The sequence below is a fragment of the Blastomonas sp. 34TW genome (assembly GCF_059803595.1).
Genome location: NZ_JAPFGW010000006.1, coordinates 1 through 55,390 on the forward strand (window position 1 = coordinate 1; position 55,390 = coordinate 55,390).

Consider the following 55,390-nt stretch of genomic DNA (forward strand, 5'->3'; position numbering starts at 1 on the left):
CGATAGCGCTATCGGCACATCGGCTGGGCGCCGTTGGCGACATGGGATGACGCATGGTGCATGTGCCCCTGCCATCGGCCCCTTAGAATTCCGACCAGTCCTCGGAGGGATCGGTGGTGATGGCCATGGCGAGATTGCCCTGCGTCATGGTTCGAGCAGCGGGTCTGGCGGGACGGCGCGATATGGCATGCCGGGGCATTTCACGCACCGTCGATCCCCGCGCGACGGGGCCGCCCTCCAGCGAGAAGCGCGAGACAAGCCCGGTCAGCTGATCGGCCTCGGTTGCCAGGCTGCGCGCAGCGGCGGTCGATTCCTCGACCATCGCGGCATTCTGCTGCGTCATCTTGTCCATCTCGCTGACCGCAGTGTTCACCTGCTGCAGACTGTTCGACTGTGCGGCGGCAAGCTCGGAAATGTTTGCGGCGAGGCTGGCAATCTCGGCCACCTTGCCGACGATGCTGTCGAGCGCCTCGCCCGACTGACCGACCAGTTCCACCCCGCGATTGACCTGACGCGAGCTCTCGCTGATCAGCTCCTTGATATGCTTGGCGGCATCGGCCGAGCGCTGCGCCAGCGCGCGCACCTCGTTGGCGACCACGGCAAAGCCCTTGCCTGCATCGCCCGCGCGTGCAGCTTCGACCCCTGCGTTCAAGGCCAGCAGGTTGGTCTGGAAGGCAATGCCATCGATCACGTTGATGATCTTGGCGATTTCCTGCGCGGACCGCTCGATATCGTCCATCGCCGCGACCGCTTCCTTGACGACCGCACCGCCGCGCGTCGCGTCCGAATGCGCTTCGGCCACCGAACGGTTGACATGCGCTGCGCCATCAGCGGTTTCGCGCACGCCCCCTGTCAGCTGATCCATTGCCGCGGCGGTCTGCTCCAGCGAGGCCGCCTGCTGCTCGGTGCGTGAAGACAGGTCGTCCGATGCCTGGCTGATCTCGATCGAGCCGGTGTTGATGCTCTCTGCGGTCTGCGAGACCTGGGTCAGCGTTTCGCTGATCCGGGTGCGCATGAAGTCGAAATCCTGCTCCACCTTGGCAAAGGCGGGCGGCAGTCCTTCGAGACGGACGGTGAAATCGCCTTTCGCGAGCGATTCCAGCGCCTGGCCGACTTGGGAGATGACGGCCAGGCGCTGGGCTTCCTCCGCACGGAAGTAGCTGGAAAGGGCAATATCCATGTCGAGCAGGGCGCATTTGACCAGCGTACCGATCACCTTGCCCAGATTGTTGCCCGCCAGCCGTGCCAGCGGCGAACTGGCGACCGCCTCATGGATCAGCTGTTCGAGCACCATGGCATAGCCGCCGATATACCAGGTCGGCGCAAGTCCGATCTTGGCGTGCACGCTGCCGATCTGCTCGGCCTTTCCGAAATAGTTCTCGCCGATCTCGTTCGAGAAAAGTTGAACCCAATGGTTAAGCTGCTTGTCGCGAGCATGGTCCATGTTCTGTTTCGACTTGAAGAACTTGGCGACCTCGGGCGTTGCGGCGATCTTTTCGTAAAAATCGGCGAGCGCTTCCGGCGCGTGCTTCTGCAGGAGTTTCAGTATGCGCGGAAAGCTTTTATAGTCCTTACTATCGATACCGAAGAAAGAAAGCCTGTCCTGATTTGCCGATGCCGTGTCCATGGCCCAATCCCCATTAAACTATGGGGTCGAATAAGTGCTTGTGTCGTAAACAAAACCCTAAATACGGTATAACTACGGTACGCTCGGAGGCGGGGAATATGGGTTAACGGACAGGATCGCCGGGCTGTGCCGCCAGCACCGTTTCGAGGCGCCTTGGCTGTTGCTCGGGTATGGTGTCGGCACGGCAAGGGGCGGCGGCACACGAAGCGTGTTGTCGCCGGGCGGTTGCCGGTTTGCGAAAAACGCTGCCCTTCCGGGCTGAACCTCGCTCCCGCGCTCAGGTTGACACGCAATCGGCGCTGCACTGATACAAAACCGCTATCCGGATGATGGACGACGATGATCACCGCACTCCCCCTTCTCCACCGCCGCCTGCGCCCCTTCCTGTTTCGCCTGTTGCTCCTTCTGGGGCTGATGGCGCTTGCCGGCGGCCGCCTCGAGGCTGCAACACCCTCGGCCAATCTCGCCGATTTCGACTGGCTGACCGCAGCGATCGAGCGCAACTACTCGGGCTGGCCCACCAAGACCGAGGGCGAACGCAAGGCCGAACTCGATGCATTGACGGCGCGTCTCCGGGCGCAGGTCGCATCAGGCGACGAGGCCGACTTTCGCCAGAGTCTGAAACAATGGCTCGCCTGGTTCGATGATGGTCATCTTCAGTTGCAATGGGCCTCAGCGCCAGAGACGCCGCCATGGAAAACGCGGCGGCGCGCGCTCGACGAAAAGACCGCGCTCGCCAGGCTGAACGCCTTGGGCACAGCGGCCGATCCGGTAGAGGGGCTGTGGCTGATCGATGATCGCTATCGTCTGGCCGTGCTGCGGCGTGACCGCTCGGCGCAGATATTCGACGCCGTCATCCTGTCCACTGCGGCCGAGACCTGGACCCCCGGCGAGGTCAAGGCGGTGCTGACGCGTGCTGCCGATGGCAGTTATGCCCTGCTCTATGGTGCCGGCGACCGAACCGAGGTTGCGCTGCAGGCACGCCTTCGCAGCAACGGCGATGTCCTGGACGTGGACGAGCTCGGCCAGTGGCGGCGCGTGCAGGCGACCCCTGAAGCGCAGAAGGCAGCAGAGCGCCGATGGCCGGGCGACGCGTTCCTGCTCGAGCGGATCGACGACGCCACCCTGAATCTTCGGCTCCCCTCGTTTCATGCCAGCCATCTCGATGCGATCCGCAAGCTGATCGCGGACAATGCCGCGGAGCTGGAGCGGACACCGCAGCTCATCATCGATGTTCGCGGCAATGGCGGTGGGTCCGACTTCACCTATGATCCGGTGCTGCCCTATCTCTACACCCGCCCGATCTGGCGGATTGGCGTCGAACTGCGCGTCAGCGCCGACAATGCCCGGCTGCGCGGCGAAACGGCACGTACGCTGGAAAGCGCCTCGCCCGAAGCGGCACGCCTGCTGGCGAGCGAGAGCCAGCGGATGCAATCGGCCAGCCAGGTTTTCCTGCCGCGCGAACCGGCGGTGGAGATTGTCCGGTTGGACCAGGTGCTGCCCAATCCGGCACGCATCGCGGTGCTCATCGACCGCGCCGGAAGCTCGGCCGAGAAATTCATCATGGACGCGCGGCAGAGCCGCAAGGTCGTGCTGATGGGGCAGGAGAATTCCGCCGGCGTGATCGATTATGGCGAGATGATGGGCATGCCCGCCCCCTCGGGCCGGTTCGAGCTCCACTGGGCCACGACCCGCTCGCTGCGGCTGCCGGGCGATCCGGTCGACCCGCACGGCATCGCCCCCGATATCCTGATACCGGCAGATGTCGAAGACCCGGTCGCCTATGCGGCGAAGGAGCTGGCGCGGCGGGCGGACTGATGCGGCAGATGAGGGGATGGTGCGCCCGACAGGATTCGAACCTGTGGCCCCCAGATTAGGAATCTGATGCTCTATCCTGCTGAGCTACGGGCGCACTGCGCTGCGGTTTAGCCAAGCGGGGGCGGCAAGGCAATCGTTTCGGCAGCGCCGGTTTCGAACGATATTCGCGTCAGTTCTTGGCGTCGGGCGGGATGACCGGGAACGGCAGCGGCGCGACGGCGACGCCCTCCTCGACCAGCGCAGCAGCCTCGTCGGGATCGGCCTGGCCGTGGATCGGCGCATGGTCTTCCTCGCCATAATGCATCGCACGCGCGCGGTCGGCAAAGTCCCTGCCCACCCAGGTCGACTGTTCGAGCGCCTTGGCCTGCGCCTGGGCCAGCGCGTGCAGCACCGCCTGCAGCTTGGCGATCTCGGCGGGGGCTGGCGCAGAAGCGGGCGCATTGCTGATGCTGACGGGCGATGGCGTGCTCGGAGCATCGATCACCGCAGGCAGGCTGGCATCGCGTTGATTGCCCTTGGCGTTCAGCCTCGGCGCCATCACCGCCTTGCCGACCTCGGTCGATCCGCAGAACGCGCAGGCGACGAGGCCGCGCGCACGCTGCTCCTCATAAGCCTGGCTCGAGGCGAACCAGACCTCGAATACATGGTCGTTCGCACATTTGAGGTCGTAGACGATCACGGCAATACCGCCTCCGCGACCGGCCTGCGGTTGGCGATCACCGGCACCCGCGCACGCACATCGGCGATGCGCGCCAGGTCGAGTACAGCAAAGCCAAGGCCCGGCTCCTCGCCCATGTCGAGCAGAATCTCGCCCCAGGGATCGATCACCAGGCTATGCCCATAGGTGCTGCGACCGTCCGCATGATCGCCAGTCTGCGCGGCGGCGACGACGAAGCACGCATTCTCGATCGCCCGCGCGCGCAGCAGCACATGCCAGTGGGCCTGTCCGGTCGGCACGGTGAACGCCGCCGGGACCGCGATGATGTCGGCTCCGGCGCGGCTCAAAGCGGCAAACACCGCGGAAAAGCGGATATCGTAGCAGATCGAAAGGCCCAGCACCGCCTCGGGCAACCTCACTGCGACCGCCTGCTCGCCGCCTTCATAAACGGCAGATTCGCGCCAGCTCTCGCCCGAGGCAAGGTCGACATCGAACAGGTGGATCTTGTCATAGCGCGCGGCGATGCTGCCATCGGGCGCAATCACGAACGCGCGGTTGCGCCATTTGGCGTCTGGGGCGTCGCCCTTGACCGCCAGCGATCCCAGATGCACCCAGATCCGGTGTTCAGCTGCTGCAGCGCGGACCGCGACCAGCACGACATCCTCGTCTTCGCCGCGGATCGTCTCGCCCGCCCGCGCACGGTTGCGGTCGATCAGGTTCGACATTTCGGGCGTGAACAGCATGTCCGCGCCGCCCGCCCTCGCATCGCGCACCGCCTGCACCAGCGTGCGCGCATTGTCCGCAGGGTCTATCCCTGCTGTCATCTGTAGCACAGCAATCTTCATCGCAATCGGTCCGTGGTCACAGCCCCAGCAGCGGGTCAAGCTTGCCCTCGCGGTCGAGCGCCGCCAGATCATCCGATCCGCCGATATGCTGGCCGTCGATGAAGATCTGCGGCACGGTGGTGCGCCCACCGGCGCGGCGGATCATCTCGGCCTTGGGCTCGCCGCCCATCGACACTTCGGTCTCGTCGAAGTCCACGCCCTTCTTGCTCAGCAGCGACTTCGCCCTGAAGCAATAGGGACAGGTAAATTTGGTATAGATTTCGACCTTGGCCATGAATGCGTCCTCCGCCCCGGATATTTGGGCGTTTTGCGCGGAAATGCAACAGCCGGACCACGGGCCTGTCACATATCCGCGCCCTCGTCGCCCTCGCGCAGCACCCGCGCCCAGCAGAAGATGGTCACGCTGGCCGCGCCTGCCTGCTTGAGCAACCGCACGCATGCGCGCGAGGTCGCGCCGGTGGTGTAGACATCATCGATCAGCAGCACGTGCCTGCCCCGGATGCGCTCGCGCCTGTCCTTGGGGATATCGAACACCCCGCGCACCGCCAGTCCGCGCTGCTTGCGCGTCATGCCCTTGAGCGGCGGCGTGGCGCGAATGCGGCGCAGCACATCGGTCTCGACCGTCAGGCCATGCGGCCGCGCCAGTTCGCGCGCGATCAGGATCGACTGGTTGAACCCCCGACGCCACAGCCGCCACCGGTGCAATGGCACCGGGATCAGCACGAGATCGGCCTTGTCTTCGGGGATATGCCGTTGCAGATGCCGCGCGACCAGCCGCGCCAGGCCGATCTTGCCGCTATGCTTGAGCTTGAGCACGATCGAGCGCGACAGGTCGTCGTATAGCACCGCCGCCTTGATGCCATCGTGCAGCGGTGGATTTGCCAGGCATTCGGCGCAGATCAGATCGGCATCGCGCCCTTCCGAGAAAGGCTTGCCGCACGATGCGCAACTGGGATCGCTGATGAAGCGCAGGGCATTCCAGCACTCAGGGCAGAATTGCAGGTCGTCCTCGACCAGCACGCCGCAGCCGGGGCAGCGCGGGGGCAGCACCAGATCGACCAGCGGGCGCAGGGCGGTGGCAAGCGACATGCCCCCTTGTCGCGCGGCGCGCGCATCGGCACAAGGCCGCGATGAACCAGGATAGCGCCCCCCGCCAGCTCTTCTCGCCGCACCGCCGCCGGCTTGCGATGGCGCGCGGCGAACGGCTGGCACGGCAGACCGGTGCATTCCTTGCTGAGCATATGGCGGACGAGATCGTCGAGCGACTCTCATGGGTGACGCGCGATTTTCACGATGCGCTGGTGCTGGGCATGGCCCCGCCCGGCCTGATGGCAGCCCTGGACGCACGGGGCATTCGCGTGACGCTGGCAGGGCCGATCGGACGCGACGTGCAGTGCGACGAGGACCTGCTGCCCTTTGAACCGGCGAGCTTCGATCTGGTGATCGCGCTGGGCACGCTCGACAGCGTCAACGATCTTCCCGGCGCGCTCATCCAGATCAACCGATCACTGCGCCCCGACGGGCTGATGATGGCTGCGATGATCGGCGCGGGCTCGCTCCCGCGGCTCAAGGCGGCGATGCTCTCTGCGGATGAGGCGGGCGGGCGCGGGGTCGCCGCGCGCATTCATCCGCAGATCGACGTGCGTGCGGCGGGCGACCTGCTTCAGCGCGCCCGCTTTGCCATGCCGGTGGCGGACAGTGATACGCTGATGGCGCGATATTCCTCGTTGCCTGCACTGATTGCCGATCTTCGCGCGCATGGCTGGACCAATACGCTCGCCGCTTCAGGCCCGGCGATCGGAAAACTTGGGTTAGTCGCGGCGATGCAGCTCTTTGCCGAAGACGCCGATGGCGACGGCAAGACGCCCGAGCGGTTCGAGATCGTGTATCTCAGCGGCTGGGCGCCCTCGCCCGATCAGCCCAAGCCCGCACGCCGCGGTAGCGCGACGGCCTCGCTCGCAGGCCTGCTCGACAAGGCACGCAAGGGTGACGCGGGCGCGTAAACTCTCGAGCGAATTCGCTTAGGTCGTGCCAAAGCCCACCGAGAGAAAGTCCGGCATCGGGCCATTCCAGCCGTCATCGGGTCCGTCGTCGCGTTCCTCGCGGCGCGGCCGCGCAGGCTTGCGGCGATCGTCGCGCGACTTTTCCGCACGCGGCTTCTCGTCGCGCGGTTTTTCCTCGCGCGCCTTGCGTTCTGCGGGCTTGCGTTTCTCGCTCTTGCGGGGCGCACGTCCCTTGGCGGGCTTGTCGCGCGGATTGTCATCCTGCGCGGGTGCCTCGACGCCCTCAACCACCACTTCGGGAATGGTCGTGCCGATCAGCTTCTCGATATTGGCGAGCGCCTCGGCATCGTCTTCGGTGATGAAGGTGAAGGCCTTGCCGGTCGCGCCCGCGCGGCCCGTGCGGCCGATGCGGTGGACATAATCGTCCGGATGCCAGGGCGCGTCATAGTTGAACACATGGCTCACGCCCTTGATGTCGAGGCCGCGCGCGGCGACGTCCGATGCGACCAGGATGTTGATCGTGCCGTTCTTGAACTTTTCCAGCTCGGCGAGGCGCGCGCTCTGTTCCATGTCGCCATGGATCTCGCCACTGTCGAACCCGCCCTGGCGCAGCGCCTTGTTGAGATCGCGCACCGTGGTCTTGCGGTTGCAAAAGACGATCGCGGTCTGCACGCCGGCATCGAGCATATTGAACAGCGTATCGCGCTTGCGCCGCGACGAGACGCGCACCTTGCCCTGCTCGATCGATGCATTGGCGCTGCCGGTGCGCGCAACCTCGATCGACTTGGGGTTGGTGAGGAACTTGTCCGCCAGCTTCTTGATCGGCGGAGGCATAGTTGCAGAGAACAGCAAGGTCTGGCGCTGCGCGGGCAGCCGGGTGCAGATCGTCTCGATATCGGGGATGAAGCCCATGTCGAGCATCCGGTCGGCTTCGTCGATCACCAGCAGGTTGCACCCGGTGAGCAGGATGTTACCGCGATCGTACAGGTCCATCAGGCGGCCCGGGGTCGCGATCAGCACATCGACGCCCTTTTCCAGCGCCTTGACCTGATCGCCCATCGACACGCCGCCGATCAGCAGCGCCATCGAGAGCTTGTGATACTTGCCGTATTTCTCGAAATTCTCGGCGACCTGCGCGGCGAGTTCGCGCGTCGGCTCAAGAATGAGCGAGCGCGGCATGCGGGCGCGGCTGCGGCCCTCGGCCAGGATGTCGATCATCGGCAGCACGAAGCTCGCCGTCTTGCCCGTCCCCGTCTGCGCGATGCCGATCAGGTCGCGCATCATCAGCACCGGGGGGATGGCCTGCGCCTGAATGGGCGTGGGGGTGGTATAGCCGGAATCGGTTACGGCCTGGATCAACTTGTCGGAAAGGCCGAGATCGGCAAATATCATAGAATATCCGAAATAAGGGCAGCGGCGCGTCAGTTGTCGTCACGCCATTCATGCCGGGCCATCGGCCACGCAGGCGCCATGCGCAAACATCGCCCGAAAGTCAACCTTGCTGCGCCGGAATCACGGGGCGAAATCAATCCTCAGGGACCAACTGCCGCAGCTTGTTGACCTCGCACTTGCTGCCCGACCGCGCCTGCAGCAAATCGCGATCGACGCACAGCCGGCCATCGCCGCTGCGTTCCATGTAAAAGCCCTGATAGAATTCGCGTGCGCTGCACGATTTCTCCAGCTCGGCCTCGATCATCCGCTGGTCGCGCATGAACAGCACCAGCATGTCGTCGTTGATCACCCGCACGCCCGAGACATCGCGCATCGCCAGGCACTTGCCGACCTTGCGCCGTTCGAACTTCGGCGGCTCGGGCCTCGGCGCGCGGCGGGGCGGTGCAATGTCGGCCATCAGCGAAGAGCGCGAGAGCGACTGGCGCGGAACGCGGATGATGATCCGCTGCTCGATGCGGACCTGTGCCACGACATCGGGCCGCGGATCGAGCATCTCGCCCAGCTGCGCCGGAACGACGGGCTCCGTGTCGCCCACGGGACTGCGCCGCTCGTCTGCCAATGGCAGCGAACTCAGCAACAGCAACCCCAGCAAGGATTCGACATATGCCATGGCCGCGCGCGGCGAACCTCCAGACCCGTTTAGCCCCTGCAGCCCGGGTTAGCCCGGGCGATTGAACGGTGGATTAACGATGCCGTTCAGCCTCGCTCACCCCTCGTTTTGTCGCGGGCTGTGTCATTTTTGCCACCGGTGCCATGGCATCCCAGCCGATTGTCGGCATGAGGCAGCAGGTGTATCACGCGAGCCATGACCGACACCCTTGAACGCCCCGAACTGACCGATCGGCTTGCCGCGCTGCTTGGCCCGAAAGGACTCACCACCGATGCGCAGGACCTGGCCCCCTGGCTGACCGACTGGCGCGGGCGCTATCACGGCGCAGCGATGGCGATGGTCGCTCCCGCCAATACTCAGGAACTCGCCGAGATTGTCCGCCTGGCGAGCGAGACCGGGACGCCGATCGTGCCCCAGGGCGGCAATAGCGGTATGGTCGGCGGCGCAACGCCCGATTCCGGTGGCAGCGCCCTGCTGCTCAGCACGCGGCGGATGAACGCGATCCGCGCCATCGACTCTGCCGCGCGCACGGTGGTCGCAGAGGCAGGCGTGGTGCTGCAGACGCTGCACGAGGCGGTCGCCGCAAAGGGGCTGCGATTCCCGCTGACGCTGGGGGGCAAGGGCTCCGCCACCATCGGTGGCCTCGTTTCGACCAATGCCGGCGGCACCCAGGTGCTGCGCCACGGCACGATGCGCGCGCTGGTCGAGGGGCTGGAAGCGGTACTTCCCGATGGCTCGATCTATAACGGCCTCGCCACGCTCAAGAAGGACAATCGCGGGTACGACATCCGGCATTTGCTCGTCGGTGCCGAAGGCACGCTCGGCATCGTCACTGCCGCGACGCTGAAGCTGGTCCCCGCGTTGATCGACCGCGCCGTGGTTTGGGCCGGGGTAAAGTCGCCGCTGGCAGCGCGTGAACTGCTGTTGATGCTCGAGGCGCGCGCGGGCCGCGAGATGGAGGGTTTCGAGATCGTCCCCCAGCGTTGCCTCACCAATGTGCTGCATCACATTCCCGGCACACGCGCTCCGCTCGGATCCACGCATCCCTGGCATGTGCTGATAGAATTCGCGCGCGACGATTCCGCCGCACCGCCACCGCAGGAACTGGCCGAAGCGCTGATGGCCGAAGCCTTCGAGCGCGACCTGGTGCAGGACGCAGCGATTTCATCGAGCGAATCGCAGGCCGAGGCGTTCTGGAAGCTGCGCGATTCGATTTCCGAGGCCGAGCGCACCGAGGGCCCGGCGATGCAGCACGACATCAGCGTTCCGGTGGCTGACATGGCCCGCTTCATCATCGAAGCAGGGGCCGAAGTGGAACGGCGTTTCCCCGGCACCGAAGTCGCCGCTTTCGGCCATATGGGCGATGGCAATGTCCATTTCCATGTTGCGGCCCCCAAGGGATCGGACCGCGCCACCTGGCCCGAGCACCCCGGCAAGGAAATCAGTGGTTTCGTCCATGATCTGGTCGTGGCGGCGGGCGGATCGATCAGTGCCGAGCATGGCATCGGCCAGATGAAGCGCGACGAGCTGGGCCGGCTGAGCGATCCTGCGCGCCTGATGGCACTCAAGGCGATCAAACAGGCCTTCGACCCCAAGGGGATCATGAATCCCGGCAAGCTCGTTCCGCTTTGACGCCGCGTTGACGGCGAGTTCCTCTTGCGCGCCGCCTGCCAGCCACTTAAGGCGCGTAATCCGGTTCTACCGATAAAATCATATTGTCAGCGGAGATTATTTCATGGCCAGTGCGCCGCAAGCCACCAACCTGCCGGTCCTTTTCAACGATCTGGTGCCGCTCAATTCCCAGGACCATGCAAAGTTCCGCTCGCGGACGCTGGAAGGCGCGCATTTCCTGAAGAACCAGCACGCCATTCCGCTGACGGCCGAGGAATTCAGCCAGGCGCAGCGCGCCTATCCGATCATCTTCTCGGCGGGTCCGGACCCGGTTCCGCTGGCGCTGATGGGCATGAACGAAGGCGTCAACGTGTTCCTCGACGATGACGGCAAGTATCGCAAGCCGGCCTATGTCCCCGCCTATGTGCGTCGCTATCCGTTCATGCTCGCGCGCCTGCGTCCGGATTCGCAGGAGCTTTCGCTGTGCTTTGATCCGACCTGCGAAGCGCTGGGCGAGTTCGAGGAAGGCGAAGCGCTGTTCGACGGCGATCAGCCGAGCCAGACCACCAAGAACATCCTGCAGTTCTGCGAGGATTTCGAGCGCGCCGTTCAGGGCACCGCCTTCTTCATGGAAGAGCTCAAGAAGCACGACCTGCTGATGGACGGCGAGCTGAAGATCGAGCACCCGACGCTGGCACAGCCTTTCGTCTATCAGGGCTTCCAGATGGTGAACGAGGAAAAGCTGCGCGAACTGCGCGGTGACGAGCTGCGCAAGCTCAACCAGAATGGCGCTCTGCCGCTGATCTACGCTCACCTGTTCTCGCTGCAGAACATGCGCGACCTGTTCGCGCAGCAGGCTGCCGACGGCAAGGTGCCGAACCTTCAGGTTCCGGCTGCCGTCAACTGATCAAAGCCCGGGCGGGACTGCTGAACGATCAGCGCCCGCCCGGCGCTTCCCGATCCCAGCGCGCGGCATCGGCATAGTCCTCGTCGCGCGGCTCGATCCAGACCTTGCCGTTTGCGCCTGTCTCGCTCTTCCAGAACAGCGCGCGGCTCTTCAGATAATCCATCAGAAAATCCGCCGCCTCGAATGCGGCGCGCCGATGTGCGCTTGCCGTCGCGACGAGCACGATCGGGTCGTGCGGTTGCATGTCGCCAACCCGGTGAATTACCAGCACCGCCTCGAGCGGCCACCGCTCGGCAACCTGATCGAGCATCGCGTCGATGCCGCGCTCGGTCATGCCCGGATAATGCTGCAGGCTGAGCGTCGTCACGCTGCCATCGCCGCTCGAGGCGCGCACCTGCCCGATAAAGGTGACGATCGCGCCTGAATGGTTCAACGCCTTGCGGAACGCGGCGATGTCCGTCTCGGGATCGAATGGTGCAGCGGCGATCGTGACGCGCCTGAGCATCTCAACCTCCGCTGACCGGCGGCAGAAAGGCGAGCTCGTCGCCATCCGCGACCATCGCATCGCGATCGACGATCGTGCCGTTCAGCGCATAGCGCAGCCGGTCTTCCAGCAGCGCGCTGCCGAGCAGCCTGTCGCCCGCCTCCAGCACGCCGATCAGCGCGGCCACGCTGTGCGGCTCGGACAGCGTGATTGACCGCTCAATCCCTCCCGCCAGATCACCCAGCCGCCCGAAGAACAGCAGTTTCGCCATCGCGCGGTCAGCCGCCGGTGGTCGACATGTGCCGCGCGAGCGCAGGCGCGCCGCCTGGTGCGTCGATGCGGAAATCGTGCCTCTCGGGCTTGGCGCGGATCGCGCGCGTCAGCGCGGCGTCGAGTGCGGCATCGCTGTCCGGCCCGCGCATCGCCGCGCGCAGATCGACCCGGTCGTTCTGGCCGAGGCACATGTAGATCTGACCGGTTGCGGTGACCCGCACCCGGTTGCATCCGGCACAAAAATTGTTGGTCAGCGGCGTGATCAGGCCGAGCCGCCCGCCGGTTTCGGCAATGTCGAAATAACGCGCCGGCCCGCCGGTCCTGTGGTCGTTGGCCGTCAGAGTCCAGCGCTGCTCGAGTGTGTCGCGCACCTGCGGCAAGGGTAGATAATGGTCGAACCGGTCTTCCTCGACCTCGCCCAGCGGCATCACCTCGATCAGCGTCACGTCATGGCCTTTGCCATGCGCCCAGCCGATCAGCGCAGGAAGCTCGTGCTCGTTGAGCCCCTTGAGCGCGACCGCGTTGATCTTTATCTTCAGCCCCGCCCGGTCCGCGGCGTCGATACCGGCAAGCACCTTGTCCAACGCATCGCGCCGCGTGAGACGCGCGAACAGCGCGCGGTCGAGCGTGTCGAGCGACACGTTGATCCGCCGCACCCCTGCATCGGCCAAAGCGGCGGCATGTTCGGCAAGCTGGGTGCCGTTGGTGGTCAGCGTCAGCTCGTCGAGACCGTGGCCGATCTCGCGTCCCAGCCGTTGCACCAGCGTCATCACGTCGCGCCGCACCAGCGGCTCGCCCCCGGTCAGCCGGATCTTGCACACGCCGCGCTCGATGAAAGCAAGCGATAGCCGGTGCAGTTCCTCGAGGCTGAGCACCTCCGCCTTGGGCAGAAACTGCATGCGTTCGGGCATGCAATAGGCGCAGCGCAGATCGCACCGGTCGGTTACCGACAGGCGGACATAGCTGATGCGGCGGGCAAAGCCGTCGATCAGCGGGCGGGCTGCGACCTGGGTCATTCCGATAGCGTTATCGCATGCATGCGTCCGCGCCCACCATCAATTTTGTGACGGCTCGGCCGCCGGTGCCTTGTTCGGCACCGGAACGATCAGCGGTGCATGCCGCCAGCGCACCAGCAGCCGCACCAGATCGAGGCCCGACAGCCCGAGCGTCGCGGTATTGCGCAGCGGATGGACGTTGACGCGCGGCTGCGCCGCCAGCACCTCGTCGAGCACCAGCTGTACCTTGCCCGCCTTGTCGTTGAACGCGGCGAGCGGCGTCACCGATCCGGGCGTGATGCCGAGCAGTTCGACCATCTCGTCGCCCGAGCCGAAGCTGAACCGCCCTGCCCCCACCAGATGCCGGAGCGCGCCCAGATCGACCTGCTTTTCCGCGAGCACGGTGACCAGATAAAACTGGCCGCTGGTGTCCTTGAGGAACAGGTTCTTGGTGTGCGCTCCGGGGATGGCGCGCTCGATCGAACTGCTTTCGAGCACGGTGAACACCGCCTCATGCTCGACCTGGTCGAAGGCGATGCCCGCAGACTGGAGTTCGGCATGGAGGCGGCTGTCATCGGTCATCAAGCGGTCCTCAATTCGCCGCCATGGCGAGCTTCTGGAAGAATTGCAGTTGCGGTACGCGCAGATCGCCGCCGCTCGCCTTGGGCCAGTTGCTCACCACCGCAACGACAAGGTTCTTCTGCGGAACGATCAGGATCGCTTGGCCGAAAATGCCCTGCCCGCCCCAGGCGCCGCCCGGATAGGTCCACCACTGATAGCCATAGCCGAAGCCCGGCAGGCCGATCGGCGCCTGTTCCTTGCCCGCCTCGGCAAACCAGCCATCGGGCACCTGGCCTTTGCCGCCTTCGAGCGCGAACAGTCCCATGCGGGCATAATCGGCCAGCCGGATCGAGAGGCAGCAGCCGCCGACATTCTGCCCGGCGGAATCGACCATCCAGAACAGGTCGCCCTCGAAGCCCGCCGGCTTGACGATCTTCTCCTGCGCATATTCGGTCAGCGTCTTGCCCGTCGCACGCTGGACGATCACGCCAATGAGGTTGGTTTCACCCGTCTTGTAAACCCATTTGGTTCCGGGCTCGGCCTCGCGCGGCAAAGTCTTGAGGTAAGCGGTATTGGGGTCCTCTCCAGGGCCCACGGGCACGGAGAGCATCTTCACAACGTCGCTGTTCGGGTCGGTATAATCCTCGTTCCACTTGACGCCCGAGGTCATGGTCAGGATCTGCTTGACCGTAACGCCGTCATAGCCGCTGCCCTTGAGTTCAGGCACATATTTGGTCACCGGATCGTCGATCGAGGCGATGAAACCATCCTTCACCGCCGCCCCGACCAGCGTCGAGGTGAACGACTTGGCGACCGAGAAGCTGGTCCAGCGGTCCTCGGGCTTCATCCCCAGCCCGTATTTCTCGAGCCGCACCTTGCCGTCCTGGATCACCATCAGGCCCGCGACATTCTGCGCGGCCATGAAGGCTTCGACCTCGGCATCGGTAATGGCGAGCGGTTCACCCTTGGGCAACGCACGCGGGGTGCCGTGCTGCGCCGTAGTGCCGGGGAACTGCGCCTCCATGGCGCGGAAGTTCGCTGCGCGCTGCGCATCGGACCAGAAAAGGATCTGCGCGCCGGCGGTGCGGACCTTTTCGAGTTCAGCCGGGCTCATCTGGGTGATCGACTTGACCGCCGGTGCCGCCTCATCTTTTGCAATCGCGACGCCACCCGCGCCGATGGCCAGCGCACAGGCTGCTGCAAAACTCGTCCAGACCCGCATAACCTTCTCTCCTCTCACGACTTTATCTTTGCATGGGCGGCCAGCGCCCGTTCCCTGGCTTCCTTATGCCCGATCAGCTTCCTGGGATAGCCCTTCACATATTTGCCCGCCGCCTCGGGATCGTGGATCGCCTTGTCCGACAGACCGGCCAGTTCAGGCACCCATTGCCGAATATAGCCGGCCGCATCGAACTTCTCCGACTGGGTGAGCGGCGCCATGATCCGCACGAACATGTTCGAATCGACACCGGTGCCCGAGGTCCATTGCCAGTTGGTGGCGTTGGAGCCGTAATCGGAATCGACCAGCGTGTCCCAGAACCACTTTTCGCCCTCGCGCCAGTCGACCAGCAGATGCTTGATCAGGAACGAGGCGGTGACCATGCGGACGCGGTTGTGCATCCATCCGGTCGCCCAGAGCTGGCGCATCCCGGCATCGACCAGCGGATAGCCGGTGCGTCCCTGCTGCCAGGCCTTGATATCGGCTGCGACATCGCTGTCCGAAGGATTGCGCCAGGGAAATTTTTCGAACCCGTCGCGGGCATTGGCCTTGGCATAATCGGGATATTGCAGGATCACGTTCTGCGCATAATCGCGCCAGACCAGTTCCTTGAGGAAGGTCTCGACCGAGCCGCCTGCCTCCATCGTCGCGTGCCAGACGGTGGCGGGCGAGATCTCGCCGAAATGCAGATGCGGAGAGAGGCGCGAGGTGCCTTCGACCGAAGGCAGGTTGCGCTGCTCATCATAGTGCCGTGCGCGGTCCAGAAACTGCTCGAGCCGCTCCGCTGCGCCCGCCTCGCCCGGCGTCCATTCCTCCGCAAAACCCTTGGCCCAGTCAGGCTTGGTCGGCAGCAGCGCCCAGTCGCCAAGCGTGTCGCTCTCGGGCCAGTTTTCCGGCGCATCGAGCCTCTTCGGAGCCGGCACCGGCGCGGGCGGCGGCATGTGCTGCGCCAGCGCGCGCCAGAAGGGCGTGTAGATCTTGTAAGGTTGGCCGCTACCCGTGGTCACTGATCCCGGCGGCATAAGGTAGTTGCCGTGGTGGCATTCGAGCGTGCAGCCCTCAGGCAGCTTGTCCTTGAGTGCGCGCTCGGCATTGCGCCACCAGGGCTCGTAATGGCGCAGGCAGTGGATCGCGGCGGCATCGGTCTCTTTTGCCAGCTTCGCCAGCACATCGGCGGCGACGCCGCGCTTCAGGATCAGGCGAGAACCGATTTTCTCGAGATCGGCCGCCAGCGACGCAAGGCTGTGGTGCAGCCACCAGCGCGATGCGCCACCCATCTTGCGGTGTTTCGGCGTCTCGTCATCGAGCACATAGATCGGGATCACCGGGCCTGCCTTGGCGGCGGCGGCGAAAGCGGGCTGGTCGGCAAGGCGCAGGTCTCGGCGCAGCCAGACGATCACGGGGCGGGTCATGGATTGTCCTTCACATCGACTGTGACCGTGAATCGGTCGGCAATCGGTGAACTGTCGAAGCGCGCGTCGCGCAGAACCACCCTTTTGCCCCCCGATATGTCGGTCAGCCGTGCATATGGCATCCGCGCCCAGAACAAAAAGGCCCGCGCATCAGCATTTTGTGCGGCGGCGCGCGCGACCCAGGGACTGGCCATGTTGGTCGCCGCGCTGCCCGGCTGCAGCGTCAGTGCTGGGGTGCCCAGAGCGTCATAGGCCCCGCGCCCGATCATCGCATCGCCGCGCCACAGCATCGCGCGCTGCCAGAACAGCACGGGCACCGCATTGGCGATCACCAGATCGGGGCTGATGCCGCGTTCGGTCTCCAGCCTCTGCGCCACCTGCGCCTCGGCATGGCTCGAGAGTGCATAGTTGCCCGTGATGTAGAGCAAGGCCAGAACCAGCACCGCCTGCGCGGGCCGTTCCCAGCCCGGCCGCCCCGCAGCCTCCCATTTGCGCGACAGCCAGATGCCGAGCGGCAGGATCGTCCACAGCACGGCATCGACAATGAACAAGGTATCGCCAAAAAACCAGCGCGGCGCGAAGGGCTCAAGCAGGCGGATGCCGTAATTGTTGAGATAATCGAGCGCCGGATGCGACAGCGTGCCAATATAGGCGAGCAGCAGCAGCGAGCCTGGTCGCACCGGCAGGCGACTCTGCGGGCGCTTGCGCCGCCGCACCTGCCAGCGGTCGAACCAGACCATTGCCACCGTGAGCAAGATAGGCAGCAGCAGCAGCGCGATCGGCCCATGCGTCACGCCGCGTCGCAGCGCCAGCGACTGGGTGCCGAGCACGCTCAGCACCGCATCGATATCGGGCAAATTGGCCCCGATGATCAGCGTCGGCACCGCGAGCCCCGTGAGCCGCTTGAGCCCTGCTTGGCCCAGCGCCCATCCGGCAAGGCTGTGGGTGAAATTGTCCACGCGGCTATTCCTTCATCGCCGGGAAGCGCGCGAAGCGGACATTTTCCATCACCGCATTGTCGCAGGACCGGTGCCCCTCTGATGGATCAACGACAGTGATGGTGCCGCGCCCCACCGGAATGCCGGTCTCGTGCCCGATGTCGAAGACAAAGGCTGTGTCCTCATCAATCCCGATCCCGGTCACCGCGTCCGCTTCGATACAGGCCACTGCTCGAATGAGCCGCGTCAGCCGTGCGCGCTGACTGAAATGCTGGTCGAACACGATGCCGGGAAGGAATCCCAAGCCGCGGCCCAGCACCAGCGGCACGTCGCGGGCGTCCTCGGCCCTACTGTCGCAATCTTTGAAATCGCGCGAGACGGGTGCGGTCAGCGCCACCTCGGGGCTGCCGCAGGCGATCATATGCTCGCCCATCACCGCTGCGCCCGCGCTGGTCCCTCCGATCACCGCGCCCGCTTCGAGCCGCTTGCGCATCGCCGCGAGCATAGGTGTGTCGCTGCCGTCATCGTTCACCAACGCGGCTATGATCCGCATCTGATCGCCACCCAACATCCATATCAGCCCCGCATCGGCCAGTTTGGCAACTTCTGACGCATCGCGCGCACCATCGGCCCAGGCGGATTCATCGGTCTCGGGCGTATCGGGATCATCCGCTATCGCAACCCGGACGGTAGCAATCCGGGCGGGATCGATACCATGCGCAGCAAACGCCTTGATCGCCCGGGGCACCGATCGCCCGATAATGCCAGAAGCAGCTGGAATTATCGCGACCGTCGGCGAGCCTGCGGGCATCGCCTTGACCAGAGCGTCATAAACATCCGCATTGTCGTCCGCCAAAGCACCGCCGACGACCACGACCGTCCCCTGATCGGCCGAAGCCGGGGTCGCCGCCGCAGCCAGCAATAGTGCCCCCCAGAATCGCATCAGCCGGGCCAGCTTTCCGGCCGACCCAGCAGCGCGCGCAGATCGGCGAGCGCCTGATCCTCGCCGCTCACCTTGATCGCGGCCATGCCCAGTGCCGCTGCGGGTTTGCAGTTCACCCCCAGATCGTCGAGATAGATGCACGCCGCCGGGGCGATGCCGATCGCCTCGCACATCATCGCATAGATGCGCGGATCGGGCTTGCGTACGCCTGCCTTGCTGCTTTCGATGACATGGTCGAACCGCGCCATGATCGCCGCGATCTCGGCGGCGCGCGCATCGTCGAACACCATCGCCGATCCCTTGCCCGCGCGGACATTGTTGGTGATGCAGCCGATGGTCAGCCCTTCCGCCTTGAGCGCATCGAGCGCGGCGACCATGCGGGGGCGTACATCGCCTGCCAGGCAGGAGATGACATCGCTGCCCCGGATCGCGAGTCCCAGCGCCGCCGCCTCTTCGGCAAAGGCGCTATCGAACGCGCTCGCATCGATCTCCGCCCGCTCGAACCGTGCCCAGGCATTGTCGTCGGGGTTGGTCGCGTTGATCCGCCGCACGCAATCGCGCGGCAACCCGCGTTCGGCCTCGAGCCGGTTGAACGCCTCGAACGGCGACGAAGTAATCACCCCGCCGAAATCGAAAATGACGGCTTCGAAGCTCATGGAACGATGACCAGACCCGCTTTCGCATCGGCCTTGCCCGCAATCGTCTCGGCATAGGCGGCGAGTGCAGCCTCGGCCCCCTGGCGCTTGTCGATCAACAACAGCTTGGGCGCAAGATCGGCAAAACCGAGCCAGGCCGCTTCGAGCTTCTGGCGGAACCCGTCAGGGCCCCATTCGGCAATTCGCTTTTCGCTGCGGCCCGGGGCAAAGAACATCTGACGCGGCGGGCCTGCGATGGCCCCAGCGTCATCATTGGCATCCCAATGCGACTTGCCGACAACGATCGAAGCTTTCAGCGCATCGCCGAAATGGTTGTGGACGCTTGCCGCGACCTTGGGGTTGCCCGCCATGTCGACCATTGCGCTCGGCACGCTGGCGTCCATCGCAGCAATACCGTCATACGCGACGACCCGGTCATAGAGCCCGAGCTGCTCGACATAGGCGACGTTGCCCGCGCTGGTGAGCCCCACGATCTGCGGCCCACCGCTGCGCTGCTTCAGCGCGTGGGCCAGGCCAATCGCGGTCTTGCTCGACGCGCTCGCGACCAGGATTTGCTGCGCAGCATAATCGCCTTCGTCCTCGAGCTGATCGGCAATCAGCCAGCCGGTGAGGAACAGCGGGCGGAAGACCGGCCAGTAGTCGTGATCCTGCGCCCGATAGTCCCCCAGCGCATCGAGCCTCTGATACTGGTTGTAGATGATCGGCAAGGTGCTGCGCCGCGGGGTCATGTCGGTAAAGCCGTTGGCGCTGACCCGGCCCGGATGCAGCACCGCATGGCTCGCCATCGGATAATAGCCGTAATAGCGCGTGCCCACCGCGACATCCGGATGGCTGCTGCGGCTCACCGTGGCAAAGCCCCAGACGGGCAACCGGCCCGGCGCTTCGCGCTCAGCGAAGAAATCCCAATAGCCCTGATCGTTGCCGAACAGGCCGAGCGGCTTGCCGAACACCGCATAGGTCACGTTGTTCGCGGTCATCGCGTAGAGGTCGAGCTTCACCTCGATCGCGCCTTCGGGCAGGTCGGCCTGCGGCTCCTCGACGATGCGAGCGTCAGCGATAGTGTCACGGTCGATATCGATCGCCCAGCGTTGGTCGGTCATATGGTTGTCCCTCAATCCAAGAATTCCAGTCTTCGTCACCCCCGCGAAGGCGGGGGTCCCGCTTGTCCCATCGTGCACGACCGCAAAGCGGGATCCCCGCCTTCGTGGGAATGACGATCAAGCATTCAGATAATTCAGCTTTGCCCCGCCGCGTGGCCAGTCCATCTTGACCAGCCTGCCGGTGCCCGAGAGCGTGATGTACGCGGTTTTCAAGTCCGGCCCGCCGAAGCAGATATTGGTCGTGAACGGATCGTCGGTCGCGACGAACTCGACCAGCTCGCCATCCGGAGACACCACCGAAATCCCGCTCTGGCCGATGGTGGCGACGCACACATTGCCCGCGCCATCGACCGCCAGCGAATCGAAGAACGTGTATCCCGACGGGCTATAGAGAAAGGTGCCGCCCGGCCCGAGCAACCCCTGGCTGAACGCGATCTCGCCGGGCGCAGCAATGTCATAGGCCCAGAGCTTGCAGGTATAGGTCTCCGCGACATAGAGCGTCTTGCCGTCAGGCGAGAGCCCGATCCCGTTGGGATTTTCCATCGGGAAGATGACTTCCTTGAGCAGCGAGCCATCGGCGCGTGCATAGAACACGCCGGTCACGTCGCGCTCGCGCCGCCGGGTCTTGCCGTGATCGGTGAACCAGAAGCCGCCGGCATCATCGAACACGATGTCATTGGGCCCGCGCAGCGTGCAGCCGAAATCGCCCGACTTGTAGAGCGTCTCGACGGCGCCGGTCTCGAGGTCCACGCGCTCGATCCTTCCGCCGGAATAATCGTCGGGCTGGCCATGCGGGATCAGCAGGCCTGCGCGCTCGACATAATGGAAGCCGCCATTGTTGCAGACATAGAGCTTGCCATCGGGACCGATCGCCGCGCCATTCGGGCCCCCACCCAGCTGCGCCACGACATGCTGCGTGCCATCAGGCGCGACGCGCGTGACGCAGCCGCGCTCGATCTCGACCAATACGACGCTACCATCTGGCATCGCCACCGGCCCTTCAGGAAAGCGCAGGCCTTCGGTTACCAGTTCCATCCAGAATCCCCTCGCTTACATTCTTGTCAGCGCATCATTGCGACAGTCAGCTCCCCTGTCCACAGCAGAAAACGCGGGCTTGAGCCAAAGCCGATTCGGTCCTAGACGCTCGCCTTTAATGACATCGCCGAACACGCCCTCCGCCCGCCGCCCTGCCAGCGATTACCCGCCCGGCGCCATGGCCTTTCCGCACCGGCATCTGCTGGGAATCGCAGGGCTCCAGCCCTGGGAGATCGAGTTCCTGCTCGACGAGGCCGAGCAATGGGTCGATTTGAACCGCCAGGCGAGCAAGCACGACGACAGGCTAGCGGGCCTGACGCTGATCAACGCGTTCTTCGAAAACTCGACGCGCACGCTGCTGTCGTTCGAGATCGCGGGCAAGCGCCTGGGCGCGGACGTGGTCAACATGCACGCCGCGCAATCGAGCGTGAAGAAGGGCGAGACGCTGATCGACACGGCGGTAACGCTCAATTCGATGCGCGCCGATGCCATCGTTATCCGCCATGGCAGCTCGGGCGCGGTGCAACTGATCGCCGACAAGGTGGGCTGTCCGGTGCTCAACGCCGGCGACGGCACGCACGAACACCCGACCCAGGCGCTGCTCGATGCGCTGACGATCCGCCGCCGCAAGGGGCAGATCGCCGGGCTGCGCGTCGCCATCTGCGGCGACATATTGCACAGTCGCGTCGCGCGATCGAACATGATCTGCCTTTCCACGCTGGGCGCTGACGTGCGCGTCGCGGGGCCCCCGGCGCTGATGCCGCCTGCGGTCGAATCGATGGGCGGCACCCCCTGCCGCAGCTTTGCCGAGGCTCTTGATGGCGCGGATGTCGTGATGATGCTACGGCTGCAGAACGAGCGGATGCAGGGCCAATTCATTCCCTCGCCGCGCGAGTTCCGCCACCTTTACGGGCTCACCGACGCCAAGCTGGCGCTGGCCAAGCCCGACGCGCTGGTGATGCATCCCGGGCCGATGAATCGCGGGATCGAGATCGACAGCCATATCGCCGACAATGTCCAGCGCTCTGCGATCACCGATCAGGTCGAGATGGGGGTCGCGATGCGCATGGCGTGCCTCGACGTGCTGACCCGCAGACGCCGCGGCATGGAGGGCTGGGCATGAGCAAGACGCCGCTGGCTCCGCTGAGCATCGTCAATGGGCGCCTGGTGCTGCCCGGCGAAGCAGAACCCGTACCGGGCGGCATTCGCGTGCTGGGCGACCGCATCGCCGAGATCGGCAGCATCACGCCGGGCGCGGACGACCGCATCCACGATGCCAAAGGCGCGCTGATCGCGCCGGGCCTGGTCGACCTCGGCGTGTTCGCGATCGACCTGCCCGCCTTTCATTTCGGCGGGATCAGCCGCGCGGCGCTGATGCCCGATCAGAACCCGCCGCTCGATCATCCGGCCCGGGTGCGCTTTGCCGCCTATTCGGGCAAGCCGGATTTCTGGGTTCACCCGCTCGCCGCTGCGACGCGCGATCTGGCGGGTGCCGAGATGGCCGAGATCGCGCTGATGCAGGAAGCAGGCGCGCGCGCGGTCGCCACCGGTCGGCGCTGGATCGTCGATACCGGGGTGATGCACCGGCTGATGCAATATTGCGCGATGCTGGCTCTGCCGCTGATCATGCACAGCCAGGACCATGGCCTGTCGGGCACGGCGGTGGCCACTTCAGGTGAGATGGCAACCCGGCTCGGTCTGCCGCAAGCGCCCGCCGAGGCCGAGAGCATCGCCATCGCGCGCGACTTGGCGCTGGTGCGGATGACGGGCGCCCGCGTCCATTTCCGCCAGGTGACGACGCGCGGCGGGCTGGCGCTGATCCGCGCGGCCAAGGCCGAGGGGCTGAGCGTCACCGCCGGAATCACGCCAGCGCACCTGTTCCTCTCCGATGTGGCGCTCGGCGGGTTCCGCACCTTCGCGCGACTCTCGCCGCCGCTGCGCAGCGAGGATGATCGCCAGGCCGCGCTCGAAGCGGTCAAGGACGGCACGATTGATGTCATCGCGTCGGGCCACGACCCGCGCGGGCCCGAGGACAAGCGCCTGCCCTTTGCCGATGCCGCGCCCGGTATGGCGGGGGCGGAAACGCTGCTGCCGCTGTCGCTGGGGCTGGTGCGCGATGGCCTGATCTCGACCGGACGACTGTTCGACCTGATCGCCGCCAACCCGGCCAAGCTGCTCGGCGTCCAGGCGGGGGCGCTGCGCACCGGGCACGAGGCGGATATCGTGCTGATCGATCCCGACCGTCCGTGGCAGGTCGATTCGGGCAAGATGGCGGCGGCTGCGGGCAACACGCCGTTCGACAAGCTGCCGGTGCAGGGCCGCTGTCTCGCGCTGTTCAAGGGCGGCAGGCTGGTCGACCAGCGCAGCGGCTGAAGGCGTCGCCGCGCTGGTCAGTGCAGCTTCAGCTTGGGCCGCACGATCTGGTTCACATGGCCGATGACGATCAGCGATATGCCGCGCCACCAGCCGTGGATCGCGATCAGGTGCATGCGGTAGAGCGATTGGTACGCCCAGCGCGCCAGTCGGCCTTCCACCGCCATGCGCCCGCCGACCAGATTGCCCATCAGGCTGCCCACGGTGGAAAAGCGGCTCAGCGAAACCAGCGAGCCATGGTCCTTGTAGACGAAATCCTTGAGCGGCTTGCCCGCCTGCATCCGGCACAGATTGTCGAACACATGGCTTGCCATCTGGTGCGCGGACTGCGCGCGCGGCGGGATTGGTCGCTCCTGGCCGGGCAGCAGGCATGAGGCGCAATCGCCCAGTGCGAAGATATGGTCGTCCAGCGTCGTCTGCAGCGTCGGCCGCACAACGAACTGGCTGAGCCGGTTGAGCTCGAGATCGCTCATTTCGGTGACGCCGTCTGCACCTTTCACGCCTGCGGCCCAGACGATCAGGTCGGCAGGGATCGCTTCGCCCGCCTTGGTCTCGACCGAATGCGCGTTGACCTGCACGACCTGGGTGTTCTCGCGCACGCTGACGCCGAGCTGCTCGAGTTCGTGCCGCGCGGTGCCTGCCAGCTCGGCATCGATCTGCGGCAGGATGCGCGGCCCCGCCTCGAGCAGCGTGACCTCGAGCTTGCTCTCGTCGAACACCTCGAGGCCGTAATAGCGCAGCGACTTGGCCGCGTTGTACAGTTCCGCAGACAGCTCGACCCCAGTCGCACCGCCGCCGATGATGCAGATCCGCACCCGCGCCTCGGGATTGCCGGTGTTATGCTCGTGATTGGCGCGCAGGCACGCATTGAGCAGCTTCTGGCGGAAACTGTCCGCCTGGCCGCGATGTTCGAGAAACTGGGCATGTTCGCGCACGCCCGGTACACCGAAATCGTTCGACACGCCGCCAAAGGCGAGCACCAGATAATCGTAACGGATCCGGTGCCGCCCGATCACTTCCTTGCCCTGGTCATCGAGCAGCGGCGCGGTGGTGATATGCCGCGTGGTGCGGTCGATGCTCTCGAGCGCGCCGTTGAAGAAGCGATAGCCCCAGCGCACGGCATGACCGCCATAGCCGACCTCGTCGAGATTGGCATCAAGCGAGCCTGCCGCGACCTCGTGCAGCAGCGGCTTCCAGATATGGGTCAGGTTGCGGTCGACCAGGATGATGTCGTGCTTCTCGCGGCCATATTTGCTGCCGAGCCTGCGCACCAGCTCGAGCCCGCCAGCGCCTCCGCCCACCACGACAATCTGCGTCTTCTGGTCGCTCACACCGGTCCCCTGAATAGTGTCAAGCAAAGTTAACACATATTATCGGGTCACCAAGCGATTTGGCGCGCCCGACCCGATAAAGTTCAGGCGCGGCCGAACGGGCGATTGAGCTGCACGATCTTGGCGTTGAGCATCGCCGCAAAGCTGACCCACACAAGATAGGGCACGATCAGCCAGCTCGCGAGTACCGAATAGGGCCTGAGCCACACGCACATCGCGAATACCGACGCCCAGAGGAAGACAACCTCGACCAGAGCCCAGTCGGGCCGCTTGAACTTGAAGAACAGGGGCGACCAGAGCAGGTGAAACACGAAATTCGCGACATAGAGCGCGATGACGATCATCCGGTCGCCTTGCGTCTGCGTGCCGTTCCAGGCGAGCACCGCCGCCCAGGCGGCGAGGCCCAGAATGATCGTCCAGGCCGGGCCGAACAGCCAGTCGGGCGGCTGCCAGCTCGGTTTCCTGAGGTTCTTGTACCAGGCTCCGATCTCGGTCAGCAGCCCGCCCGCGCCGCCCAGAATGACGGCCCAGGCGATTGCGGCGATGACGGGGGTGCTGAACATGGGTCAGCACATGGGGTTGAGGGACAGACAAGACAATGCCATCGGCTGTCAACGCGCATCTTTGCTTGCCGCCAGCAGCCCAAGCTGCTGATATGGTTGCCAATGTTACGAAGACAAAAAGGGGGTTCCTGATGCGTATCCGTCACCTGCTGGTCGCCAGCAGCTTCGCCGTACTGACCATGGCATTGCCCCTAGCTACACATGCGCAGGAGGCGGTGAAGCCCTCGCTGACGCTCAAGGCTGCAAAGGCGCAATTCCGCCCCGTCAGCTTCAGCGGCACCCTGCCCGCAGCTTCGGGAACGCTGGTGCTGCCGCTCGCCAGCGAAGCCGATCTCGCGAGCCGCGCCAGCGCCCTGTCCGAAGCCGAGCGCACAGCGATCGCCCGCGCGCTGGCCTCAGCCGAGTTCGACTACACGTCCGGCACGCTCAGCCTACGCGGTATCGGCAGATGGGATCGTATCCATGTTGTCGGCACCGGATCGGACATGGGCGCGGCAGCCGTCCAGAAGCTCGGCGTCGCGGCCGGGCGCGCGCTGATGAAGGACAAGGGTCCGCTGACCGTGCTCGCCAGCGGCCTGCCTGCCGAGGCGGTGGCAGAGCTCGCCACCGGCATGGGCATCGGCGAATATCGCTCGGACCTCTATCAGGCCAAGGCGCGCGAGGCCGCTGCGATGGCTGCAACGACGATCGTCACCGAGAACGGCGAGGCGGCACGCGCAGCCTATGAAGGGCGCGGCAAGCCGCTGATCGAGTCGATGGCGTTTGCGCGCGACCTTTCGAACGAGCCGGCGAACGTCATCTATCCCGAAAGCTTTGTGGAGCGCACCCGCGCCGCCTTTGCGGGCGTCCCCGGGGTCACGATCGAGGCGCTCGACGTACCTGCGATGGAAAAGCTCGGCATGGGCTCGATCCTCGGCTCGGGCCGGGGTTCGGCGCGGCCGCCGCGCATGCTGATCGTGCGCTATACTGGTCGCGGCGCGCCCTCCACCGGCCCCGTTGTGCTCGCAGGCAAGGGCATCACCTTCGACAGCGGCGGGATCTCGCTCAAGAATGGTAGCGGTATGGGCGACATGAAGTTCGACATGTCGGGCGCGGCGAGCGTTGTCGGCGCAGCGCTGGCGCTGGCCAAGTCGCGCGCGCCGGTCGATGTCGTCGCGATCGCGGCGCTGTCGGAAAACATGCCCGACGGCAACGCTGCGCGCCCCGCCGATGTGCTGCAGGCGATGAACGGCAAGACGATCGAGATCATCTCGACCGATGCCGAAGGACGGCTCGTCCTCGCCGACGCGGTCGCCTATGCCGATGCGAAGCTCAATCCCGCGGCGATCGTCGACATGGCGACATTGACCGGCGCGATCATGACCGCATTGGGCGACGATTATGCAGGCCTGTTCAGCCGCCACGATCCTCTCGCCGATCAGCTGATGAAGGCGGGCGATGCGAGCGGCGACGCGCTGTGGCGCATGCCGCTGCACCCCAGCTATGCCGAGGACACCAAATCGACCATCGCCGATATCAAGAATTCGGGTGCGGGTGGCGCCGGAGCCGGCGCGGGCGCGCATTTCATCGGCGCGTTCGTAAAGCCCGAAACGCCCTGGGCGCATATCGACATTGCCGGCATGGCATGGGGCGGCGCGAACGACCTCAAACCGGCAGGCTCGACCGGCTATGGCGTGCGCCTGCTCGAGCGCTTCGTGCGCGATTTCCAGCCGGTGCCCAAGGTGGCGGGCGAGTAATCGCACGACACTGACCCGTCACTCCCGCGAACGCGGGGGTCCCGCTTTCTTGATCCGGCGTCCGGAAAAAGCGGGATTCCCGCGTTCGCGGGAACGACGGTGGGGCGCGACGCCTTGAGCTACACCCGCTCGATCAGCATCGCGATCCCCTGCCCCACGCCGATGCACATGGTCGCGATGGCATAGCGTCCGCCGGTGCGCTGCAGTTCCTCGGTCGCAGTCAGCGCCAGACGCGCGCCCGACATGCCGAGCGGATGGCCGAGCGCAATCGCACCGCCATTGGGGTTCACATGCGCCGCATCGTCGGGCAGGCCGAGCTGGCGCAGCACGGCCAAGCCCTGGGCCGCAAAGGCCTCGTTGAGTTCGATGACATCGACTTCGGCGAGCTTAACCCCGGTGCGCCCAAGCAGCTTCTGCACCGCAGGTGCCGGGCCAATGCCCATGATCCGCGGCGGCACACCGGCGACTGCCGTTGCGATGATCCGCGCGCGCGGGGTGAGACCGTGGCGCGCCGCTGCCGCTTCCGAGGCGACGATCAGCGCCGCCGCGCCATCGTTGACGCCGCTGGCATTGCCTGCGGTGACCGTGCCGCCGGGCCGGACGATGGGCTTCAAGGCCGAAAGCGCCTCGATCGAGGTCATGCGCGGATGCTCGTCGGTGTCGACAATCAGTGGCTCGCCCTTGCGCTGCGGGATGCTGACGGGAACGATCTCCGCCGCCAGACGACCCGATTCCTGCGCGGCGGCCGCACGCTGCTGGCTGCGCAGCGCGAAGGAATCCTGATCGGCTCGGGCGATGCCGAAATCCTCGGCGACATTCTCCGCCGTCTCGGGCATCGAATCGACGCCGTGCACCGCCTTCATCAGCGGATTGACGAAGCGCCAGCCGATGGTGGTGTCATAGACCGCATTGTCGCGCGCGAAAGCAGTCCCGGCCTTGGGCATCACGAACGGTGCGCGGGTCATGCTCTCGACCCCGCCTGCGATCATCAGATCGGCCTCGCCCGCGCGGATCGCGCGCGCGGCGCTGCCCACGGCATCGAGCCCCGATCCGCACAGCCGGTTGATCGTCGCACCGCCGACCGTTTCCGGCAGGCCCGCCAGCAGCGCGGCCATGCGCGCGACGTTGCGATTGTCCTCGCCCGCCTGGTTGGCACAACCCAACAGCACGTCATCGATCGCCGCAGCATCGAGACCCGGATTGCGGCCCAGAAGCGCGCGCAGCACGATGGCGGCCAGATCGTCAGGCCTGACGCTTGCCAGCCCGCCGCCATAACGTCCGATCGGTGTGCGAACGGCATCGCAGATAAAGGCATCGGTCATGGCAGATCCTCTCGCTTTTTGGCCCCGGTGGTGTCAGCCCCGGAAATTGTCCTTGGCGGCGCGGCGCTCGGCGAGTTCTTCGGCGGAGCGGGCGCGCATGAAGGGATTGGTCGCGCGTTCGAGCGCGATCGTGGTCGGCACGGTCGGCTCACCCCGCGCGCGCATTGCGAACACCTGCTCCATCCGCTCGGCCAACGCCTGGTTATCGGGCTCGGCGACCAGCGCATAGCGTCCGTTCGATTCGGTATATTCGTGCGCGCAATAGACCTGCGTCTCGCCGGGCAGCGCCGAGAGCCGCGTCATATTGTCGAACATCTGCTCGGCCGTGCCCTCGAACAGCCGGCCGCAGCCCATCGCGAACAGCGTATCGCCGACGAAGATCGCCTGCTCCTCGGGCAAATGATACGCGATATGCCCTGCGGTGTGCGCAGGCACATCGATCACGTCAGCCTTCAGCGGACCCAGATGCACGACATCGCCGCCCTTCACCGTCACGTCAAAGGTCGCAATTCGATCGCGCTCGGCCTCGGGGCTGGTGATCGCGCAGCCAGTCGCCGCCTTGATCGCGGCATTGCCGCCGACATGATCAGGGTGCCAGTGCGTGTTCCAGATCTGCGTGATCGTCCAGCCGCGCGCCTTGGCTTCAGCGAGCACCGGCTCGGCCTCGGCGGGATCGATGACGACGGTCTCGCCGCTCACCGGCTCATGCACCAGCCAGATATAATTGTCGGACAGGGCGGGAATGCGGGCAATTTCGATCATGCGCCGGTTGTGCCCAATCGCGCCTGGATTGCCAAGGGCACTTGGCCCCTGCTCGACGTTAAAGAGGGAGGTGGTGGACAGGGCTGGATTCGAACCAGCGTACGCTCTCGCGGGCAGATTTACAGTCTGCTGCCATTAACCACTCGGCCACCTGTCCACACATTTCCCAGTGCGTTTGGCCATTCCGAAGAGGGCCGTCTCTGCCGAGAGGCGGTCCCTTGAACAATTCGCGCTTGCCTGTCAATGCCGACAGGACGAAAAGCTTGATCTTACCACCTCGGCGACCCGTTCGCCCAAGAAAGATACACACCAACATGGCAAAACGCGGCGCACGCAACCGCAACCGCAAGGCGGGACTCGAGGGCGGCAAGCTGCCGCGATTCTGGGGGACGCACGCCTGCGAGGCGGCGTTCAACAATCCCGAACGGCAGATTCGCTGGATTCGCGGAACGCGCGAGGCACTGGCGCAATTCGATCTGCCCACGGGCGTGTCGGTCGAATTTGCCGATGTCGCCGACCTTGCCCGGCTGGTCGCGCGCGATGCGCCGCACCAGGGCATCGTCATCGAGGTCGAACCGCTCGACGACATGCTGCTCGGCGATGTGCTGTCGGGCGATCCGCTGCGTCCGCTGGTGGTGCTCGATCAGGTCACCGATCCGCACAATGTCGGCGCGATCTTCCGCTCGGCTGCCGCGTTCGATGCCGCCGCGATCATCACGCAGGACCGGCACGCTCCGCCCGAATCGGGCACCATCGCCAAGGCCGCCTCGGGCGCGCTGGAAATCGTGCCCTGGGTGCGAGTCGTGAACCTGTCGCGCGCGCTCGAGGAAATGGCCGATGCCGGATACTGGCGCATCGGCCTTGCCGGAGAGGCGGAGGACACGCTGGCCGAGGTGCTGGGCACCGGCCCGGTCGCATTGGTGCTGGGAGCCGAGGGTGAAGGCCTGCGCCACAATGTCGCCGGCCATTGCGACACGCTCGCGCGCCTGCCGATCAGCAGTGCGATGGAGAGCCTCAACGTCTCGAACGCGGCCGCCATTTCGCTTTACGCGATTCGCATGGACCGGGGGGAAGGCTGATGCGTGCCGGGGGGCGGATGGGACTGCGGATATTGGTGGCCGCCGCAGCCGCCTGGATGCTGACAGGGTGCCTGCTTTCGCCCGGCAAGTTCACTGCCGACATGACCGTGATGCGCGGCGGCGGCTTCAGCTTCACCTACAAGGGCGACATCCACCTGCTCGGCCTGTCGCAACTGGTCGCGATGGGCGCGGCGCTCGACGACAAGGGTGGCGAGTTCACCCCCAGCCCCTGTTATGGCGAACCGGCAGAGGTTGACGCGGCGGTGCTCAAGACCGCCTATGCCCAGGACGAGCAGGAAGGCGAAGGCTGGGCCGAGGAAACACTCGAACGCGAATGCACGCCCGCCGAGATCGAGAGCCAGAAGGAAGCCTGGGAAGAGCAGCGCGCCGCCAAGAAGGCCGAGGACGCCAAGAATATCGAAATCTTCAAGGCGATCCTCGGTGGCATCGACCCCACCTCGCCCGATGCGATCGACGAGTTCATCACCCGGATCAAGAAGCAGAAGGGCTGGCGCGAGGTCGTGCACAAGGGCGACGGCCTGTTCACCGTCGATTATGCGATCTCAGGGAGGATCGACCAGGATTACAGCTTTCCGACGATCGAGAAGGTGCAGGGCATCACCCCGTTCATCGTGGCCACCGCGCGCACGAACAATGCCGTGCGCATCGACGCGCCTGCCTTTGCCGCAGGGGGGCAAAGCAGCTTCATGGGCGGAAACATGGGCGGGCTGATGTCGATCCTGCAGGCGGTGGGATCGTCGAGCAACAGCGAGGAGGCGAAGATCTTTGCGGGCCTGCCCAAGCCCGACGGCATGTTCACCATCCGCACCGATGGCGATATCCTCACCAACAATACCGAGGACGGCCCCAGCGTCGCCGGCGCGATGCGCGTGCTCGAATGGAAGGTCAATGCCCGGCGCGATCGCGCGCCCGAGGCGCTGATATCGCTCAACCCGGCCTGAGACCGGATCCACCACACTGGTTCCTACGGGTCGCACCTGTACAAAGGACCAAGACATGACATTCATGCGAATTGTTGCCGCGCTGGCAACCCCGCTGCTGCTGACCGGCTGCCTGTTATCGCCAGGCAAGTTCAGTTCGACGCTGGACCTCAAGCGCGATGGCAGCTTCACCTTCACCTATGTCGGCGAAATCGTGGTGACCGACATGTCGCCGCCGCCCGCCGAGTTCTCGGCGAGCCCCTGCTATAGCGACGACACGGGCGACGAGCGCGAATGCACCGAGGCCGAACTGGCGCAGCAGCGCAAGGATTTCGACGAAGCGCAGGAAGCGAACAAGGGCGATACCGGCATGGCCGCGAGCGCCATGGGCGGCGAGATGGGCGGCCTTGGCAGTGACGAGAGCATTGCCGATCTGGTCGAGCAATTGAAGAAGCAGCGGGGCTGGAACAAGGTCAGCTATCGCGGCAACCGCATCATCGATGTCGAATATTCGATCACCGGCAACAGCGCGCATGGCTTTGCCTTCCCGCTGGTCGATGGCGGCAACGCGATCATGCCCTTCGTCACGATCATCGCCCGCAAGGACGGCAGCGTGAAGGTCTCTGCCCCCGCCTATTCGGGCGAAGCGGGCGGCGGCGAGATGGCGGCGCTGGGCGCGATGGCGGGCGCGGGCGATGCCAAGGGCAAGCCTGGCCAGCCCCAGCCCGAAGGCACGTTCACCATCACCACCGACGGCCGTATCCTCACCAACAATACCGAGGACGGCCCGACCATGGCCGGCGCGACCGCGACACTGAAATGGGTCGTCAACAGCCGTCTGTCGAAGGGTCCGGAGGCGCTGATCGGGCTTGCCGGTCAGTAGGCGGTCGCGTAGCGGTTCGCGGATGATAGGACCGCGACACGTGATGGGAATGCTGGCGGCGCTGGCAGCCTGCGCTCTGCCGGGATGCATCGAGCGTCCCGACGAGAAACTGCTTCGCCCGCCAGCAGAGCTGAACCGCGTCATCGAGGCCTTGGGCGGGCGCTCTGCAGGCGCCATCGCAGGAAAGGCGCGGCGCGGGTCCGAGCAGCTTGCACGACGATCGGCGAGACTGACCGCCCCCGTGCTCGCGCGCGCGATCCGGCATGGCGAGAGCCAGGCTGCCCGTGCTGGTGCCAAGCCCATTCCTGCCGACATGCAAAAGCTGCTCGCACCGCATTTCAAGCCCGAGACGCTTTCTGCGACGCGCTGGACGATCGGTACCGGCCGCATCGATCTGGGCGCGATCGTGACCGAACAGTTCATGGACGAGGGCGCGATCGCGCTGAACCGGCAGGTCGTTTTTTCCAGCGCGCGGTTGACCCGGAATGTCTGGATGTGGGCGCACGAACTGGCCCATGTCGAGCAATATAAGCGCATAGGCGTGGATGGCTTTGCCGCCGCCTATATCGCCGACTGGCGCGCAATCGAGCGCGAGGCGACCCGCCGGGCAGACCGGGTGACTGCCGCCATCCGCAAATCCGGCAGCTGAATCGGAGCAAAAGAAAAGGCGGCACTCTTCGCGCCGCCTTCCCATGTCTCTAGCATTTCAACCGGGGAGGGTTAGCTTGCGACCCCTGCCCGCTCAAAGCGTCTGAATGGCCCCGCCCGATGGCAGGGCAAATACGATCAGTTGACCGCGTCCTTCAGGCCCTTGCCGGCCTTGAACTTGGGCTGGGTCGATGCCTTGATTTCCATCTTTTCGCCGGTGCGCGGATTGCGCCCGGTCGATGCCTTGCGCTTGCTAACCGAGAAGGTGCCGAAACCGACGAGACGGACTTCGCTGCCCTTTGCAAGCGCACCGCTGATCGAATCGAACACCGCTTCCACCGCCTTGCTGGCGTCGGCCTTGGTGATACCAGCCTGTTCGGAAACTGCCGAAATGAGATCGTTCTTGTTCATGCCGTGGGAACCCCCTGATTTTTGTTGAATATTGCTGAATCGCGGCTTTGAGGGGGCTGAGTAAGAACCGATTTGACGAGAGTGTCAAAGGGAAAAGCGCGCATTTCCGGGCGTTTTGTCGCAATGTTACCGTAATGCGACCCGGTCTGCGCGCTTCTCTTTCAGATGCTGCAATGCACCATGTAAATTAGTGTTTCACTGCTGCTTCCGCGATGTCCGTTGCGGCCACCGGTGGCTGTGCCGCAAGCTCGTCCGCTTCGGTCCAGTCGATCGGCACCAGCGGATCGACCAGCGCCACGCGCAACACCTCGTCGACATGGCTTACGGGCAAGATCTTCAGCCCCTGCTTGGCGTTTTCGGGGATCTCGGCCAGGTCCTTCTCGTTCTCCTGCGGGATCAGCACCGTGGTGATGCCGCCACGCAGCGCCGCCAGCAGCTTTTCCTTGAGGCCCCCGATCGGCAGCACGCGACCGCGCAGCGTGACCTCGCCGGTCATCGCGACATCGCGGCGCACCGCATTGCCGGTGAGCGTCGAGATGATCGAGGTGACCATGCCGATACCTGCCGAAGGACCGTCCTTCGGCACCGCGCCTTCGGGCAGATGGATATGGATGTCCTTGCGCGCGAAGATGCTGGGCTTGATGCCATACGCTGGAGCCCGTGCCTTGACGAACGAGAACGCCGCCTGCACCGATTCCTGCATCACTTCGCCGAGCTTGCCGGTGGTCTTGATCTGCCCCTTGCCGGGCACGGTCACCGCCTCGATGGTCAGCAGTTCGCCGCCCACCTCGGTCCAGGCCAGGCCCGTCACCGCGCCAATCTCGTTCTCCGCCTCGCCGATACCGTGGCGATATTTGCGCACGCCAGCAAAGTCGGACAGGTTCTCGGGCGTGATGACCACGGCCTTGTCCTTGCCCTCGAGGATGCGGCGCAGCGACTTGCGCGCCAGACGCGCAATCTCGCGCTCGAGCGTACGCACACCTGCCTCGCGCGTGTAATAGCGGATAAGGTCGCGCAGACCTTCCTCGGTCAGCTCGAATTCGCCCGCCTTGAGTCCGTGCGATTCCACCTGCTTTGCGATGAGGTGGCGCTTGGCGATCTCGACCTTCTCGTCCTCGGTATAGCCTTCGAGCCGAATGATCTCCATGCGGTCAAGCAGCGGCTGCGGCAGGTTCAGGCTGTTCGCGGTGGTCACGAACATGATGTCCGAAAGATCGATGTCGATCTCCAGATAATGGTCCTGGAACTTGGTGTTCTGTTCGGGGTCGAGCACCTCGAGCAGCGCCGATGCGGGATCGCCGCGGAAATCCTGGCCCAGCTTGTCGATCTCGTCGAGCAGGAACAGCGGATTGCTCGTCCCGGCCTTTTTGAGATTGTTGACGATCTTGCCCGGCAGCGAGCCGATATAGGTGCGCCGGTGGCCGCGGATTTCGGCCTCGTCACGCACGCCGCCCAGCGACTGGCGCACAAACTCGCGCCCCGTCGCCTTGGCGATCGAGCGGCCGAGCGAGGTCTTGCCGACGCCCGGGGGGCCCACCAGGCACAGGATCGGGCCCTTGAGCTTGTTGGTGCGCGCCTGGACAGCGAGATATTCGATGATCCGGTCCTTGACCTTCTCGAGCCCGAAATGGTCATCGTCGAGGATCGTCTGCGCCTCGGCAATGTCCTTCTTGAGCTTGGACTTCTTGCCCCAGGGCAGGCCGAGCAGCACGTCGAGATAATTGCGCACCACCGTTGCTTCGGCCGACATTGGCGCCATGCCGCGCAGCTTCTTGAGCTCGGCGGTCGCTTTGGCCTTGGCCTCGGGCGAGAGTTTCAGCTTCTCGATCTTCTCGGCGAACTCGTTGACGCCGTTGCCGTCGTCGCCATCGCCATTGCCCAGCTCGGACTGGATCGCCTTGAGCTGTTCGTTGAGATAATATTCGCGCTGGGTCTTTTCCATCTGGCGCTTGACGCGGCCACGGATCTTCTTTTCGACCTGCAGCACGCCGAGCTCGCCTTCCATGAAGCCGAACACCATTTCCAGCCGCTTGACCGGATCGTCCTCGGTCAGCAGGCTCTGCTTGTCGGCGACCTTGACCGAGATGTTCGCGGCCACCGCATCGGCGAGCTTCGAGGCATCGTCGATCTCGGCGAGTTGCACCGCGGTTTCCGCCGGAAGCTTCTTGTTGAGCTTGGCATAATTCTCGAACTGCTCGACCACCGAGCGCATCAGCGCATTGACATCGGTGCCGCTGACGGCGCGTGCCGGGATGGTCTCGACCTCGGCGAGCACATGATCGCCGCTCGTTTCGAGCCGGTTGAGCCGTGCCCGCTCGCCGCCTTCGACCAGCACGCGCACGGTGCCGTCGGGCAGCTTGAGCAGCTGCAGCACGGTCGCGACCACGCCGATATCGTAAAGATCATCTCGATCGGGATCGTCACGCGCCGGGTCAAGCTGCGCGACGAGGAAGATTTCCTTGTCCTGCTCCATCGCACGCTCGAGCGCAGCGACCGATTTGTCGCGGCCGACGAACAGCGGCACGATCATCTGCGGAAACACCACGATGTCGCGCAAGGGCAGCAGGGGATAGGTCTGGGACATGGTCAATTCGGTTCAATCCATCTGGGGTTGGTCACCGGCCGTCCGGTGGCATCTTACCGGCTTATATGGTTGCCGGGTCTATCCACGACAAGCGATCCTGCATCCACCCAGGTTAACGCATTCAGAACGGCAGCTTGAAACCGGCCGGCAGCGGCAGGCCCTGCGCCATCTTGCCCATCTCTTCCTCGCTCGCGCGATCCGCCTTGGTGCGCGCATCGTTGAACGCGGCGGCTATGAGGTCCTCGAGCATCTGCTTGTCCGCCGGCACCATCAGGCTGTCATCGATCGACACGCCGAGAATGCGCCCCTTGGCGGTCGCCCGGACCTTGACCAGGCCGCCGCCCGCTGCACCTTCGACCTCGATCGATTCCAGCTTGGCCTGCGCCTCGTTCATCTGGCGCTGCACGGTCTGCGCCGCTTCCTGCGCAGCCGCCATCATCTCTTCCATGCTTTTCATGCCTTGGCACTCCGTGTTGGCAGGGTTTCATCTCCATGTGGGGAGATTTCCGCCGCAGTCCAGTCTATTTCCGCATCGGGAAAGGCCGCTTGCGTGGCCTTTACCAGCGGATGGTTCAGAATTTCGTCGCGCATCGCCGCTTCGGCCTGCTGCTCGAGCTCAGCCAGGGTCGGCTGCGCCTCGCCCTCGCCGCGTTCGACCTCCCAGCGGCGCCCGGTGATCGAGGCGAGCGCCTCGCGCAGCAACGGCACATAATCGTCGCGGCCAGTGGCGGACTGATAGATCAGCCTGTCCTCGCCCAGCTCGATCAGCCGCATGTCCGCCTTGACCTGCGCGGCGATCAGCCATTTGTTGGCATTGTCGAGCATGTCGACCAGATCGGCCATGGTGCGCGGCGTTGCGGGCGGCGGCGCTACCGGCTCGTCGGGAGCCGCATTCCAGGGCGGGCTATCCTCGGCAGGCGGTGGCGGCGGCGGCGTCGCAGCCTCGGTGGGAGCAGTGGTGTTACCACCAGCCGCTGAAGGCGCATCCGCCAGCTTGCGGGCGAGCGTGCCCGGATCGGGCATGGTCGCGGCATAGAGCGCGCGCAGCAGCGCCATCTCGCACGCCTCACGTGGGACAGGCGCGCTCTCGATCTCGTCATGCCCCTTGAGCAGCAGCTGCCACAGCCGGTGCAGGCTTGCATGGCCGAGCTTGGCCGCCCAGTCGGCGAGCGCCGCGCGATCTTCCTCGCCATGCACGGTGCGGACCCGGCCCGCCGATTTCTGGAGCGTGATCGCATGCACCATCGCCAGCAGCCCGCGCATCACGCTGACCGGATCGACTCCCAGACTGTGCTGCGCATCGAGATCGGCGAGCATCGCGTCGGCATCGCCCGCGATCAGATGCGCGAACAGCCTCCGCATCGCGCCGCGATCGGACAGGCCGAGCATGCCGCGAACCTGTTCGGCACGCACCTGCGGCGCGCCTTCGCTGGCATCGCCGCCAAGGTCCGCATGCGCGATTGCCTGGTCGAGAATCGACAGGCCGTCGCGCACCGATCCTTCTGCCGCATCGGCGATCATCGCCAGCGCGTCGGGTTCGGCGGTGATCGCCTCCTTCACGCAGATCTCGGCGAAATGGCTCGCGAGCAGTTCGGACGGAATGCGTTTCAGGTCGAAGCGCTGGCAGCGCGACAGCACCGTGATCGGCACCTTGTTGACCTCGGTCGTCGCGAACAGGAATTTCACGTGCGGCGGCGGCTCTTCCAGCGTCTTGAGCAGGCCGTTCCACGCCTGTTTCGACAGCATGTGCGCTTCGTCGATGATGTACATCTTGTAGCGCGCGGAGACGGCCGCATAGCGCACCGCCTCGGTAATCTCGCGAACATCGTCGATGCCGGTATGGCTCGCGGCGTCCATCTCGATCACGTCGATATGGCGGCCCTCGGCAATGGCGACGCACGGCTCGCAGACACCGCAGGGGGAAATCGTCGGGCCGCCCTGCCCGTCCGGGCCGATGCAGTTCAGCGCCTTGGCGATCAGCCGTGCGGTCGAGGTCTTGCCGACCCCGCGCACCCCGGTCATCAGGAACGCGTGCGCCAGCCGCTCGCGCCGGATCGCATTGCCCAGCGTCTGCACCATCGCATCCTGGCCGATCAGCTCGGCAAAGGTCTGCGGTCGGTATTTGCGGGCAAGCACACGATAGGCCTGGCCCGTCGCGGGTGCGGGCGCGGCGACCGGCGGCAGATCGAGCCCGAGGCCCGGCATTTCGCCTGCGTCATTGTCCATATCGTTGGGCCGGGAATCGTCCATAGATGCTGATTAGCCGCTGCCGCCGGTGGATCAAACCGAAACCGCCCGCCTGTTCAAAACAGAGGGTGTGGGAGGGGTACGGCGCTGAGGGATGGTAGGAGCCGGACGACCCGCGGCGAAAATCGTTGTGGCTGCTTCCTTCCGGACCTGACCAGATTGGCGACGGCTACGTCCGCCCGACTCCCGAGCGCCATATGGCGAGTTGATGACAGAAAAGCAAGCCGGGCCGAAAACGCGGTCAAACGCCCTGCATATCGTAGCTTTCGGCCGGGACGCGGCAGGTCAGGCTGCCCCATTCCTCGCGCAGGAATATCTGGCACGACAGGCGCGAGGTGCGCGTCACGGCAACCGCCAGATCGAGCATGTCCTCTTCCATCTCGACCGGGTCGGGCAGCTTGGCGAAATCCGCCGGATCGATGATCAGGTGGCAGGTTGAACAGGCCATCTGGCCCTCGCATGTGCCCTCGAGCGGCTGACCATTGGCCTGCGCGACATCAAGCAGGCGGTCGCCCTCGCTCGCCTGCACCGTCTGACGGGTCTTGCCGTCCGCGCTGATGAACGTCACCTCGATCATCGATCACCCCATCTGCCGATTGGCCGCATCGACGATCAAATGCGCGGCGCGTTCGATTTCGTCAATGGTGGTGTAGCGCCCGAAGCCGAGCCGGATCGACGAACGCACTTGCGGGCTCGACAGGCCCAGCGCCGTCAGCACATGGCTCGGCCGTCCCGACCCGCTGGCACAGGCCGAACCTGCGGAAAAGGCGACCCCGCGCACATCGGACATCAGCCGCGCGACGTCGAGCGCCTCGCGGCGCAGGTTGAGATTGCCGGGATAGCGATTGCTGAGCGATCCATTGACCTGCCATCCCTGGAACAGTGCGAGCGCGCGATCCCGCAACCGCGCGACATGCGCCGCGTCCGCATCCGCCCGCTGCGCCGCCAGCTTCGCCGCAGCGCCGAATCCCGCGCAAAGCGCTGGTGAGAGCGTCCCCGATCGCAAACCCTGTTCCTGCCCGCCGCCATGGGTCAGCGGTTCAAGCGCCACGCCCTCGCGGACCCAGAGCGCGCCGATGCCCTTGGGTCCGTGGATCTTGTGCGCGGTGACCGCGATCATGTCCGCAGCGTGCGGCAGCCCGACACGGCCGAAGCCCTGCACCGCGTCGCATAAAAACAAAGCTCCCGCGTCGTGCGCCATGTCCGCCAGAAGCTCGACCGGCTGGATGACTCCAATCTCATTGTTGACCAGCATCGCGGCGACGAGCGCAGTGTCGGGCGTGATGGCAGCGCGCGCCGCATCCATGTCGACCAGCCCCTCACGGTCCACCGGCAGCAGCACGACATCATGGCCCTGCTTCTCCAGCCACAGACAGGTGTCACGAACGGCGGCATGTTCCGTCGCGATGGTGACGATCCGTTTGCGCGGTGCCAGTGCAGGCAGCGCCCCACGGATCGCGAGGTTGAGCGCCTCGGTCGCCCCGCTGGTGAAGATCACGCGCCCGCCCGTCGGCATCAGCGCATCGATCTGGCTTCGCGCGACCTCGACCGCGGCCGAGGCCTTGCGCCCCATGGCGTGCGCGCTGTGCGGATTGGCCCAGCCGCCGGGGCTGTCCGGCCCACCGAGCCATGGCTGCATCGCGGCCAGAGCTTCGGGCGCGAGCGGCGTCGTCGCCTGATAGTCGAGATAGATCGGAGCAGTCGCCATCAGCGCTTCGCCCGTGCCGCCATTTCGCGCCACAATTCGATAAAGCGATAGACATGCGCGCGCGTGGTCGAGGGGCCGAAGCTCACCCGAACCACCTCGCCCGCCGCTTTTTCGTCCCAGCCCATCGCGGTCAGCACTGCACTGGTCTTGAGCGTGCCCGACGAGCACGCACTGCCCGCCGAGACCGACACCCCCGCAAGGTCGAACTGGATCAGCTGTGCATTGGCGGCCATGCCGGGCATCCGGTAACTGCCGATGCTGGGCAGACGCGGCGCATTTTGTGCAACCACCTCGCCGCCTGCACCGCGAATGGCGCTGTCGAGCTGATGGCGCAGGTCTGCCGCGCGATCGGTCCAGTAGCGCGCATGGGTAAGCGCGGCGGCAAAGCCCATCGCGGCAGGCACATTCTCGGTGCCACCGCGATAGCCCTTTTCCTGCCCGCCCGGCGGCTCGAGCAGCCCGAGGTCGCGCACCAGCAACGCGCCGATCCCCGGCGGCCCGCCCAGCTTGTGTGCCGAAACCACGATCATGTCGGCATCGGGCAGCGGCAGCTTGCCCGCGCTCTGCGAGGCATCGCAAAGGCTGAGCGCACCGTTTTCGCGCGCCACCGCGGCGATCGATGCATTGTCCTGAATCACGCCGGTCTCGCTGTTGACCGACTGCACCACCACCATCGGGCGTCCGCCGCAGGTTTCGAGTGCACGCGCGAGGCTCGCCATCACCAGCCGTCCGTCGAGATCGACCGCGAGCCGCATCAGCGACCGTCCTGCCGGGATGCGCGCCGTCAGCCGCTGCACCGCGTCATGCTCGGTAGGGTTGACGATCCAGCCATCGGCCTTGCCCGCCAGCATCGCGAGCGCGATCGCCTCGCTCGCACCGCTGGTCAGGATCACCTCGCCATCCCAGTTCAGCGCACCTGCAATCTGCCGCCGCGCCTCTTCGAGCGCCGCCCGCGCCGCGCGCCCGTCGCTATGCGGCGAGGACGGGTTGGCCCAGCGCTCGATCCCTGCGATCATCGCCGCGCGCGCCTCAGCAAGCACGGGCGTCGTAGCGGCATGGTCCAGATAGATGCGTGGCTGGTTCATCGCGGCAGCGGATCGTGGGGAAGAGAACAACGGCTCATCGCGTTCCTCTAACCGCAGTCAGGCGCGAATCCACGCATTTTGTTGCTTTTGCCCGCGCGGATTGCGTATAGCGCCCCTTCCCGGCAGCCGCTGCGACCCTATCTGATGCTTCTGCCGCCCCGACATTCACCATGCCGACATTAGTGTCGTTTCAGCCGAAAGAGCGCAAAACATGCCCGCCGTCATCTTTCCCGGTCCCGAAGGCCGTCTTGAAGGACGCTTCAGCCCTGCCCCCCGTCCGCGCGCGCCCGTCGCCATGATCCTGCACCCGCACCCCCAGGGCGGCGGCACGATGAACGACCGGATTACCCAGGCGCTGTACAAGACCTTCGTGCGCCGCGGCTTTGCCACGCTGCGCTTCAACTTCCGCGGTGTCGGCCGCAGCCAGGGCACGTTCGACAACGGCATCGGAGAGCTTTCCGATGCCGCCGCCGCGCTCGACTGGGTGCAGAGCTTCCATCCCGAGGCGCAGACCACCTGGGTCGCCGGCTTCAGTTTCGGTGCCCTCATCGCGATGCAGCTGCTGATGCGCCGCCCCGAGATCCGCGGCTTCATCTCGGTCGCGCCGCCCGCGAACATGTACGATTTCAGCTTCCTCGCGCCCTGCCCCGCTTCGGGCATCATCGTCCAGGGCGCCGCCGATACGGTGGTGACGCCCGGTGCGGTGCAGAAGCTGGTCGACAAGCTGCGGACGCAAAAGCACATCACCATCCATCATGACGAGATCAGCCGCGCCAACCATTTCTTCGAGCACGAGCTCGACGATCTGATGCACTCGGTCGACAATTATCTCGACATGCGCCTCGCGCCGGATTCGCCGATCCGGTAACGGCGTTTGCCTGACATCTGCGTGCCTTTGTCGAATGACGATGGCACGCAGGTCATCTGTCAGGAATATGGTGCCACGTGATTTCATGGGGGCATTCCATGACGGCCTTATCTTCCAGACTCTCGCTACTTCTCGCCGCCATTGTTCCGTTCTTCGCTGGCCTTGCCCCTGTCCAGGCCCAGCAAGCATCGACCGAAAGCGAAATCGAGGTCATCGGCCGGCGGCAGACCGAAGAGCAGGCGCGCAAGGAAGCCAATGACTTCGTCCGGCGGACGGTATCAACCAGCAGCGACGATCCGCTGGCGCGCTGGGTCACTCCGATCTGCCCGGTAGTGCTGGGTATTCAGCCCGAATATGCCGCCATCGTCGAACGCAAGATCCGCGCGCTCGCGAAAGTGGCGGAGATCGACACCGCATCGGCCCCGTGCAAGACCAATATCGTCGTCAGCTTCACAACCAATGCCAAGGCAGTGGTCCAGCGGATCGCGAAGAAATCGCCACGTCGGCTCAGCGAGGTCCAGATTCCTGATCGTTCCGCGCTGCTCAATGGCAATGCGCCGGTGCGCTGGTGGTATACGACGCAGGAGACCAGCGTCGATGGAATGGGCGCGGTCACATCGGACAGCCTCGCCGCGAACAGCGGCACGGCAGAGGGCGGCGGCTCATCGATTGGAAACGGGCTACCGACAGTGCAGGCCTATAGCTCGAGCATCGTCAGAACCCAGATCGTCCGCGCGCTGCGCAGCGCGACGGTCGTGATCGACGTGAATCTTGCGCAGGGCGTCCCGCTCGACGCTGTTGCTGCCTATGCCGCAATGGTGACCTTTGCCGAGATGAAGCCAGCGCAAAGCCCACCCCCCAATTCGATCCTGGGGCTGTTTGCGCCGGATGCCCAGATTGCCAGTGCTACCGACTGGGACATCAGTTTCCTCAAGGCGCTCTACAGCATCCCCGCGGCCCGCGCGGGATGGAAGCAGAAGCGCATGCTCGTGGGCAGGATCCTGAAGGATTCGGAGGCGGCCGGTCAGATCGACGACGAGGAGGATCTCACCGAAGGACTTGGGGATGGCGCCAAATAATCATATAAAGCAGGCCGCGTAAGGGTACAAATCAATGCCCGATGGCCATTAAATGCCTTGTTCGACATTTATTCAGAACAAAACCTCCAAAATCGAGGGGAATGAGTATTGATCTCAGATCGTTGAAAGCGCAACATCACGTCACGAACTATCGGCACGAGGCTAGGATGATGACGCGATCAGGATCATGAGGGTTTGCGGCTCTGGCCTGGGCCGTACTGGCAATCTTCCCCGCGCAGGCGCAGACAACCGCTGGGAGGAAGGACACCAGCGACACGCGGACGATCCGCGTCATCGGGCGGCCAATCGGCAATCGGCCATGGCAACAAGACGGTGCAGGCCTACCGCTCCACCATCATCGGCACGCTCGCCGTGCGCGCGCTGTACAAGGCGACGGTCGTGATTGACGTCAATCTCGTCCAGGGTCGCTCGCTCGTTGCGGCGGCCGCCTATGCGGCCATGGTCGCCTTTGCCGAGACGACACCCACCGACCAGTCCATGCCCAATTCCTTCCTGGGTCTGTTCGACACAGGCAATGTATATCCGGACCCGACCGACTGGGACATGGCCCTGCTGCGCAAGCTCTACAGCATCCCGCACGACCGCGCGGGCAGGAAACAGCGCCGGATGCTCGTCGGCGCGATCGTCCGTCCGTTGGATAGCCTGGCCGAAGCGCAATGACCGAACCGTCGAGTAATCAGCCGACCTGTACCACCTGCTCGATCGCACCGAAGATGGTGTGTTCCTTATCGTCATGCACGTCGATGCGCACCGTATCGCCGTGCTTGAGGAACGGCGTCTTCATCTCGCCGGTGGTGATCTTCTCGACCATGCGGACCTCTGCGATGCAGCTGTAACCCAGGCCGCCCTCGCTCACCGGACGACCGGGGCCGCCATCGCTGTCGCGGTTGGAAACGGTGCCCGATCCGATGATCGAGCCTGCGCGCACGCGGCGGGTCTTGGCGAGATGCGCGATCAGCACACCGAAATCGAAGGTGCAGTCGTCCGATGCCACCGCACGGCCGAACGGTTCGCCGTTCAGATCGACCAGCAGCTTGCGGTGCAGCTTGCCGTCCTTCCAGTAATCGCCAAGTGCATCGGGCGTCACGAACACCGGTGAAAAGGCACTGGCCGGCTTGGACTGGACGAAGCCGAAGCCCTTGGCGAGCTCGTCGGGGATCAGGTTGCGCAGCGAGACATCGTTCACCAGCCCGACGAGGCGGATATAGCCGCGCGCTTCTTCGGGCGTCACGCCCTGGGGCACATCGCCCGTCACCACCACGATCTCGGCCTCCAGATCGCAGCCCCAGGCCTCGTCCTTGAGCAGGATCGGATCGCGCGCGCCCATCAGGTCGTCCGATCCGCCCTGGTACATCAGCGGATCGGTCCAGAAGCTCTCTGGCAGCTCGGCCCCGCGCGCCTTGCGCACCAGCTCGACATGATTCACATAGGCCGATCCGTCCGCCCATTGATAGGCGCGCGGCAGCGGCGCAGCGGCATCATGTTCGTGAAAGCGCTCGCGCGGGATCGCGGCATGTTCGAGATCGCGCGCCAGCACCTCGAGATACGGCGCCATGCGGTCCCAGTCGTCGAGCGCGGCCTGCAGCGTCGGCACCAGATGGCTGGCATCGGCATACCAGGCGAGATCGTTCGAGACGACGACGAGATGGCCATCGCGGCCGCTCTTGAGTGATGCAAGCTTCATGGGATGCGGCTGCCTTTTGCTGTTGCCGGAATGCGAGAATGCTGCGCGCAGCATAGTATCAACTGAAACTTGAATGCAAGACCCGGGCGGCGCCGGTCAATCATCAGTCAGCGCATCCGCGCGCGCCAGCAGCTTGTTCATCAGCGCCGAGAGCTGCGCTCGCTCCTTATCATCGAGCGCGGTCATGATTTGCGCCTCCATCTGGAGTGCGAGCGGCATGATCTCGGCATAGAGCGCCTGCCCCGCCGCCGTCAGCGCCAGATGGTGCGACCGCCCGTCCGCCATGTTCGGCGCACGCTGGATCAAGGCGCGCTCGCCCAGCGTCTTCGTCGCGCGGTTGACGGCCACCTTGTCCATCCGCGTCGCCGCCACCAGCTCGCGCTGCGTCGCCTCACCCACATCGCCCAGCACCGCCATCACGCGCCACTCGGGAATCTTGAGGCCGAAGCGCGTGCGATACTCGCGCGCGATGAGATCGCTCACCGCATTCGACGTGATCGACAGGCGATAGGGGAGGAAATCGGCAAGGCGGGTGATGCTGCGGGTCATGTTGCGGATGTCAGGCTATTCAATGTCCAGTTTCACGCCAAGCCAAATCGTGCGTGGCGTTGCGCGCTCGATAATGCCGGGGCCGCTGATGCCGGCCTGCACGGTCGTGTCGAACAGGTTCTCGCCGCGCAGTTCGACCAGCAGATTGCGGTTGATCCGCATCGCGGCTCGCGCATCGAGCGTGAGCGCGTCGTCGAGCGCAAGCTGGCCAAGATCGTCCTCGAACTGCGATCCGACATAGCGCGCGGTGAGATTGATGCCGCTGTCGCCGCCTCGCGGGAACCAGCCGACCGAGCCGGTGGCAAAGTGGCGGGGCACCTGCGCGGGCCTGCGTCCATCGATCGCCGCCTGGCCGGGCGCGGCCTCCACCTTTGCATCGACATAACTATAGGTGGCGGCAAGGCGGACATCGCCGATATCGCCGCTCGCCTCGATCTCGACGCCCCTCGCCTCGACGGCGTCGAGATTCTGCCGTTGGCTGAACGCACCCGCCGCCGAAACGAAGCCGACGCCGGGGAAATTGCCGGGTCCGCGCGCCAGCGTCACATTGGCTATGGCATTGTCCAGCCGGTTCCAGAAGACAGTTGCGCCCAGCCGGATGGTGTAGATTTCGTAATCCAGCCCCAATTCTGCGCCGCGCAGCCGTTCGGGCGCGAGCGCGGCATTGGCAGCGGTCGCATCAGGCCCGACACGGAAGGGGCGATACAGTTCGTTCAGCGTCGGCAAGCGCCAGCCGAGATAGCCCGCCCCGCGCAGCTTGAGCAGCCCCGCCGCGTCCCAGGCGAAACCGACTCGGCCCGTCCCTTCCCAGCCGCTGCGGGCATCGAACGCAGCGATGGTCACCGGCGCGCCGGTAGCGAGAACCGTTTCGCGTAATCGGCCATCGCTCAGCCGCCAATGGTCGACCCGCCCGCCGCCGGTCAGCAGCAGATCGGGCGAAGCCTGAAAGCTCGCCTCGGCAAAGGCGCCCAGCGTCTCGCTCGCCCCGCCCGCGCGGCGCAGACGCGTGGGAGCACCCGCGACAAAGGTGAACAGCTCGCGCGTTTCTCCCGTCGTGCGCCGCCATTCGGCGCCAAGGCGCAGTTCGCCCGCGCTACCCAGCGAAGGGCGAATTTCGGCGCGCGCACCCAGCCCGGTGGAGGGCGTGTTGTACTGGTCGAGGCTCTGCGTGACGGTGCGGCGATCCGCGCTGACCGCCCCGAAGCTGCTCTCGAAGCGGCGCATCTGCACATAGGCGAGCGCCGACCAGGGCAGGCTGCCGCGCCCTACCAGCCTCAGGCTGGCGTCGGCGCCGTCGTTGCGGTTGTCGCTGAAGGCAAAGCCGCGCTCGCGCTCGTCGGTAAAGACGCGTCCACTCGCCTGCAGTTCGGTGCTGGCATTGAGCGGCGCGACGAAGCGCAGATTGACACCCAGCTGCTCGAAGGGCGCTGGCCGGTCGACCGGTCCGCGCTGCCGCGCGATCACCGGCGTAAATCCATCGCCCCGCGCATATTGGGCGGAGATCGTAAGACCGCCCTGCCCGAGCGCCTGGCTGGTGCCGATGCTCGCCTCGAGCGACTGTCGGCTGCCATAGGCAACATCGCCATAGAGATTCGACTGGTCGGGCGCGATCCCCGAGCTGTCGAGCTCGATCGTTCCGGCGAGCGCGCCGGGGCCGTCGCCACCGGTGCCGCCGCCGCGCCGCACGCGCACGCTGCCCAGGTTGATGGCGTCATAGCCGGGAAAGCTGATCCAGCCGCCGAACGGATCGCTCTGCGGTACGCCGTCGAGCAGCATCAGCACACGGCTTGAGGCGTTGCCGCCGAGCCCGCGCAGCGTCACCCCCTGGCTCGTCGGATTAGCGCTGCGCGCATCCGACCGGCGGAACTGCTGCAGCCCCGGCACCAACCGCAGCGCGTTCTCGAGCCGCTGGCTGGGTTCGTTCGCCAGCATGTCGGGCGAGATGGTGGTGACGCTATAGGCGCGGTCGCCGATCGGCGCATCGAGAGGGCGCCCGACCACCGTGATCGGCGCATCAGGCCAGCTGATCGTGTCGCCCTGCGGCTGGGCATCCTGCGCATGCGCGGGGGCAGATGCGAGTGCCGCCAGTCCGACGCCGCATATCAGATGGAGGATGGCAACCTTCACGCGGGCTTCACCTTTTCCGGATGGGCAGCGGCAAAGGCCGGGATCGCCTGCAGCGCGGCATCGATCCGCGTCAGGCGCGGATAGGGCGTCATGTCGAGTTCGAACCGCCGCGCATTGGCGACCTGCGGCACCAGGCACACATCGGTCAGATCGGGGGAATCGCCGCCGAACAGGCTGTTTTCGGGCGCCATAAGTTCGAGCGCGGCAAAGCCCTCGGCGATCCAGTGGCGGTACCAGGTGTCGACCGCCGCCTGGTCCTGGCCCATCTCGTTCTTGAGATAATGCAGCATCCTCAGGTTGTTGACCGGGTGGATGTCCGCGATGATCACCATGGCGCGCGCGAGTGTCGCAGCGCGCGCGACCGGATCGGCGGGGATCAGGCGCGGCTCGGGGCGGGTTGCATCCAGATAATCGATGATCGCCAGCGACTGGGTCAGGTCCTGCCCGTCGATCTGCAGCATCGGCACCAGCCCCTGCGGGTTGCGCGCGACATAATCGGGAGCCTTTTGCTGGCGGGTCAGCAGGTCGGTCGGCACTGCCCGATAGGCGATCCCCTTGAGATTGAGCGCGATGCGGACGCGGTAACTGGCGGACGAGCGCCAGTAATCGAACAGGATGGTGTCGGACATGCGCGAGGCTCCTCGAGGTCGGTTGGCCGGGCCGCGCACCATATGGCGGCAGGATAGCGATGCAAGGCTTGTTTCCCTTTCGCGGAGCGTTAAGCCTTGCGCGATGACCGCCCTGCCCGATCTCGTGCTGTTCGCCAAATATCCGGTGCCGGGCTATGCCAAGACGCGGCTTATTCCTGCTCTGGGCGCGTCAGGAGCGGCAGCAGTCCATCGTCACCTCGCAGGGCGGACCGTCGACATCCTGTTGCAGGCGGGAGCGCCCGTGGAAATTCGCTTTGCTGGCGCTGATGAGACCCAATTCCGCGATTGGCTGGGCGATGGGGTCCTGCTGATCGAACAGGTGGAAGGCGGGCTTTCCGAGCGGTTGATCGATGCCGCACGCGATGATCCGCACATCTTCTTCGGCGCAGACACGCCGGATCTGGATGTCGCGACTGTCGCATCCGCCATGGCCGCGCTGGAAAGCCATGATGTCGTGATCGGCCCCGCAGAGGACGGCGGCTATTATCTCATCGGAATGCAGACGGCACGGCCCGAACTGCTGATCGACATGCCGTGGAGCACCGAAGCCGTGCTACGCGAGACCTTGCGGCGGTGCGATGCTCGCGGCCTTGACGTGGCCCTGTTGCCAACGCTCGCAGATTGCGACCGGCCCGAGGACCTGGCGCGCTGGCCGTATCTCGCGGAGGCTGGCCGATGCGCGTGACGCTGATGATCCCGGCGCTCAACGAGGCCAAGGCCCTGCCGGCAACGATCGCCAATGTCGCCGCGCTCGATCCACAGCCTGATGAAATCCTGCTGGTAGATGGCGGCAGCGAGGACGAAACGGTTGCACTGGCGAGAGCGGCAGGCTGGCGGACGGAGCTTTCGCCGACGCGCGGACGCGGGCCGCAGATCAATTTCGGGGTGGAACAGGCCGGCGGCGATCTCGTCTGCATCCTGCACGCCGACAGTCTGCTGCCGCCCGATGCGATCACGCACATTCGCCAGGTGCTGGCAGACCGCCGCATCGCGCTGGCCACTTTCCTGCCGATCATCCGGGGCGAGAAGACCCGCTGGTTCACCACCGCGCACAACTGGTGGAAGACCTATTATCCCATCGTCACCCACCCGCATCTTTTCGTGCGCGGTGTCCGCCTGCTGTTCGGCGACCATGCGATGTTCTTCCGCCGCACCGATTATCTGCGCATCGGGGGCATCCCGGCGGTCGCCACGATCATGGAGGAGGCCGATCTGTGCATCGGCTTTGCGCGACTCGGCAGGCTGAGAATGACGCGCAAGCCGGTCATCACATCCGACCGCCGCATCGCAGCATGGGGACCGCTGAAAGCCAATTATATCTATCTCAAGGTCGGGCTCGCCTGGACCTTCGGTATGCGGCACCGGCTCAAGTACATGTACCCGGACGTCCGATAAAAGCGGCATTTTGGGGATATTCGGCTGTCTTCACCTATCGCAAACTTTCGCCACCGTTATGGTGCGATATGGTTATTTCGCACTTGCAACATAGGCCTGATTGTGTCATCTGACCGTTGAACGCAAAAACTCCTTATGGGGAATATCAAAATGAAAATGTTCAAAGCCACTGTGGCCGCGATCGCTCTGACCACCATGGTCGGCGCACCGGTCCTCGCTCAGGCAGCCGGTCGTGTGGCCGCTTCGTCGAGCGAAGAGAGCGAAGCTGAAGGCAGCACCGGGATCATCATCGGTGTCGTCGCTGCTGCTGCCGTGATCGGCGGCATCATCGTCATCGCTGACGACGACGAGCCGAACAGCCCCTGATTTCATCAGGCGCAAGCTAAACGGAAAAGGGCGGCTCCCAAGGGCCGCCCTTTTTTGTTGTGTCAAGCAAGGTCGTACCGTTTGATCGCCCGACGGTGGCCAATGCCGAAGGGGCCGGGTTCGCGAGGAAAAGCGATAAGGCCACGCAGCAGCCCTAGCGAACTAGGCCCTGAAATTGCCACTCTTGCGGGTGATCGAGCCACTGCTTACCGGTTTTTTAACCGGGACGCGGCTAGAGCGGGGCTCTATGGTTCGCCGCCTCACGCCGCCGGGCCGACCACGATCGGGGATTGAGCATGCTGTCCGAAAAGAAGCCTGAAGTTTGCGTTCTGGGTCTGGGCTATATCGGCCTGCCCACAGCAGCGATCATCGCGCGCTCGGGCTGCCGCGTGCTAGGCGTCGATGTGTCCGAACATGTCGTCAGCACCATTGCCGAGGGCCGAATCCATATCGAGGAGGTCGATCTGGACGGCCTGGTCCAGGGCGTGGTCGCGCGCGGCATGCTGCGCACCTCGCTCCAGGTCGAACCGTCCGATGTGTTCGTGATCGCGGTGCCGACCCCGTTCGACGACAAGCATGCCCCCGATATCAGCTATGTGCTCCAGGCCGCGAGCAGCATCGCCGCGGTGCTGAAGGCCGGCGACTCCATCATCCTCGAATCGACCTCGCCCGTCGGCACCACCGAGGAAATGCGTGACCTGATCGCCAAGCTGCGCCCCGATCTCAAGGTGCCGGGCCTGACCAGCGACATTCCCGATATCGCCATCGCCTATTGCCCCGAGCGCGTGCTGCCCGGCCGCATTCTCGAGGAACTGACCAACAACGATCGCTCGATCGGCGGCATCACCCCCCGCTGCGCGCGCAAGGCGCTGACCTTCTATCGCCGGTTCGTGCGCGGCGAGTGCATCACCACCGATGCGCGCTCGGCCGAAATGACCAAGCTGGTCGAGAACGCCTATCGCGACGTCAACATCGCCTTTGCCAACGAGCTGTCGATCGTCGCCGACCGCATGGGGCTCGACGTGTGGGAGGTGATCCGCCTCGCCAACCGCCATCCGCGCGTCAACATCCTGCAGCCCGGCCCCGGCGTCGGCGGCCATTGCATCGCGGTCGATCCGTGGTTCATCATCCATGGCGCTCCGGATGAAACCCCGCTGATCCGCACCGCGCGCTGGGTCAATGACGGCAAGGTCGATCATGTGCTCGGCAAGGCGGGCGCGCTGATCGAGGCCAATCCCGACGCGCGCGTCGCGTGCCTGGGCCTTGCGTTCAAGGCCAATATCGACGACTTCCGCGAGAGCCCGGCCAACAAGGTCGCGCTGGCGCTGGCGCAGAAATTCGGCGAACGGATTCACATCGTCGAACCCTATGCGCAGGCGCTGCCGCCCGCCTATGACGGGCTGGGCGCCAGCCTGATCGATGTCGACGATGCGATTGAAAGCTGCGACCTGTTCATCGTGCTGGTCGACCATGACGTGTTCAAGTCGATCCCGCTTGCCGAACGCGCCGCCAAGATCGTCTATGACACGCGCGGAATCTGGCCCGACCAGCCCGCCGCGCCCGAACGCCCGAGCGGCCATTTGCGTCTCGCCGGCTGATCGGGCAGAACCTGCACCCATGACCATCATCGTCACCGGAGCCGCCGGGTTTATCGGCCATGCCCTGACGCGCGCGCTGATGCAGCGCGGCGAGCATGTCGTCGGCATCGACAATCTCAACCCCTATTACGATCCCGCGCTCAAGCATGCGCGCATTGCCGACCTCGCAACGGTCGACAGCGGACGCTTCGACTTTGCCGAGCTTGATTTCGCCGACCATGAGGCGCTCGAGACCGCGCTCGCACCGCACAAGCTGTCCACGATCGTGCATCTCGGCGCGCAGGCGGGGGTGCGCTACAGCATCGACAATCCGCGCGCCTATGTGCAGTCGAACCTGGTCGGCCATCTCAACCTGCTTGAGATCGCGCGCCACCGTGACGTGCGCCAGTTCGTCTATGCCTCGTCCTCATCGGTCTATGGCAACAGCGATACCGTGCCGTTCAGCGTCGACCAACGCGTCGATCATCCGATCTCGCTCTATGCCGCCACCAAGAAGGCCGACGAGCTGATGAGCGAGACCTATGCGCATCTCTATCGTCTGCCGATGACGGGCTTGCGGTTCTTCACCGTCTACGGGCCCTGGGGCCGACCCGACATGGCGCTGTGGAAGTTCACCAGCGCGATCCTGCAGGGCAAGCCAATCGACGTGTACAACCATGGCGATATGCGCCGCGACTTCACCTATATCGACGATATAATCGCCGGCGTGCTCGCCGTGATCGACCACCCTCCGGCGGACGACGGCGAGGTCAAGCCCGGCGGAAGCGTCTCGCCGCACCGGCTGTACAATATCGGCAATAACCAGCCCGAGCCTCTGGGCCGGATGATCGACGTGATCGAAGCGGCCTGCGGCAGACAAGCGATCCGCAACATGCTGCCGATGCAGCCGGGCGACGTGTACCAGACCTATGCCGATATCAGCGCAATTGCTGCAGACCTGGGCTATGCGCCGTCCACCGGGATCGACATCGGCATTCCCCGCTTCGTCGACTGGTATCGCGGCTATACCGGCAGCTGACTTGCCCTTGTGATGCTGGGCTCGTAACCCTGTCTGGAAGCCGTGCGAAGCATCGGCACAGGCAGGAGACAGGACATGCTCATCATCGAAGGCTGGCTGCAGTTCGCACCGGGTGAAATCGACAAATTTGCCGAGGCCGCCAAGCAGATGGTCGAGGCAACGCGCGAGGAGGAAGGCTGCCTGCATTATGCCTTTGCCCGCGACATGAACGATCCCGATATCATCCGCATCTCGGAACGCTGGGTGGATCAGGCTGCGCTCGATGCGCATTTCCAGTCGCCGCACATGGCCGCTTTCGGGGCAGGACTGGCCCAGGTCGAGCGGCTGGGATCGGACGTGCGGCTCTATGATGGGGATGAAGTCCGCCGCATCATGTAGGGCTTGCAGCCCCTGCCCCGCTCCACCATATCGCGCGCCATGAGCAGAGACAGCAGCAGCATGCCGACATGGCATGGAACCACCATCGTCGGTATCCGCAAGAACGGCAAGGCGGTGATCGCAGGCGATGGCCAGGTATCGATGGGCCAGACGGTGATGAAACCCAATGCGCGCAAGGTGCGCCGCCTCGGCGACGGATCGGTGATCGGCGGGTTCGCAGGCGCCACGGCCGACGCGTTCACGCTTTTCGAGCGGCTGGAAGCCAAGCTCGAGCGGCATTCGGGCCAGCTGATGCGCGCGGCGGTCGAACTCGCCAAGGACTGGCGCACCGACAAATACTTACGCAACCTCGAGGCGATGATGATCGTCGCCGACAAGGAAGTGACGCTGATCCTCACCGGCAACGGGGACGTGCTAGAGCCCGTCGACGGAGTCGCCGCGATCGGATCGGGCGGCAATTTCGCGCTCGCTGCTGCCCGCGCGCTGATGGAGTACGAGCAGGACGCCGAGACGATCGCGCGCAAGGCGATGAAGATCGCCAGCGACGTATGCGTCTATACGAACGACCAGCTGACGATCGAGACGCTCGACACCGCCGCCTGATGCCCTAGGGTCCGCAGCCATGCTGTGGCAGACGAACAGGCGGGGGTTGGTGACAAGCGGCGGTGCCGCATTGTTGCTGGGGGGATGCACGACAGACGCGACGACGCGCCCGATGCGTGCGCTCCCTGCCCCACCTGCCTGCCTGCCCAGGGTTCAGGTCGATCCCAACCGCGTGATCCGCACCGTGGCCGGGCTGCGTCCGTTCCGTCCCTCCGGCTTCGTGGTGCGCGCCGAGGCATTGGGCGATACGCGGCTGGTGCACAATTACGGGCATGGCGGCGGCGGCATCTCGCTGAGCTGGGGCAGTTCGCGGCTGGCGACCTCGCTCGGTCTGCCGAGTCATTCGGGCCCGGTCGCGGTGATCGGTGCGGGGATCATGGGGCTGACCACCGCAAGGCTCGTGCAGGAGGCCGGCTATCCGGTCACCATCTATACCGCCGCGCTGCCGCCGCAGACGACATCGAACATCGCAGGCGGCCAGATCTTCCCCACCGGCTATTTCGACGACCATGTCGCGACGCCGGAGTTCCGCGCGCAGGCCGATGCCGCCGCCGATTACAGCCGCCGCCGCTTCCAGATCATGGCGGGCGACGATTACGGTATCCGCTGGCTGCCCACTTATGATCAGACGCGCCGCGTCGGGCCGCTTCCGTCCGATTTGCGCTTTCCCGGGCGGGTCCGCCTCACCCCCGACGAGCACCCCTTCGCACTCGACAATGTCGTCCGCTACGAGACCATGTATGTCGAGACCGGGCGCTTTCTCGAGCGGCTGCTGCGCGACATTAGGGTGGCCGGCGGCAAGGTCGAGCTGCGCAGTTTCAACACGCCGTCCGAGGTCGCGGCGCTGCCCGAGCGGCTCGTGTTCAACTGCACCGGGCTGGGTGCAGCCAAGCTGTTCGGTGACCCCGAACTCGTGCCGGTACGCGGACAGCTCGCGGTGCTGATCCCCCAGCCCGAAATCCGCTATGCCTATGCCTTCCCCGCCGGATACATGTTCCCGCGCGGCGACGGCATCTTGCTCGGTGGCACCTATGAGCGCGGCGAATATCTTACCGAGCCTCAGCCGCAGGACATTGCCGCAATCGTCGAATCGCACCGCAGCCTGATGGCGGGATGGCGCTGCGCTTGAAGCCAGCGCGGCCACACCCCAATTTGTGAGCGCGATACTCCCTTCCAGAGAAGACACTGAATGACCGATACGCTTACCCCGAAGAACATCGTTGCCGCGCTCGATGCGCATATCATCGGCCAGAAGGACGCCAAGCGCGCTGTTGCCGTCGCGCTGCGCAACCGCTGGCGGCGTCAGCGCCTCCCCGCCGAGCTGCGCGACGAGGTGACGCCGAAGAACATCCTGATGATCGGCCCTACCGGCTGCGGCAAGACGGAGATCTCGCGCCGCCTGGCGAAGCTTGCCGATGCGCCGTTCATCAAGATCGAGGCGACCAAGTTCACCGAGGTCGGCTATGTCGGCCGCGACGTCGACCAGATCGCCCGCGACCTGGTCGAGGATGCCGTGCGGCTCGAAAAGGAGCGCCGCCGCGAGAAGGTGCGCGAGGCAGCGTCCGAGGCGGCGATGGAGCGGCTGCTCAATGCGCTGGTCGGCGACAATGCCAGCGAAGCGACGCGCCAGAGCTTCCGCCAGCGCATCATCGACAATCACATGAACGATACCGAGGTCGAGATCGAGGTCGAGGCGACGCCCAATATGCCGATGGAAATCCCCGGCATGGGCGGCCAGGTCGGCATGATCAACCTCAGCGACATGATGGGCAAGGCCTTCGGCCAGAAGCGCACCAAGCCGCGCAAGATGCGGCTCGCCGATGCCTGGGACAAGCTGATCGAGGAAGAATCCGAAAAGCGCATGGACCAGGATGACGTCGCCCGCGCGGCGCTGGCCGATGCCGAAGCCAATGGCATCGTCTTCCTCGACGAGATCGACAAGATCGCGGTGTCCGATGTGCGTGGCGGATCGGTAAGCCGTGAAGGCGTGCAGCGCGATCTGCTGCCGCTGATCGAGGGCACAACCGTCGCCACCAAATACGGCCCGATGAAGACCGACCACGTGCTGTTCATCGCCTCGGGCGCGTTCCACATCGCCAAGCCCAGCGACATGCTGCCCGAACTGCAGGGCCGCCTGCCGATCCGCGTTGAATTGAAGGCGCTCAGCGAGGAGGATTTCTTTCATATCCTGACGCAAACCAAGGCCAATCTGGCGCAGCAATACAGCGCGCTGC

Annotated in this window: 56 protein-coding genes, 2 tRNA genes and 1 other RNA gene (1 of these 59 cut by a window edge); 23 read left to right on the forward strand and 36 right to left on the reverse strand. The window is 65.2% G+C overall.

What is annotated here, in order from left to right; genetic code table 11:
* Window positions 1-82 precede the first annotated feature (82 nt).
* Window positions 83-1,627, reverse strand: a complete 1,545-nt coding sequence (locus OPU69_RS09180; protein WP_498510532.1) for a methyl-accepting chemotaxis protein — start codon at window positions 1,625-1,627, stop codon at window positions 83-85.
* Window positions 1,628-1,966: 339 nt separating this feature from the next.
* Here OPU69_RS09180 and OPU69_RS09185 point away from each other — a divergent pair, with 339 nt between their 5' ends.
* Complete coding sequence (locus OPU69_RS09185) at window positions 1,967-3,445, forward strand: S41 family peptidase (RefSeq protein WP_498510534.1); 1,479 nt, start codon at window positions 1,967-1,969, stop codon at window positions 3,443-3,445.
* Between the two features lie 17 nt (window positions 3,446-3,462).
* On the opposite strand, the gene OPU69_RS09190 is transcribed toward OPU69_RS09185, so the two are convergent.
* The 5 genes from OPU69_RS09190 to OPU69_RS09210 form a co-directional block, all read right to left on the reverse strand.
* Window positions 3,463-3,539: transfer RNA gene (locus OPU69_RS09190), tRNA-Arg, on the reverse strand.
* Window positions 3,540-3,614: 75 nt separating this feature from the next.
* A complete protein-coding gene (locus tag OPU69_RS09195) occupies window positions 3,615-4,124 on the reverse strand; it encodes a DUF1178 family protein (RefSeq protein WP_498510536.1) in 510 nt (169 codons plus the stop codon).
* Window positions 4,121-4,948, reverse strand: a complete 828-nt coding sequence (locus tag OPU69_RS09200) for a carbon-nitrogen hydrolase family protein (RefSeq protein WP_498510538.1) — start codon at window positions 4,946-4,948, stop codon at window positions 4,121-4,123. The genes OPU69_RS09195 and OPU69_RS09200 overlap by 4 nt, the downstream gene beginning before the upstream one ends.
* 16 nt (window positions 4,949-4,964) lie before the next feature.
* Entirely contained in the window at window positions 4,965-5,222 is a 258-nt protein-coding gene (grxC, locus tag OPU69_RS09205) for a glutaredoxin 3 (protein ID WP_066274251.1), read from the reverse strand.
* 68 nt (window positions 5,223-5,290) lie between these two features.
* Entirely contained in the window at window positions 5,291-6,037 is a 747-nt protein-coding gene (locus tag OPU69_RS09210; RefSeq protein WP_060979831.1) for a ComF family protein, read from the reverse strand.
* 41 nt (window positions 6,038-6,078) lie between these two features.
* Between OPU69_RS09210 and OPU69_RS09215 the strand changes: the two genes are divergently transcribed.
* A complete protein-coding gene (locus OPU69_RS09215; protein WP_498510541.1) occupies window positions 6,079-6,951 on the forward strand; it encodes a methyltransferase domain-containing protein in 873 nt (290 codons plus the stop codon).
* An 18-nt stretch (window positions 6,952-6,969) separates the two neighbouring features.
* On the opposite strand, the gene OPU69_RS09220 is transcribed toward OPU69_RS09215, so the two are convergent.
* Both OPU69_RS09220 and OPU69_RS09225 read right to left on the reverse strand, forming a co-directional pair.
* On the reverse strand, window positions 6,970-8,343 hold the full coding sequence (locus OPU69_RS09220; RefSeq protein WP_498510543.1) for a DEAD/DEAH box helicase: 1,374 nt from the start codon (window positions 8,341-8,343) through the stop codon (window positions 6,970-6,972).
* Window positions 8,344-8,476: 133 nt separating this feature from the next.
* The gene (locus OPU69_RS09225) at window positions 8,477-9,013 is read right to left on the reverse strand and encodes a hypothetical protein (protein WP_060979834.1); all 537 of its coding nucleotides are present in this window, start codon (window positions 9,011-9,013) and stop codon (window positions 8,477-8,479) included.
* A gap of 195 nt (window positions 9,014-9,208) precedes the next feature.
* On the opposite strand from OPU69_RS09225, the gene OPU69_RS09230 reads away from it, so the two are divergent.
* Both OPU69_RS09230 and OPU69_RS09235 read left to right on the forward strand, forming a co-directional pair.
* Window positions 9,209-10,645 (forward strand): FAD-binding oxidoreductase, encoded by a 1,437-nt coding sequence (locus tag OPU69_RS09230; RefSeq protein WP_498510545.1) that lies wholly within the window; start codon window positions 9,209-9,211, stop codon window positions 10,643-10,645.
* Window positions 10,646-10,748: 103 nt separating this feature from the next.
* Complete coding sequence (locus OPU69_RS09235; protein WP_498510547.1) at window positions 10,749-11,531, forward strand: SapC family protein; 783 nt, start codon at window positions 10,749-10,751, stop codon at window positions 11,529-11,531.
* Window positions 11,532-11,559: 28 nt separating this feature from the next.
* On the opposite strand, the gene OPU69_RS09240 is transcribed toward OPU69_RS09235, so the two are convergent.
* The 11 genes from OPU69_RS09240 to OPU69_RS09290 form a co-directional block, all read right to left on the reverse strand.
* Window positions 11,560-12,036 carry a molybdenum cofactor biosynthesis protein MoaE gene (locus tag OPU69_RS09240; protein WP_498510549.1) on the reverse strand — a complete coding sequence of 159 codons (477 nt, stop codon included), beginning with the start codon at window positions 12,034-12,036 and terminating at the stop codon, window positions 11,560-11,562.
* Window position 12,037: 1 nt separating this feature from the next.
* Window positions 12,038-12,286: a MoaD/ThiS family protein gene (locus OPU69_RS09245; protein WP_060977831.1), complete on the reverse strand. Its 249-nt coding sequence runs from the start codon at window positions 12,284-12,286 to the stop codon at window positions 12,038-12,040.
* A gap of 7 nt (window positions 12,287-12,293) precedes the next feature.
* Window positions 12,294-13,304, reverse strand: coding sequence for a GTP 3',8-cyclase MoaA (gene moaA, locus OPU69_RS09250; protein WP_498510551.1), 1,011 nt, complete (start codon window positions 13,302-13,304; stop codon window positions 12,294-12,296).
* Window positions 13,305-13,343: 39 nt separating this feature from the next.
* Complete coding sequence (locus tag OPU69_RS09255) at window positions 13,344-13,865, reverse strand: prolyl-tRNA synthetase associated domain-containing protein (protein ID WP_498510553.1); 522 nt, start codon at window positions 13,863-13,865, stop codon at window positions 13,344-13,346.
* 10 nt (window positions 13,866-13,875) lie between these two features.
* Entirely contained in the window at window positions 13,876-15,066 is a 1,191-nt protein-coding gene (locus OPU69_RS09260; RefSeq protein WP_099046484.1) for a serine hydrolase domain-containing protein, read from the reverse strand.
* Between the two features lie 14 nt (window positions 15,067-15,080).
* Window positions 15,081-16,475, reverse strand: a complete 1,395-nt coding sequence (locus OPU69_RS09265; protein WP_498510556.1) for a cryptochrome/photolyase family protein — start codon at window positions 16,473-16,475, stop codon at window positions 15,081-15,083.
* A complete protein-coding gene (locus tag OPU69_RS09270; RefSeq protein WP_060977835.1) occupies window positions 16,472-17,434 on the reverse strand; it encodes a metal-dependent hydrolase in 963 nt (320 codons plus the stop codon). Before OPU69_RS09270 ends, OPU69_RS09265 begins: the two co-directional genes overlap by 4 nt.
* 4 nt (window positions 17,435-17,438) lie before the next feature.
* Complete coding sequence (locus OPU69_RS09275; protein WP_498510558.1) at window positions 17,439-18,356, reverse strand: cyanophycinase; 918 nt, start codon at window positions 18,354-18,356, stop codon at window positions 17,439-17,441.
* Entirely contained in the window at window positions 18,356-19,012 is a 657-nt protein-coding gene (locus tag OPU69_RS09280) for an HAD-IA family hydrolase (protein ID WP_498510560.1), read from the reverse strand. Before OPU69_RS09280 ends, OPU69_RS09275 begins: the two co-directional genes overlap by 1 nt.
* Window positions 19,009-20,112 (reverse strand): DUF2855 family protein, encoded by a 1,104-nt coding sequence (locus OPU69_RS09285; RefSeq protein ID WP_498510562.1) that lies wholly within the window; start codon window positions 20,110-20,112, stop codon window positions 19,009-19,011. The genes OPU69_RS09280 and OPU69_RS09285 overlap by 4 nt, the downstream gene beginning before the upstream one ends.
* A 117-nt stretch (window positions 20,113-20,229) precedes the next feature.
* Window positions 20,230-21,147 (reverse strand): SMP-30/gluconolactonase/LRE family protein, encoded by a 918-nt coding sequence (locus tag OPU69_RS09290; RefSeq protein ID WP_060977839.1) that lies wholly within the window; start codon window positions 21,145-21,147, stop codon window positions 20,230-20,232.
* A gap of 178 nt (window positions 21,148-21,325) precedes the next feature.
* Between OPU69_RS09290 and OPU69_RS09295 the strand changes: the two genes are divergently transcribed.
* Both OPU69_RS09295 and OPU69_RS09300 read left to right on the forward strand, forming a co-directional pair.
* Window positions 21,326-22,270: an aspartate carbamoyltransferase catalytic subunit gene (locus tag OPU69_RS09295; protein WP_060977908.1), complete on the forward strand. Its 945-nt coding sequence runs from the start codon at window positions 21,326-21,328 to the stop codon at window positions 22,268-22,270.
* Complete coding sequence (locus tag OPU69_RS09300) at window positions 22,267-23,520, forward strand: dihydroorotase (protein ID WP_498510564.1); 1,254 nt, start codon at window positions 22,267-22,269, stop codon at window positions 23,518-23,520. The genes OPU69_RS09295 and OPU69_RS09300 overlap by 4 nt, the downstream gene beginning before the upstream one ends.
* Window positions 23,521-23,537: 17 nt before the next feature.
* On the opposite strand, the gene OPU69_RS09305 is transcribed toward OPU69_RS09300, so the two are convergent.
* Both OPU69_RS09305 and OPU69_RS09310 read right to left on the reverse strand, forming a co-directional pair.
* Entirely contained in the window at window positions 23,538-24,851 is a 1,314-nt protein-coding gene (locus tag OPU69_RS09305; RefSeq protein ID WP_498510566.1) for an NAD(P)/FAD-dependent oxidoreductase, read from the reverse strand.
* An 83-nt stretch (window positions 24,852-24,934) separates the two neighbouring features.
* Window positions 24,935-25,414, reverse strand: coding sequence for a TspO/MBR family protein (locus OPU69_RS09310; protein ID WP_498510568.1), 480 nt, complete (start codon window positions 25,412-25,414; stop codon window positions 24,935-24,937).
* 131 nt (window positions 25,415-25,545) lie between these two features.
* Between OPU69_RS09310 and OPU69_RS09315 the strand changes: the two genes are divergently transcribed.
* Entirely contained in the window at window positions 25,546-27,150 is a 1,605-nt protein-coding gene (locus OPU69_RS09315; RefSeq protein WP_060977843.1) for a leucyl aminopeptidase, read from the forward strand.
* A 119-nt stretch (window positions 27,151-27,269) separates the two neighbouring features.
* On the opposite strand, the gene pcaF is transcribed toward OPU69_RS09315, so the two are convergent.
* The 3 genes from pcaF to OPU69_RS09330 form a co-directional block, all read right to left on the reverse strand.
* Window positions 27,270-28,472 carry a 3-oxoadipyl-CoA thiolase gene (pcaF, locus tag OPU69_RS09320; RefSeq protein WP_498510570.1) on the reverse strand — a complete coding sequence of 401 codons (1,203 nt, stop codon included), beginning with the start codon at window positions 28,470-28,472 and terminating at the stop codon, window positions 27,270-27,272.
* Window positions 28,473-28,505: 33 nt separating this feature from the next.
* Window positions 28,506-29,234 carry a hydroxyacylglutathione hydrolase gene (gene gloB, locus OPU69_RS09325; RefSeq protein ID WP_498510572.1) on the reverse strand — a complete coding sequence of 243 codons (729 nt, stop codon included), beginning with the start codon at window positions 29,232-29,234 and terminating at the stop codon, window positions 28,506-28,508.
* 71 nt (window positions 29,235-29,305) lie between these two features.
* Window positions 29,306-29,391, reverse strand: a tRNA-Tyr gene (locus tag OPU69_RS09330).
* A 157-nt stretch (window positions 29,392-29,548) separates the two neighbouring features.
* On the opposite strand from OPU69_RS09330, the gene rlmB reads away from it, so the two are divergent.
* The 4 genes from rlmB to OPU69_RS09350 are packed head-to-tail and all read left to right on the forward strand — an operon-like array spanning window position 29,549 to window position 32,786.
* Entirely contained in the window at window positions 29,549-30,313 is a 765-nt protein-coding gene (gene rlmB / locus OPU69_RS09335; protein WP_060977846.1) for a 23S rRNA (guanosine(2251)-2'-O)-methyltransferase RlmB, read from the forward strand.
* A complete protein-coding gene (locus OPU69_RS09340; RefSeq protein ID WP_498510574.1) occupies window positions 30,313-31,275 on the forward strand; it encodes a hypothetical protein in 963 nt (320 codons plus the stop codon). The genes rlmB and OPU69_RS09340 overlap by 1 nt, the downstream gene beginning before the upstream one ends.
* 55 nt (window positions 31,276-31,330) lie before the next feature.
* A complete protein-coding gene (locus OPU69_RS09345; protein ID WP_498510576.1) occupies window positions 31,331-32,137 on the forward strand; it encodes a hypothetical protein in 807 nt (268 codons plus the stop codon).
* A 40-nt stretch (window positions 32,138-32,177) separates the two neighbouring features.
* A complete protein-coding gene (locus OPU69_RS09350; protein ID WP_498510578.1) occupies window positions 32,178-32,786 on the forward strand; it encodes a hypothetical protein in 609 nt (202 codons plus the stop codon).
* Window positions 32,787-32,923: 137 nt separating this feature from the next.
* Here OPU69_RS09350 and OPU69_RS09355 read toward each other — a convergent pair whose 3' ends face one another.
* The 8 genes from OPU69_RS09355 to OPU69_RS09390 form a co-directional block, all read right to left on the reverse strand.
* Window positions 32,924-33,196, reverse strand: coding sequence for an HU family DNA-binding protein (locus OPU69_RS09355; protein ID WP_017671429.1), 273 nt, complete (start codon window positions 33,194-33,196; stop codon window positions 32,924-32,926).
* A 187-nt stretch (window positions 33,197-33,383) separates the two neighbouring features.
* Window positions 33,384-35,780 (reverse strand): endopeptidase La, encoded by a 2,397-nt coding sequence (lon, locus tag OPU69_RS09360; RefSeq protein ID WP_498510580.1) that lies wholly within the window; start codon window positions 35,778-35,780, stop codon window positions 33,384-33,386.
* A 121-nt stretch (window positions 35,781-35,901) separates the two neighbouring features.
* Window positions 35,902-36,237: a YbaB/EbfC family nucleoid-associated protein gene (locus OPU69_RS09365; RefSeq protein ID WP_060977851.1), complete on the reverse strand. Its 336-nt coding sequence runs from the start codon at window positions 36,235-36,237 to the stop codon at window positions 35,902-35,904.
* Window positions 36,234-38,030, reverse strand: a complete 1,797-nt coding sequence (locus OPU69_RS09370; protein ID WP_498510583.1) for a DNA polymerase III subunit gamma/tau — start codon at window positions 38,028-38,030, stop codon at window positions 36,234-36,236. Before OPU69_RS09370 ends, OPU69_RS09365 begins: the two co-directional genes overlap by 4 nt.
* A gap of 91 nt (window positions 38,031-38,121) precedes the next feature.
* Window positions 38,122-38,217: signal recognition particle sRNA small type (ffs, locus tag OPU69_RS09375), an RNA gene on the reverse strand.
* A 51-nt stretch (window positions 38,218-38,268) separates the two neighbouring features.
* Entirely contained in the window at window positions 38,269-38,604 is a 336-nt protein-coding gene (locus OPU69_RS09380) for a 2Fe-2S iron-sulfur cluster-binding protein (protein WP_066274801.1), read from the reverse strand.
* A 3-nt stretch (window positions 38,605-38,607) separates the two neighbouring features.
* Window positions 38,608-39,735, reverse strand: coding sequence for a cysteine desulfurase family protein (locus OPU69_RS09385; RefSeq protein ID WP_498510585.1), 1,128 nt, complete (start codon window positions 39,733-39,735; stop codon window positions 38,608-38,610).
* On the reverse strand, window positions 39,735-40,820 hold the full coding sequence (locus tag OPU69_RS09390) for a cysteine desulfurase family protein (protein ID WP_498510587.1): 1,086 nt from the start codon (window positions 40,818-40,820) through the stop codon (window positions 39,735-39,737). Before OPU69_RS09390 ends, OPU69_RS09385 begins: the two co-directional genes overlap by 1 nt.
* Window positions 40,821-41,031: 211 nt before the next feature.
* On the opposite strand from OPU69_RS09390, the gene OPU69_RS09395 reads away from it, so the two are divergent.
* The 3 genes from OPU69_RS09395 to OPU69_RS09405 all read left to right on the forward strand — a co-directional run bounded on the left by OPU69_RS09395 (window position 41,032) and on the right by OPU69_RS09405 (window position 43,448).
* Window positions 41,032-41,688, forward strand: coding sequence for an alpha/beta hydrolase (locus OPU69_RS09395; protein ID WP_023837854.1), 657 nt, complete (start codon window positions 41,032-41,034; stop codon window positions 41,686-41,688).
* 98 nt (window positions 41,689-41,786) lie between these two features.
* Window positions 41,787-42,767 carry a hypothetical protein gene (locus OPU69_RS09400; protein ID WP_498510589.1) on the forward strand — a complete coding sequence of 327 codons (981 nt, stop codon included), beginning with the start codon at window positions 41,787-41,789 and terminating at the stop codon, window positions 42,765-42,767.
* A gap of 333 nt (window positions 42,768-43,100) precedes the next feature.
* Window positions 43,101-43,448 (forward strand): hypothetical protein, encoded by a 348-nt coding sequence (locus OPU69_RS09405; RefSeq protein WP_498510591.1) that lies wholly within the window; start codon window positions 43,101-43,103, stop codon window positions 43,446-43,448.
* Window positions 43,449-43,464: 16 nt separating this feature from the next.
* Here the strand turns inward: OPU69_RS09405 and OPU69_RS09410 are convergent, their stop codons facing one another.
* The 4 genes from OPU69_RS09410 to maiA form a co-directional block, all read right to left on the reverse strand.
* On the reverse strand, window positions 43,465-44,472 hold the full coding sequence (locus OPU69_RS09410) for a fumarylacetoacetate hydrolase family protein (protein WP_498510593.1): 1,008 nt from the start codon (window positions 44,470-44,472) through the stop codon (window positions 43,465-43,467).
* Window positions 44,473-44,568: 96 nt separating this feature from the next.
* Complete coding sequence (locus OPU69_RS09415) at window positions 44,569-45,021, reverse strand: MarR family winged helix-turn-helix transcriptional regulator (protein WP_498510595.1); 453 nt, start codon at window positions 45,019-45,021, stop codon at window positions 44,569-44,571.
* A gap of 15 nt (window positions 45,022-45,036) precedes the next feature.
* Window positions 45,037-47,148: a TonB-dependent receptor gene (locus OPU69_RS09420; protein WP_498510597.1), complete on the reverse strand. Its 2,112-nt coding sequence runs from the start codon at window positions 47,146-47,148 to the stop codon at window positions 45,037-45,039.
* Entirely contained in the window at window positions 47,145-47,777 is a 633-nt protein-coding gene (gene maiA, locus OPU69_RS09425) for a maleylacetoacetate isomerase (protein ID WP_498510599.1), read from the reverse strand. Before maiA ends, OPU69_RS09420 begins: the two co-directional genes overlap by 4 nt.
* A gap of 103 nt (window positions 47,778-47,880) precedes the next feature.
* Here maiA and OPU69_RS09430 point away from each other — a divergent pair, with 103 nt between their 5' ends.
* The 9 genes from OPU69_RS09430 to hslU form a co-directional block, all read left to right on the forward strand.
* Window positions 47,881-48,483, forward strand: a complete 603-nt coding sequence (locus OPU69_RS09430) for a TIGR04282 family arsenosugar biosynthesis glycosyltransferase (RefSeq protein ID WP_060977862.1) — start codon at window positions 47,881-47,883, stop codon at window positions 48,481-48,483.
* On the forward strand, window positions 48,474-49,193 hold the full coding sequence (locus OPU69_RS09435) for a glycosyltransferase (RefSeq protein WP_498510601.1): 720 nt from the start codon (window positions 48,474-48,476) through the stop codon (window positions 49,191-49,193). The genes OPU69_RS09430 and OPU69_RS09435 overlap by 10 nt, the downstream gene beginning before the upstream one ends.
* 150 nt (window positions 49,194-49,343) lie before the next feature.
* Window positions 49,344-49,559 (forward strand): hypothetical protein, encoded by a 216-nt coding sequence (locus OPU69_RS09440; RefSeq protein WP_060977910.1) that lies wholly within the window; start codon window positions 49,344-49,346, stop codon window positions 49,557-49,559.
* 296 nt (window positions 49,560-49,855) lie between these two features.
* Window positions 49,856-51,157: a UDP-N-acetyl-D-mannosamine dehydrogenase gene (gene wecC / locus OPU69_RS09445; protein ID WP_498510603.1), complete on the forward strand. Its 1,302-nt coding sequence runs from the start codon at window positions 49,856-49,858 to the stop codon at window positions 51,155-51,157.
* A 19-nt stretch (window positions 51,158-51,176) separates the two neighbouring features.
* Window positions 51,177-52,175 (forward strand): NAD-dependent epimerase/dehydratase family protein, encoded by a 999-nt coding sequence (locus OPU69_RS09450; RefSeq protein WP_060977865.1) that lies wholly within the window; start codon window positions 51,177-51,179, stop codon window positions 52,173-52,175.
* Window positions 52,176-52,250: 75 nt separating this feature from the next.
* Complete coding sequence (locus OPU69_RS09455) at window positions 52,251-52,553, forward strand: putative quinol monooxygenase (protein WP_498510605.1); 303 nt, start codon at window positions 52,251-52,253, stop codon at window positions 52,551-52,553.
* Between the two features lie 60 nt (window positions 52,554-52,613).
* Window positions 52,614-53,156 carry an ATP-dependent protease subunit HslV gene (gene hslV / locus OPU69_RS09460; RefSeq protein WP_060977911.1) on the forward strand — a complete coding sequence of 181 codons (543 nt, stop codon included), beginning with the start codon at window positions 52,614-52,616 and terminating at the stop codon, window positions 53,154-53,156.
* Between the two features lie 112 nt (window positions 53,157-53,268).
* On the forward strand, window positions 53,269-54,285 hold the full coding sequence (locus OPU69_RS09465; protein WP_498510607.1) for an FAD-dependent oxidoreductase: 1,017 nt from the start codon (window positions 53,269-53,271) through the stop codon (window positions 54,283-54,285).
* Between the two features lie 60 nt (window positions 54,286-54,345).
* On the forward strand, window positions 54,346-55,390 hold the 5' portion of the coding sequence (hslU, locus tag OPU69_RS09470) for an ATP-dependent protease ATPase subunit HslU (protein WP_498510609.1). The gene runs 257 nt beyond the window's last position; the window shows 1,045 of its 1,302 coding nt (coding positions 1-1,045); it begins with the start codon at window positions 54,346-54,348; the stop codon falls past the right edge of the window.

What these genes read in the sequence shown, in the direction of transcription:
- OPU69_RS09180 (WP_498510532.1), bottom strand. Translation starts at nt 1,627, where the DNA reads ATGGACACGGCATCGGCAAATCAGGACAGGCTTTCTTTCTTCGGTATC.
- OPU69_RS09185 (WP_498510534.1), top strand. Translation starts at nt 1,967, where the DNA reads ATGATCACCGCACTCCCCCTTCTCCACCGCCGCCTGCGCCCCTTCCTG.
- OPU69_RS09200 (WP_498510538.1), bottom strand. Translation starts at nt 4,948, where the DNA reads ATGAAGATTGCTGTGCTACAGATGACAGCAGGGATAGACCCTGCGGAC.
- grxC (WP_066274251.1), bottom strand. Translation starts at nt 5,222, where the DNA reads ATGGCCAAGGTCGAAATCTATACCAAATTTACCTGTCCCTATTGCTTC.
- OPU69_RS09210 (WP_060979831.1), bottom strand. Translation starts at nt 6,037, where the DNA reads ATGTCGCTTGCCACCGCCCTGCGCCCGCTGGTCGATCTGGTGCTGCCC.
- OPU69_RS09215 (WP_498510541.1), top strand. Translation starts at nt 6,079, where the DNA reads ATGAACCAGGATAGCGCCCCCCGCCAGCTCTTCTCGCCGCACCGCCGC.
- OPU69_RS09220 (WP_498510543.1), bottom strand. Translation starts at nt 8,343, where the DNA reads ATGATATTTGCCGATCTCGGCCTTTCCGACAAGTTGATCCAGGCCGTA.
- OPU69_RS09225 (WP_060979834.1), bottom strand. Translation starts at nt 9,013, where the DNA reads ATGGCATATGTCGAATCCTTGCTGGGGTTGCTGTTGCTGAGTTCGCTG.
- OPU69_RS09230 (WP_498510545.1), top strand. Translation starts at nt 9,209, where the DNA reads ATGACCGACACCCTTGAACGCCCCGAACTGACCGATCGGCTTGCCGCG.
- OPU69_RS09235 (WP_498510547.1), top strand. Translation starts at nt 10,749, where the DNA reads ATGGCCAGTGCGCCGCAAGCCACCAACCTGCCGGTCCTTTTCAACGAT.
- OPU69_RS09240 (WP_498510549.1), bottom strand. Translation starts at nt 12,036, where the DNA reads ATGCTCAGGCGCGTCACGATCGCCGCTGCACCATTCGATCCCGAGACG.
- OPU69_RS09245 (WP_060977831.1), bottom strand. Translation starts at nt 12,286, where the DNA reads ATGGCGAAACTGCTGTTCTTCGGGCGGCTGGGTGATCTGGCGGGAGGG.
- moaA (WP_498510551.1), bottom strand. Translation starts at nt 13,304, where the DNA reads ATGACCCAGGTCGCAGCCCGCCCGCTGATCGACGGCTTTGCCCGCCGC.
- OPU69_RS09255 (WP_498510553.1), bottom strand. Translation starts at nt 13,865, where the DNA reads ATGACCGATGACAGCCGCCTCCATGCCGAACTCCAGTCTGCGGGCATC.
- OPU69_RS09260 (WP_099046484.1), bottom strand. Translation starts at nt 15,066, where the DNA reads ATGCGGGTCTGGACGAGTTTTGCAGCAGCCTGTGCGCTGGCCATCGGC.
- OPU69_RS09265 (WP_498510556.1), bottom strand. Translation starts at nt 16,475, where the DNA reads ATGACCCGCCCCGTGATCGTCTGGCTGCGCCGAGACCTGCGCCTTGCC.
- OPU69_RS09275 (WP_498510558.1), bottom strand. Translation starts at nt 18,356, where the DNA reads ATGCGATTCTGGGGGGCACTATTGCTGGCTGCGGCGGCGACCCCGGCT.
- OPU69_RS09280 (WP_498510560.1), bottom strand. Translation starts at nt 19,012, where the DNA reads ATGAGCTTCGAAGCCGTCATTTTCGATTTCGGCGGGGTGATTACTTCG.
- OPU69_RS09285 (WP_498510562.1), bottom strand. Translation starts at nt 20,112, where the DNA reads ATGACCGACCAACGCTGGGCGATCGATATCGACCGTGACACTATCGCT.
- OPU69_RS09290 (WP_060977839.1), bottom strand. Translation starts at nt 21,147, where the DNA reads ATGGAACTGGTAACCGAAGGCCTGCGCTTTCCTGAAGGGCCGGTGGCG.
- OPU69_RS09295 (WP_060977908.1), top strand. Translation starts at nt 21,326, where the DNA reads ATGGCCTTTCCGCACCGGCATCTGCTGGGAATCGCAGGGCTCCAGCCC.
- OPU69_RS09300 (WP_498510564.1), top strand. Translation starts at nt 22,267, where the DNA reads ATGAGCAAGACGCCGCTGGCTCCGCTGAGCATCGTCAATGGGCGCCTG.
- OPU69_RS09310 (WP_498510568.1), bottom strand. Translation starts at nt 25,414, where the DNA reads ATGTTCAGCACCCCCGTCATCGCCGCAATCGCCTGGGCCGTCATTCTG.
- OPU69_RS09315 (WP_060977843.1), top strand. Translation starts at nt 25,546, where the DNA reads ATGCGTATCCGTCACCTGCTGGTCGCCAGCAGCTTCGCCGTACTGACC.
- pcaF (WP_498510570.1), bottom strand. Translation starts at nt 28,472, where the DNA reads ATGACCGATGCCTTTATCTGCGATGCCGTTCGCACACCGATCGGACGT.
- gloB (WP_498510572.1), bottom strand. Translation starts at nt 29,234, where the DNA reads ATGATCGAAATTGCCCGCATTCCCGCCCTGTCCGACAATTATATCTGG.
- rlmB (WP_060977846.1), top strand. Translation starts at nt 29,549, where the DNA reads ATGGCAAAACGCGGCGCACGCAACCGCAACCGCAAGGCGGGACTCGAG.
- OPU69_RS09340 (WP_498510574.1), top strand. Translation starts at nt 30,313, where the DNA reads ATGCGTGCCGGGGGGCGGATGGGACTGCGGATATTGGTGGCCGCCGCA.
- OPU69_RS09345 (WP_498510576.1), top strand. Translation starts at nt 31,331, where the DNA reads ATGACATTCATGCGAATTGTTGCCGCGCTGGCAACCCCGCTGCTGCTG.
- OPU69_RS09355 (WP_017671429.1), bottom strand. Translation starts at nt 33,196, where the DNA reads ATGAACAAGAACGATCTCATTTCGGCAGTTTCCGAACAGGCTGGTATC.
- lon (WP_498510580.1), bottom strand. Translation starts at nt 35,780, where the DNA reads ATGTCCCAGACCTATCCCCTGCTGCCCTTGCGCGACATCGTGGTGTTT.
- OPU69_RS09365 (WP_060977851.1), bottom strand. Translation starts at nt 36,237, where the DNA reads ATGAAAAGCATGGAAGAGATGATGGCGGCTGCGCAGGAAGCGGCGCAG.
- OPU69_RS09370 (WP_498510583.1), bottom strand. Translation starts at nt 38,030, where the DNA reads ATGGACGATTCCCGGCCCAACGATATGGACAATGACGCAGGCGAAATG.
- OPU69_RS09380 (WP_066274801.1), bottom strand. Translation starts at nt 38,604, where the DNA reads ATGATCGAGGTGACGTTCATCAGCGCGGACGGCAAGACCCGTCAGACG.
- OPU69_RS09385 (WP_498510585.1), bottom strand. Translation starts at nt 39,735, where the DNA reads ATGGCGACTGCTCCGATCTATCTCGACTATCAGGCGACGACGCCGCTC.
- OPU69_RS09390 (WP_498510587.1), bottom strand. Translation starts at nt 40,820, where the DNA reads ATGAACCAGCCACGCATCTATCTGGACCATGCCGCTACGACGCCCGTG.
- OPU69_RS09395 (WP_023837854.1), top strand. Translation starts at nt 41,032, where the DNA reads ATGCCCGCCGTCATCTTTCCCGGTCCCGAAGGCCGTCTTGAAGGACGC.
- OPU69_RS09400 (WP_498510589.1), top strand. Translation starts at nt 41,787, where the DNA reads ATGACGGCCTTATCTTCCAGACTCTCGCTACTTCTCGCCGCCATTGTT.
- OPU69_RS09410 (WP_498510593.1), bottom strand. Translation starts at nt 44,472, where the DNA reads ATGAAGCTTGCATCACTCAAGAGCGGCCGCGATGGCCATCTCGTCGTC.
- OPU69_RS09415 (WP_498510595.1), bottom strand. Translation starts at nt 45,021, where the DNA reads ATGACCCGCAGCATCACCCGCCTTGCCGATTTCCTCCCCTATCGCCTG.
- maiA (WP_498510599.1), bottom strand. Translation starts at nt 47,777, where the DNA reads ATGTCCGACACCATCCTGTTCGATTACTGGCGCTCGTCCGCCAGTTAC.
- OPU69_RS09430 (WP_060977862.1), top strand. Translation starts at nt 47,881, where the DNA reads ATGACCGCCCTGCCCGATCTCGTGCTGTTCGCCAAATATCCGGTGCCG.
- OPU69_RS09435 (WP_498510601.1), top strand. Translation starts at nt 48,474, where the DNA reads ATGCGCGTGACGCTGATGATCCCGGCGCTCAACGAGGCCAAGGCCCTG.
- OPU69_RS09440 (WP_060977910.1), top strand. Translation starts at nt 49,344, where the DNA reads ATGAAAATGTTCAAAGCCACTGTGGCCGCGATCGCTCTGACCACCATG.
- wecC (WP_498510603.1), top strand. Translation starts at nt 49,856, where the DNA reads ATGCTGTCCGAAAAGAAGCCTGAAGTTTGCGTTCTGGGTCTGGGCTAT.
- OPU69_RS09450 (WP_060977865.1), top strand. Translation starts at nt 51,177, where the DNA reads ATGACCATCATCGTCACCGGAGCCGCCGGGTTTATCGGCCATGCCCTG.
- OPU69_RS09455 (WP_498510605.1), top strand. Translation starts at nt 52,251, where the DNA reads ATGCTCATCATCGAAGGCTGGCTGCAGTTCGCACCGGGTGAAATCGAC.
- hslV (WP_060977911.1), top strand. Translation starts at nt 52,614, where the DNA reads ATGCCGACATGGCATGGAACCACCATCGTCGGTATCCGCAAGAACGGC.
- OPU69_RS09465 (WP_498510607.1), top strand. Translation starts at nt 53,269, where the DNA reads ATGCGTGCGCTCCCTGCCCCACCTGCCTGCCTGCCCAGGGTTCAGGTC.